A 57671-nucleotide genomic window follows, 5' to 3' on the forward strand; every position below is an offset into this window, starting at 1 on the left:
CATTTACCCAGGTCGGAGTGATACTGATTGCTGCACTCATCGGATTTATAATCTACAGAAATCATACCGTTGCAGACGATGATGAAACGAGGTTTCCAATCTCGAAAAAAATTGCTTCAGTCTGTCTGATACTATTTTTCGCTCTGTTGTTCCTGCTGCCGGTCATCAAAGAGGCCACGGGTTCATACTGGATAGCGGTATTTGACAGTTTCTACCGCTCCGGTTCACTTGTATTCGGCGGCGGCCATGTGGTCCTTCCTCTGCTTGAGCAGGAACTGGTGCCGAAAGGCTGGGTTACACAGGAAGAATTCCTCGCAGGTTACGGTGCCACACAGGCAGTGCCGGGACCTTTATTCACATTCGCAGCATATCTCGGCGCCGTAATGAACGGCTGGTTCGGCGGACTCTTTGCGACAGCTGCAATCTTTTTACCGGCGTTCCTGCTGATCGTCGGCGCACTGCCGTTCTGGGACAGTCTCAGGAACAACAAAAAAGTCAAAGGTGCAATCATGGGTGTCAATGCAGCAGTTGTCGGGATTTTAATTTCAGCATTCTATACACCTATTTGGACAAGTTCCATTATAGAACCGGTAGATTTCGCCCTGGCGGCCGTGCTTTTCAGCATGCTGGTCTTCTGGAAACTGCCGCCATGGGTGGTAGTTGTTTCAGGTGCAATCGGCGGTACTTTGATTTCATTGATATAAAAGTCAGGGGATGGATTTATGAAAATTGGTAAATTAAAGGAAACAGACAGGAAAGTTTTAAGCGACAAACTGGAGGCATATAATAAAAGGCATCTGCCCGGCAGTCTGGAAGGGGAAATCCAGATCGGGATTTATGATGAAGCGGGCAGCCTGATCGGCGGACTCGATGCAGGCATGACGGTTGATAAAATGCTATATCTTTCGACGATATTTGTGAAAGAGAAATACCGGGGACACGGCGTTGGTCGCCGGCTTATGTACGAAATGGAAAAGCAGGCTGCGGAAATCGGAGCAGATCTTATACGCCTCGACAGTTTTTCATGGGAAGGCGTCGGATTCTACGAGAAACTCGGATATGAAGTCATCGGACATTACACGATACGGGAAGGTTTCGAAGAGTATTTTTATATGAAGCGGATTTGAAGAATGCCGGGACAATTGCGTCCCGGCACTTCTTCAGTTCTCACCAACTTTAATGTGAGAACTTTTGATTCATGTCACTTTCGCCGTCAGATATCTTTTTGATCAGATCGAGATTTACATAGATCTTTAATTTTTAATCAGTCCCCGTACTCTGAGTATGGGGACTTTGTGAAATTGAAAATAGGAGAAAACATATGAAAAAATATTTTGCGGTGCTTTTTGCAGTATTGCTGCTCGGCGCATGCAGTGACTCTGAACAGGGGTCAATAGTCGAAGTAGGCGCAGGGCGGGACAATGCCGGTGAAAACAAAGCCGGAGATGACGAAGAGCGTTCCCCGGAAGAACAATCTGAGGAAAGTGCAGAGACCAGACCGCCCGCCGGGGAAGAAGAAACAACTGAATCAGACTCTTCAGAGGAAAGTGAACCGGAAGAAAGAACTACTGAATTGATTACATATGCTGATTATGAAGGTAGTAATGTCAGTAAAGTGAGAGACATCGAACCCAATGCCCTGGCAAAAAGGATTGAGAAGCTTCCTTATGACTTTGAAACAGAGGACGGCGGGTCAGAAGATTACAAGCAATCTTTTGATCTGGATGGAGATGGAAATGAAGAAACCATCGAAATTGGATATGAATTGAATGGGGAAACAGAAGAAAAAGTATATATGATCATCATTTCCGATCATAACGGGAATCCCAAGTACGCGGAGCATCTTTATAATTATGTAAATGAAGGTTACCCTCAGCGATTTTTAACTGTAGTCGATTTGAATGATGATGGCTACCTTGATATTGTCACTACTAATGATTTTGGTGCCACAGCTTACATGCAAAATGGCTATCAGGCACTGGGCAGGGTTATCTATAGTTTCAATTCAGATCTGGGGACATTCACCCAGACTCCTGTAATCGGGAGTTATTATAAAAACAGTCTGGATAGTGAAAAACTGACTGTCAGTATAGAAGAAATCATCAGAGGCTTTTCTGCTTCATATTCATATGAGGATGATTTCCATATTGATAACGGAGAGCCGGACTCTGATGTGCTTGAATCATTGAGCATCATCGACGAGAGTGGTAATTTCAGTTCATATATTGAGGACAGCATCAATGGCCAGAGAAAATATTATTATCCGGAATATGTATCCAAAATGAATGATGATGACACATTTGAATTGATCATCGATGATTTCATATATTCTGCAAAAGCTGCATCCATTGCCAGCACCACAGCATACAACTGGAATCAGACATATGGCTGGCTGGAGCCTGTCGGGACAGTCCTCAGCAATACAGAAGAGGATTTTGAGCTGGGCAGGACTTTATTCGATACAGAAACATTCAATGATGCATTCAACACGGATGAAGCGGTTTTCGAGGATTATCTGGGAAAGTGGCAGGCGGTCATAGACGGAAAGAAAGTGGATAAACATATTGATATTACAGAATCATCCATTACAGAAACAGAAAATCCGGGCGGAGAAGATAATGTCGAAATTGAGGCGGCTGTTGAAAATTATATATATAAGGAAGATACGAATCAGGTGATGGTGATAGGGAAGGTTACCGCCCATTCAAAGTATGAAGATCATAATGATTATGACAATTTACTCACTCTGATGAAAATAGATGATGAATGGCTGTTAATGGATAAGTTCGGATATTTTTATACCAAATAATTTCAGAGACCTGCAGAGAATCAAATCTCTGCAGGTTTTTCTGCGCCGGTTAAAGAAAATATATCAATGATTTCAGGTCCAATATATATTGCTTTTTGCAAATTATATACAGCAATCTCAAAACACTTAAAGTATTTTATACAGTGATGTATAATGAAAACCAGAAACCTGAATGATCAAATTGTCAAAAGCAAAGGGGAGATTTGAATGGATGTCATAGTGACAAGTCTGTTTGTGGATGATCAGGAAAAGGCGCTGGAATTCTATACCGACATTTTAGGATTTGTAAAAAAGCATGATGAACCGGTCGGGGAATATAGATGGATTGCACTTGTGTCCCGCGAAAATCAGGAGGGGACGGAGCTGCTTCTTGAACCGAACAATCATCCGGCTTCTCGGGAGTATCAGGATAAAATATATTCAGAAGGCATTCCTGCAACGATGTTCGGTGTGAATGATATCCACAGTGAGTATGAGCGTCTGAAAGAGAAAGGTGTAAAATTTTCGATGGACCCGACAGAGGCGGGTGATATGACGATTGCCGTCCTCGATGATACATGCGGAAATCTTATACAGCTTATAGAACAGTAGAAGGGCGCGGCTCACTGCCGCGCCCTTCTTATTCATATAATCCCTTTCTCCTCAAGCAATGCACTTTCGTCACCCGACACCCAGCCGAAGATTACGGGACTGTTGTCTTTCATGTGGAGAAAGTAATGATTTTCAAATGGAATAAGAATTTCTTCACCGTTCTTTAAATAGAGGGCCTGCCACATGACATGGGCGACCGCGTGGCTATCACCCAGCTCCGTGATTTCGACGCCATCACATTTCATCCTCGCAGTTCCGATTGACCGGTAGTATTCGTATCCCTCGCCCATGTTAGTCCTGAATGCATCGTTGTTCTCGCCGGTCATTACGCCGGCGGGATTGGAGGCGATGAATGCTTCGGAATAAAATTCTGAAATCCGTCCGAGATCTGCTTTGTTTTTCAATGCTGCATTGAACTGATTTTCATACGCTGCAAAAAATGCTTCAATTGTTTTCCTGGTCACTGAATCCACCATATATAAAGCCTCCCCCTTCATCTCATTTCACCATGTATATACCCTTGAAATAAAAGAGGATAACCAATCCTGTTATGGACCGGTTATCCTGTATGAACAGCTTTATCCTTTTTTTCTCAATGGCAGTATGACAAACAGTACAGTACACAGGAAAATGACCAATACTGCAACAGGCAGAAGCACATTTTCGGAGAATAAGCCTGAACCTGAGAGGAATCCGCCTTTCGTCTGGTCGTCTGCAGCTATTTCCTCGGAATCTTCCTCTTCTGCGCCATCACCGCCGCCGGATTCACCCGGCCCTGCAACGCCGTCGCCCGGCACATTTTCAGAGTCTTCGGCTTCGGTCACACCGAATGCGAGATCAAGTTCATCATCTTCAGCATTGTATTTCCCGACATTTTCATAGACATCGACAATAGTGATATCCGTCAGCTGAATTTTTTTCCCGGCAAGCTTTTCCGGCAGCTGGATTTCCGTCGATGCGATATAATTGCCCTCCTTATCCTGTTCGATGGAAGCAAGATCTGTCGAGTAGACCTGGCCGTCTTCTTCGCCCTCAACGACGAAGTCCGCAGTGACACCGATGATTTCACTCTCATCGGCTGCGGTCACTTCAATGCTTGCAGCGTCCCCGGCCTGATAGGATTCTTCATCTGCACTGACATCCACCAGCTCAGGCGGGGCGGTTTCTGCTGCATCTTCATTCATGATATCGAAGAAAACACCGAAATCATACTGGTTGAAGTAGCTTTCGTTCCCCTGTACATCGGATATACCGACAAAGTTCAGACCGTAAGTGGCATTCGGGACATCTTCACCGATGGTGAATGTACCGACCCCGACATAATTTCCCAGCGGATTTTGAGTGATATAAATGTTATCCAGACGGTACGGATCGTTTTCAGGTGAACCGTTCGCATCTGCGAAAGCTCCCCACATCTGACTGATTTCACTTTCATCCTCTGCTTCCACCGTGACAGTCACCGTTTCACCCGGTGCATAGACATCCTTGTCCGTATACATTGTGACGAGGTTCGGCGGCGTAGTATCTTCAGGCACCGGACTGACAACTTCGAAGCCGGTGTTGAAATTCATGTTTTCATTGGAAATCGTATTGTAGCTGCCCGCCTGGTCGGCAAGTGTCACACCTGTCAACGAATAAGTCGCATCCCCGAGATCGTCAGGCAGCTGGTATGTAGCAACCGCACTGAAATTGCCATTCCCGTAATCTGTAATGTCAAAGCTTGAGATATCAATCGCAGCAGTCCCGGAGCTGGAAGAACGCTCGAAAGTGGCAGTGGCCCCGCTGAGTACAGAACCGCTTGTCCCTTCAATCGTCACCGTTACAAGGTCCCCGGGTTCGAATGATTGTCCCGATACGGAAACATTATTTATATAGGGGGAATTAACACCCGTGCCAGCTGTGTTCTCTTCCTCTGCCGGTACTTCGGTGGATGCTTCAGGATAGCTCTCTCCGCCGTCCGCAGGCACTTCTTCTTCGGCAGGGATTTCATTCGAAGGCACTTCCTCAGACTGTCCGCCGCCCGCAGGCACTTCTTCTGTGGAAGGCACTTCCCCCGCGGATGGATTTTGATTTGTGCCATCATTCGCTGGCGTAAATTCCTGGGATGTATTTCCTTCAGGTGGCACTTCAGTCGTTGCCAGAGCATCGTTCTGAGGGATAAAAAGCGCAAGGGCCAATGCAGCCATCAACAAGTTATGTTTTCTCGATTTGAAATTTACTTTATCCAAAAGAACGCCTCCTTAATCTTATGTGTAATGTATATTATTATTCCATTAAATGCATGCTTAATCAATATAATTTACACAATTTTGACAAAATTTTCTTGATATATCGCTTTTATTTCCTATTTGGCATGGAAACAGTATCCTTTAATGGAAAGGGGGATGACGATGAATATTAATGAAGAATATTTAAAGATAGCAATCAGGAAGTTTAAGGACGTAAAAGAACTTGGTGACAAAACCATACAACAGCTGGATACGGAGGCCTTGCACTGGACATATAATGAAGCCACGAACAGCATCGCCATGATCGTCAAACATATGAGGGGCAACATGATTTCCAGATGGACTGATATATTCACTTCTGATGGTGAAAAATCCGACAGACACCGCGACTCGGAATTCGAAGATCCACCGGAAACATACGCTGAAATAGTGGAAGCCTGGAACACGGGGTGGCGGGTTTTATTCGATACACTGGAAAGTTTATCCGGTGATGACCTTCTGAAGACAGTTGAGATACGCGGCGCGGAACACACTGTCATTGAGGCAATCGAACGCCAGATATCACACTACTCCTATCACGTCGGACAAATGGTCTTTACAGGGAAGCAGATAAAGGGGCATGACTGGCGAACACTCAGCATACCGAAAGGCCGGTCGGAACAATATTTGAAAAGGGGACGGGAATGATGAAAATCGGGAGTATCAATCATCTGCTGTTCTCTGTTTCTGATTTGGAGAAATCGATTCAATTCTATCAGGATGTCTTTGATGCTGAGCTGAAGGTGAAAGGAAGGACGACTGCATATTTTGAACTGAATGGATATTGGCTTGCGTTGAACGAGGAAGCGGATATTCCCAGGAATGAGATTTCACACTCATATACGCATATCGCTTTTTCATTAGAAGATGATGACTTTGGAGAAATGTATGAAAAACTGGAGAGACTTGGTGTAAACATTCTGAAGGGAAGGAAGCGGGACACGCGGGATGGTCAATCCATTTATTTCACAGATCCCGACGGTCATAAGTTCGAATTCCATACAGCTACACTTGCCGACAGACTGGCTTATTATAAGGAAGAGAAGGGACATATGGAATTTTACGAATAAAAACAGGCTGCCCGGATTCAGGCAGCCTGCTGTAGTGCGTCGCTTATGAGTGGCTCATCAGATCGCCGCCGTAGCGGACTTCCACTACCCAGCCATCGTGTGTGATGAACTGAAGGTTCTGATCTTCGATCTGATAGTAGTAATATGCTGTTTCATCCGGGTTTGATGGTGCTGTATTTTCTGTTTCACCATATGCGTTGAATAATTCCGCTGTGCTCACTTCACCTTTTTGGATTGGGAAGCTTAAACCGAAAACCGTACCGTCTTCACCCTGCATAATCTGCTGGTCATACACTTGGAACAAGCTGTGATTTGCACCATGTTCTTCAAACGCTTCCGTACTGCCGTCGATCGTGTATCCGTTAATAGTGAAGTTCTGATAGGCAACTGCATCTATGAATGTCTGATCCAGGAAGAAGTCGCCCTGGCTGTTTTCCAAGCCGGTATAACCGTTATATTCATACCAGGGTTCTACAGCCTGCTCCATTTCCATGTCCTCTGCCTGTGCTTCGTTGTTTGCCAATTGATCCGCTACTGCCGTCCCGCCGAGTAATACGCCGACTGCCAGTGTACCTGAAGACAAAATGCGTGGTAATTTACGCATTTCAAATCCCTCCATTATTTTGATGCGTTATTGGCAAAACTCCATTACAAGTACAGAGTAACATGAACATAATTTTTAGTAAAATCATATAATTCAGAAATAAATTATATTAAATGAATTGGAATTTCAATAAAGATATTATCATCTGTGATGTGAAATTACGGGTATAGATATGAATGAACGGAGAAGAATGAACTATAGGAGAGAGTTTTCACAATGATATGGTATAGTGTGAGTGTAAAATAACTCTGAATCCATGATTCATAAACAAAGGGGAGATCAGGATGAACAGGATAAACATCATCACACTCGGTACAAAGGACATTGGCGCAGCGCTTGAATTCTACAAAGATATGGGATTTGAAGCGACAGTCGTCGGAGATGAAAAAGTGCCTGAAATTGCATTCTTCCGGATCAATGGCTCGAAGCTTGCGCTCTTTCCGATGGAGAAACTCGCCCGGGAAGCCGGAAGCGACCCTTCATTTGCAGAAGGGGGATTCAATGGAATTACCCTTGCCTATAATGCGAGGTCTGAAGGGGAAGTGGACCAGATTTTAAAAGATGCCGAAGCATTCGGCGGTAAGGTGACAAGCGGAGCCAAAACTACCGAATGGGGCGGCTACGGCGGTTACTTTACCGATCTTGACGGCTACCACTGGGAAGTGGCTTTCGGCCCCGACTGGGAATTCGATGACGAGGATATGCTGATCATTTAGAAAGAGGAAGACCTTCTGCGCGCATGATTTTTCCCTCCTTACATTGATGGATTTATATATTATCAGTTATTCCCCATTGCAATCTTGCATCAAACAAAGAATAATGGATATGATTAAATTATAGTGCATGATGGAGGTGTCAAGTATGAGCAAGAAAGATACCCGGAGAGCAGTGGATGCATATTTTGATGATAAGCTGCATATTTCCGATGAGACAACAGAGGCCATACTGAATAAGAATGAGGAAGAAGGTCTGCAGTCGATCGAAGTTGCATCGGCCCACGGGAAAATGCTTTACCTGATGGCGAAGATGAGCGGAGCCAAAACGATACTGGAAATCGGTACACATGGAGGATACAGTACTGTGTGGCTTGCGCGTGCACTGCCGGAGGACGGGCGGCTGGCCACGTTTGAGGCAAAGCAGAAACATGCGCGGGTGGCCGAGGAAAATATCGCGGCAGCAGGATTCGCCGACAGAGTGGAGATTTTCGAAGGAGATGCCACAAAGACATTGCGCGTGTTGAAAAAGAGGGGCTTCGAGACATTTGATTTCATCTTCATCGATGCCAATAAAGACAATTATCCCGAATACCTTGAATGGGCCCTTGAACTCTCAAGGTCGGGAACAATCATCGTAGCGGACAACATCGTCAGAAAAGGGCGGATCATCGAAGAGGACACCGAAAGGAAGAACATCCCTCATCTGAGGAAATTCATCGATCTGCTGTCGGAGGATGACCGTGTCGAAGCCACCGCCGTGCAGACAGTCGGTGCAAAAGGATATGACGGATTCCTACTGGGAATCGTCAAATAGACAGAGAACTTATTGATGAAGACGGCTTAAGGCTGTCTTTTTTAGTTTTTCAGACAATGAAAACCCCGGCATTCATATGCCGGGATTTTCTTTATCTATTGTGGAATATTCGGCAGATCTTTTGTGGCAGGGATATTGATGACATGTGAATCTACATATTCCAGCATGCCTTCCTCACCATATTCACGGCCGATGCCGGATTGTTTTACGCCGCCGAATGGGAAGCGGATATCAAGACCCTGTATGGCCGCTGTATTGACCATTGTCACACCGGCTTCAATGTGTCTGGAAACTTCGATGGCATGATCTTCTTCGCCCCAGACTGAACTTGTAAGGCCGAGTTCGCTGTCATTCGCAAGTTCGATGGCCTGTGCGTCATCTTTGAATTTGAGGATGGGCACTGTCGGGCCGAACTGTTCTTCGGCAACAATGCGTGAATCATAGTCGGCACCGAGAACGATGGTCGGGTACATGAAGTATCCTTTTTCAAAGAATTCTTCATCATCCACTTTCCCGAGCTGTTTGATTTCATATCCCTGTTTTTTGGAATCATCGAGCAGACTCTGGACGAATTCAAGCTGGTTTTTATTGTTCACGGGGCCGACCGTCGTTTCTTTTTTCGTCGGGTCTCCGATCCTCAGCCATTTATTCGCCGCTTCGATATATTTCTCGATAAACTGATCATAGATGGATTCATGGACATACATGCGTTTGGCAATCATGCAGATCTGTCCGCCTGTCAGGAAGTTGGAGATGACGACACGGCGCATCGCCGCTTCATCGTTGACATCGAAGTCATCGAGGAAGATGGCCGGATCATTGCCGCCGAGTTCGAGTGTTACATTTTTGATTGTTTCAGCTGCAGCTTTCATGATGTGCTTGCCTGTATTCGTACCGCCGGTAAAGGCGATTTTGCGCACTTTATCGTTGGAGGTCAGTTCAATGCCGACATCTGCATCCCCGTGGACAATATTCAGCACACCTGCCGGGAATTCTTCTGCAATCATGTGTGTCACTTCGGTTACTGTCAGCGGTGCCATCGGACTCGGCTTCAGCACCATCGTATTGCCGGCAAGCAGAGCCGGTGCAATCTTTTCTGTCGACAGTGCGAGCGGATAGTTCCACGGGCTGATGGCGGATACTACGCCGATCGGTTCATGGCGCAGCACATTTTTACCGCGCTCATCTTCGTTGATTTCCTCTTTGTATACCCGTTCGGCATTTTCGGCTGCATATTCCATGAACATGATGGAAACAGTCAGTTCACCTTCGGCATCATAGAGCGGCTTGCCGTGTTCACGGGAAAGGAGTTCAGCGAGATTATGCTGATTATCCTTGATCTTCTGTATGCCTTTCTTCATCCGTTCAATGCGGTCCTTCATTTCAGTCTTTCTCCATGCACCGAACGCAGCATCTGCTGCATCAATTGCACGCCTGGCATCCTCGACCGTGTTGAGCGGCCAGTAGCCCGCCGTCTCATCTGTTTTCGCCGGATTCACACGGGGTTCGTGCTCCCCGGATTTATATACTTCACCATTAATATATGCTTCTACTGTATGTGGTTCATTGTTTGTTGCACCCATAATAAAAATGTCTCCTTATATATTAATTATCCAGTAAATATATTCCCATTGCATATATGAATAAACATTGCGGTCATTCCTGTAACAGTGTCTGTTGTTTGATATTAAGGTTTGAGGGAAGATGTAGTTTTCATTATGCAGAATAGCGGGTTAGTTTTTTGAAGCGGCTTTACGTGTAGATTGTTACTGATAGTATCAGGGAATCCCTTTGGGTATAATATACCAAAGGGATATTTTTATGGAGGAGATGCCGTGATCCAATATTATATGGTTGCATTGATCTTGATTGTGCCTGCCGCTTATTTCATAGTGAAACAGAAAAGTCGAATTTCGAAAAGAATGGGATTTTAAGCTGGATTCTGTTGGTTTTTTATTTCCCGGCGGAGGTTCTTGCGATATCCGGCACGACATCTGCGTATAACTTCATGATGCAGCCCATGAGCGATCTCGGTGTCACGGAGTGCATGGCGCATGCGTACAGTCTGGCACCGTATCATATTTGTTCACCGTTAAGCGGATTGATGAATATCACCTTCATCATTACGGGGGTTCTGATCACTTTAGGCGCAATCCTCCTGCACCGGTTTTGGGGGGACAGTGGCCGGACGGGGACTGCGACTGGCATGTGGATCCTGTACGGGCTGGGGTACAGCGTTTCAGGCATCTATCCTGCGGACATCAATTTTTGGATATATACAGTTTTTTTCACTGCCAGGCATGTTTCTGCAGATACCGGCAATGCTCATCATTGCAAAAGCTGTCAGGAACAGAATGCCGAAACTCGCAGTCTGGACGTACATTTGCATGGGCTTATCCGCTTTAAGCCTGATTGTGCTGGTCATCGGGATTTGCACCGGGATTGATGCAGCGCCTGCTATATGGATCCGTGTGGCTCTGGATGGCTGTGTCGGCGTTTATTTTATGGAAGGGGGAATAGATAAATGCTATGTCATGGGATTTGATCCGGGGGTCAATTTCGTATCTGCATACTATCCTGAAACCAGGGTGAAAGCAGCAGTATGTTCAAATCATGAGGACGGGGCATATGAGGTTTTATCAGCAATAGAAGAAGCGCTTGAATAAGGGAAGTAACATCAGTAAACAGGGGATGGGAATCGAATGCAATTATACTATGAAGAAACCGGGGCCCAGGACGCACCGGTCATCGTGTTCATACACGGAATCGGTGCAGGCAGCTGGATGTGGTGGGAGCAGACAGAGGAATTCGAAGATTACAGATGCATAAATGTTGATCTGCCCGGGCACGGGAATAGTGTGGATGTGCCCTGGGTGTCAGTGGATGATACCGCAGGAAAAATCATTCAGCTGATTGAAGGGAACTTTCCGGGAGAGAGGGTGCATATCGTTGGCCTGTCACTCGGCGGCCATATGGTGATGGAGCTGATACTTAAATATCCCGGTATGTTCCAGAGTGCGTTCGTCAGCGGAATTACAACACGTCCTGCAATCAACTGGCTGACGGGTAAAATACAGATCTATATGTTTGAAAGGATGAAGAACAACCCGAAGGCAGTGGAGAGACTGGCAGAAGAGCGTTACCGGTTGGAGGGTGAAAGAAAAATCCAGTTCAAAAGAGACCTGGATAAAATGTCCATGGAGACGTACAGTGAAATCGTTGATGAGGTGCTGCGGTTCAAACTGCACGATGGATTCAGGACAGTGGATGTTCCGCTGATGGTAACTGCAGGCGAAGATGAATCTGCAATCATTAAAGAATCCGTGTTCGAAATACCAGAAATGATGCCCAATGCGTCAGGAAAGCTCATCCCGCAAGCGGGTCACGGCTGGAATGTGACGATGCCGAAAACTTTCAATAAAGAGTGCAGACATTGGATTGAAGCACATGCATAGAAAAAACGAAACGGACATTATGAACAGAGCATAATGTCCGTTTCGACGTATGCTGGAGAGTTGATAGTCGTTCGAATCAAAAGTCTGTTCAAAATCCTCAGTCATTAATCTCATCAAGTGCATTCAATATTTCTTTCTGTGCGCGTTTTCTGTGGGATTCCATCACGACCCTTGCGGCTTTTCCATCATGTGTACGGAGGCACGCAATCATGGCTTTATGTTCAATGATGGACATTTCCGGCACAGGACGATGATTGATGGTGTACAACCGGGCTTTGTATAATTTATCCGAGTAGATATCGAGTACTTTATTCAAGCTGTCGTTTGTGGAAAACTCTATGATCTTATTGTGGAATTCATCATCGAGCTTTGCCCATTCCCTGAATTCCCTGTCAGCGAGCACCTCTTCCTGCCGTACAACAAGTGCTTCGAGTTTATCTATTTCTTCATCATCTATGTGTTTAGCTGCAAGTTCTACCGCAAGGCCGTCGAGTGCCGCATTCATCTGATAAATATCGCTCAGATCGTTTTTTTCGATCGGCTCTACATAAAATCCTTTTCTGGGTATGAGCTGCAATGCGCCTTCATTTTCAAGTCTTACCAGTGCTTCTCTCACCGGGGTGCGGCTCATTTCAAGTGTTTCTGCAACTTCCCGTTCAAGAATCGTTTTTCCTGGCGGCAGCACCAGATTCCGGATAGCCTGTCTGATGATGGCGTAAGCCCTTTGCGGGAATCTCATTGAATCCAGATTGTCCATGTTATTTACGAAAAGCTTCAGATTTTCCAATATTGCTTCATTTGTCAGTTCAGCTGCTGCTGAAGTTTTGCCACGTCGTGCCATGGGATCATTCCTTTAAATAGAATATATTTCTGATTATACATTACATACAATAAAATTAATAAGTCCAACCCCGAGTGTGGATCGGACTTATCATTTAAAATGCTGCCATCAGATCTTTGAAGACGATTGGCACATAGAAATAGACGACCAATACCGATATTGCGATAGATATGACGTTGAGCCATATGCCCGTCATGGCCATGCTCTTCATTTTCACGTATCCTGTACCGAATACAATCGCATTCGGGGGTGCCGCAACCGGGAACATGTATGCGAATGTTGCACCCATATTGGCAGCAACCATCAGGATGATCGGATTCATGCCCAGGGTGGTCGCAACGACTGCCACGATTGGATATGCCATTGTGGAAGTCGCAGTATTTGATGTGAACTCGGAAAGTATAGTGATCGTTGCAACAATCAATGCGATTGCGATTACGGTCGGCATGGCTTCGAAAGCACCGAGCTGGCCGCCGATCCACTCATCCAGGCCGGAATTCATGATGCCGGCAGCAAGTGCAAGACCGCCCCCGAACAGCCAGAGGATGCCCCACGGGAGTTTGAGTGCCGTGTTCCAGTCCATGATGGCACCCGGTTTATTTTTAGCGGGTATCAGGAATAAAGCCACACCGCCGAGAAGTGCAATCAATGCATCATCCAGGCCGGGGATGAAATTATTCAGGAAGAAGCTGCGCGAAATCCATGCCAGTGCAGTCACTGTGAACACTGTCAGTACGACTTTCTCTTCATAGGACATGCCGCCAAGATCCTTCAAGTCTTTCCTGATGATTTCCCTGCCGCCCGGGATGCCCTTCAGATTCATGCGGAAGGCGACTTTCGTCAGATAGAGCCATAGAAGCGGAATCAGCACCGCAACTAACGGTAAACCGAACAGAAGCCAGTTGGCGAAGCTGATTTCAAGATTGTAGAGACTGTTCAGCGTTCCTGCAAGTATGATGTTTGCCGGCGCGCCGATCAGTGAGCCGAATCCCCCGATAGTAGCGGAGTAGGCCAGGCCGAGCATCAAAGCTGTCCCGAATTTGAATGTGCCCGGTGTTGTATCCGGTTTGTTGTCGAGAGGTGCGTTTGCTGAAACCTGATCTGCAAACTGCTTGGTCACAGCAATCGCAATCGGTACCATTAGCATTGTCGTTGCTGTATTTGAAATCCACATGGATATGAAGGCAGTCGCGATCATGAATCCGAGTATGATGGTATTCGGATTGGTCCCTACAAAAGCGATGATGGACAGGGCGACTCTCTTATGAAGGTTCCATTTCTCCATCGACAGGGCAATCATGAAACTTCCTGCAAACAGGAAGATCAGGGAGTCCCCGTATGATGCAGAAACCGCGTCCATCTCCATGACACCCCCGAGCGGGAATAAGATGAGCGGAAGCAGGGAAGTGATCGGAATCGGAACAGCTTCCGTGACCCACCATACAGCCACCCATAATATTGCGGCGAGCACCGTATTTGCCTCCTCCGGCATCCCGGCCGGTGTCGGCATGATTTTGACGAGTGTGAATAACAACGGTCGGAGTACGAGGCCGATTTTCTGAGGCATCGAAAAAGTAGGCGGGCGTTCATTATTATTACTGGGTGGTTCTGTCACTTTCTTATATGCCTCTTCAAGTTCATCCTCCTTGCTTTTCCCTTCTTTAGGCTTAGTCGGTGTCAGTACGCTGAATGCAAAGCTGAGCAGGTGCCTTACCTGCCGGTCCCATGACCACATCAAATTCCAAAAACTTCTGAGTAAAGCCATAATATGAATCCCCCTTTGTTTGTTAACGCTTTCAAAATTATAAGTATTTTAAAATTTCTGAATCTATGAATTGGATGTTACAACAATGAATACGTTATTGTCAATATAATATTTAAAAAAGAATAAATTAATTAATATTTGACTTTAATGAATACGTTATTGTAGTATTGAGATAATTTAGAAAACAAAGGAGGAAATTGTATGACTAAGAAATTTAAGATAGCGGTAATCCCGGGTGACGGTGTCGGCAAAGAGGTAGTGGCAGAGGGGATCAAGGTTTTGGACCACTTGGCCCAAGAATCCAATGGAAAGTTCGAATTCGAATATGATCACTATCCTTGGGGATGCGAGTATTATTTGGAACACGGCAAAATGATCTCCGATGACGGCGTTGAAAAAATGAGGGATTATGATGCAATTTATTTTGGGGCAGTCGGATTCCCGGGTGTGCCGGACCATGTCAGCCTGTGGGGACTGCGCCTCGCAATATGTCAGGGGCTTGATCAATGGGCGAATATCAGACCGGTTGAATTCCTGCCGGGCGTTCCGCGCAGGATTACACATCCGGATGCAGATAATCTGAACTGGATTTTGATCCGTGAGAACTCCGAAGGTGAATATTCAGGCATCGGCGGCCGTAACTTTGACGGACGCGGGGAAGGAAAGGAAGTGGCAGTGCAGACTTCGCTGTTCACAGAAAAAGGTTGCGAACGCATCATCAGGTTTGCATTTGAAACAGCACGTACAAGAAAAAGAAAGAAAGTCACCAGTGTAACGAAGAGTAATGCGCAGCAATATGGAATGGTATTATGGGATGAAGTGTTCGAACGTGTGAGCAGGGAATACCCTGATGTTGAGACAGATCAGTGGCTTGTCGATGCAATGGCGGCGCAATTCGTCATGCATCCTGAAGAACTGGAAGTGGTGGTTGCATCAAATCTGTTTGCCGATATCCTGTCAGATCTTGGAAGCGCATTATCAGGCAGCCTCGGTATCGCATCCAGTGCGAATCTCAACCCTGAAGGCCGTACTCCGAGCATGTTCGAATCCGTCCATGGATCCGCTCCCGATATTGCAGGTAAGGGAATTGCCAATCCGATCGGTACAATCGACAGTGCCTCACTCATGCTTGACCACCTTGGACTTGAAGAAGAGGCAAAAGCACTTCATGAAGCAATCAGGGCAACGACCGGCAAAGGCATTCTGACACGTGATATCGGTGGCAACTACGACACTGAAGATGTGACAGGGGCAATCATAGAAAACCTCTCCGTTGTAACAGATAAGGCATAATCAAATCTGTTTTTACAGACATGGTCAGGAGCGAAAAAGATGAAAGTCATAGTTGGAATGGATTCATTCAAAGGAAGCATATCTTCAATGGAAGCCAATCAATCTGTATCTGATGCAATAAAATCCGTCTGTCCCGGTGCCCAGGTGAAATCCTTCCCTATGGCAGACGGGGGAGAAGGGACAGTTGAGACGCTGGTGGATGGCATGGACGGCATACTTGTCAATACGACAGTGACCGGTCCGGCTGGTCCACCGGTCCAATCATCCTACGGCTACGTTGAAAGTGAAAATCTCGCAATCATCGAAGTCGCTGCAGCCTGCGGATTACCTTTATTGAACAGCGGTGAACTCGATCCGTACGCTGCGACAACTTACGGTGTGGGGGAACTGATCAGTCATGCATACGAAAAAGGCGCGCGGACATTTATCATCGGTCTCGGCGGCAGTGCTACCAACGACGGTGGTGTGGGTATGCTCCAGGCGCTGGGATATCAATTTTTGGATGAGGAAAACCGGGAAATTGAGTTCGGCGGCGGTGCATTGTCATCCATCAGTGAAATCAGGCGGACGCCGGAAGTGGATAAGTTTGAAGATTGTATCTTCAGGATTGCATGTGATGTTTCCAATGTATTGTATGGCGGACAGGGCGCAACTTATGTATTCGGCCCTCAAAAAGGTGCAGATGAAGCGGCTCTGTCATTGCTCGATGCAGGAATGAAACATTATGCGGATCTTACTTCAGAACAGATGGGTATTGATATCTCCGGAGTCGAAGGCGGTGGTGCCGCCGGCGGACTCGGTGCTGCGTTCCATGGTTATCTCGGCGGACAGCTGGAATCAGGCATAGAGCTCATCATGGATATATTGAAAGTGGAGGAGGCGGCGGAGCATGCGGATCTGATCATCACCGGTGAAGGCAGGCTGGACGCCCAGACATCCATGGGTAAAGTGCCCGCGGGTCTTGCAGGACTGGCAGGAAAATATGGGGTCCCGATCATTGCGGTCGGCGGAAGTCTGACAGATGATGCCTATGCTCTGAACGATGCCGGAGTAGATGCCGTATTTTCCATACAGAGTTCGCCGGTTTCCATTGAAGAAGCCATGCAGAGCGAACTGACCCGGTTCAATCTGGAGCACACGGCCGGTCAGATAATGAGAGTGATGAAATTGAATATATGAATTGAAATACCCGGTCCATATTCAGTGTGGACCGGGTATTTTTGAGGTTAACGTACGTTTGGATGGATCTTAAGCATACGTTAGGAGTTTAATGTACGTTCAAAGTGTGTTTCGGTGTACGTTAAAAGTTTAAACAGTGGATAAAGTCAAAAACGAAGAAACGTCAGAACAAATCATCCCTGAATAATCTGTCTGAGCTGTTCGATTTTATCGGGAGAGATTCTGCTCTCGAATGTGCCGTCTTCTCTCACGCCAGTACCGAAATGTATGGCTTCCGGAGCAGTCTTCTCAAAGATTTCCGGCACATTCCCCAAGTTGATTCCGCCACCAGGCATAATCGCAATATCCAGTTTTCCACCCAGGTTTATGAGCTTTTTCAACTGCTCAATATTATCGGCACTCGAACCGGGACCGCCCGATGTCAAGACAGTCTTAATCTGTGGATACCTGCCAAGTGTCTTTAAAGCATCCACCTGATCTTCGATTTCGTCAAATGCCTTATGGAATGTGATTTCCATATTTTCGGCAGCTTCGATCAGTCTTTCCAAAGAAGTGGTATCCACTACTCTATCCCTGGTAATGACACCAATCACTATGCCGTTGGCACCCATACTTCTTACATATTCAATGTCTGTAATCATCTGAGTGATTTCATCTTCTGTATAACTGAATGAATCATCATGCGGCCGGATCATCACGTTTACAGGAATTTTTGATTCACTCACTGCATCACGGATCAGCCCGCGTTCAGGCGTCAATCCATCTTTGTCCATTTCCCCGCACAATTCTATGCGATCGACATCCATACGATTGATATCTTTCACATCTTCCAAATTAGCTGCAATGATTTCTAAAAGCATTATTACACCTCTTAATCTATAATGAAGGTATTCGATACAATTCTAACGGACTCAGCGGAATAAAAGAAATCTACTGTTGAAAAGGAGAATGGATATGAAACGGTTACTTGACTGTACTGCATCAGATTTCAAGCGGATGAATGGACAGGAACTGAAACAATCGATCAAGGCGAGTGAGGGCAGGACGATGCTGTCGGAAAACATGGCGACGGTGCCGCCGCTTTATCCAAACGTTACAAACTCAGAACTTGCGGCATCATTCGGTGCGGATCTTTTATTGCTCAATATTTTTGATGTGTTCAATCCGGGAATAAAGGGAGTGGAAGCGGAAGACAGTGGTAAAGTTGTGGAAGAAATCAAGCATCTTACGGGTCGTCCTGTGGGTGTGAATCTGGAACCAGTCGATTTGAACGCAGAAAGATTGGAAGAACTGGATATACTTGAAACCGCCAGGCAGGCGACTGAAGCATCGCTTAAAGAGGCAAAAACCCTCGGTTTTGATTTTGTCTGCCTGACTGGAAATCCGAAGACCGGCGTAACAAATACTGAGATTGTGGAAGCTGTAAAGAAAGCGCGTGAAGTGTTTGGGGATGAAGGACTGATTATAGCAGGCAAGATGCACGGTGCGGGAGTCACAAATGAAACAGGCGGAAGTATCATAACAGAAGATGACCTTTCGAATTTCATAGAAGCGGGAGCGGATGTCATTCTGATGCCGGCTCCGGGAACCGTGCCCGGCATCACTCTGGAAAAAACAGAAAAATATGTCCGGTATGTACATTCGAAAGGTGCGCTTGTAATGCTCACAATCGGTACGAGCCAGGAAGGTGCGGATGAGCAGACGATCATGCAGATAGCACTCAACGCCAAGATGGCCGGCGCCGACATCCACCATATCGGTGATGCGGGGTTTTACGGCATCGCAGTACCTGAAAACATCTTTGTGTATTCCATCGCAATCAGAGGCAGAAGACATACATTCAGCCGCATGGCTGTTTCGATTAACAGGTAAGCAATCAAAAAATTTATATTGCCACAATTCCCATTGAGTTTTTAAAACTTTTTTTGTAAGCGCATACCAACTATTAAGCAATAGGGATAGGAGGATTTAAGATGTGCTAATTTTCACATTTTAGTTTGATTCGTCCCGATATATTTGTTAGGTTGATTTAGTGACTGTCGTTTTGAACGGGTGCATCAGACAGTTTAATTTATTGAAAAAATCAACAAAAATTTTGGAGGGATTAAATGAGAGAAAGAGCAAAATTGGATCATTGGGTTTTTTGGCCGGCAATCGTAGTGTTGCTCACATTAACGTTATTATTAATTATTTTCCAATCTTCAGCAGAACCATTTCTTAATGGAATGCTCTCTGCAATTAATACTCGGATGGACTGGATTTTCCAATTTTTAACTTTTGGTTTATTTGTACTTTTACTTTGGATTGCTTTTGGAAAATATGGAAAAATAAAGCTTGGAGAAGGGAAGCCGGAATTCGGCAATTTCAGCTATGGCGCAATGTTATTTTGTGCGGGGATGGGAACAAGTATAATGTTCTGGTCCATCATTGAGCCGATGTACTACTTCCAAGGACCGCCGTTCGGTTTTGAACCCGGCAGTGATACTGCAGCAGAATGGTCAGTTGCATACGGCATGTTCCATTGGGGCATTTCAGCGTGGTGTATCTATGCATTCCCGACGCTTGTCATAGCATATTCGTTCTTTATTAAAAAGAATAAGTCACTTAAAATAAGCCAGGCAGTCAAAGGTGCTTTGGGTAAATATTCTGATGGGAATATAGGTCGCATCATTGATATTCTTGTAATTTGGAGTTTAGTCGGCGGTCTGGGAACATCTCTTGGACTTGGTGTCCCAATGGTTTCTGCCGGTATAGGTCATCTTCTTGGGATAGAGCAATCTGTTTTTCTCAGCATCGTCATAATGATAATCTGGACGCTCATCTACATAACAAGTGCATCTCTGGGATTATATAATGGTATACGTAAATTAAGTAACTTAAACGTTTATCTGGCATTGGCTTTAGCTCTGTTTGTAATCATTGCAGGTCCAACAGGGTTTATATTGACATACTTCACTGACAGCTTCGGTATTATGGCTCAAAACTTCCTGAGGATGAGCTTCTATACAGATCCTATTACAGGCGGTGGCTTCCCACAGTCATGGACTGTATTCTACTGGGCTTGGTTTGCTGCTACTGCGCCGTTTATGGGACTGTTCATTGCGAGGATTTCCAAAGGACGCTCTCTTAAAAGCCTTGTCCTTCACATTTTAGGATGGGGATCGCTTGGTAGCTGGTTGTATTTCGCAGTATTCGGTGGATATACGATGAACCTGCAGCAAACAGGAAAACTGGATGTAGTCGGCAGTATGGCTGAAGTCGGAGACGCTTCAACAATCATCAGAGTGCTTGAAACCTTGCCTGTCAGTTATATTGCGATTTTATTCTTCGTCATTCTAGGATTTATATTCCTGGCAACATCATTAGACTCAGCCTCTTATATATTAGCATCCACTGCTTCAAAGACACTTGAAGAAGGTGTAGAACCTCCGATTTGGCATACTATTGTCTGGGGCCTGATTATGGCATTGTTATCTATTTCTCTGTTGCTCATTGGAGGCTTGAATGTTGTTCAGACATCAGCTGTAGTGGTGGCAGTGCCTGTAGTAATTCTTTATATACTTCTGATCATTTCACTGTTCAGATGGTTTAAAGAAGATTTTCCAATGAAAGAAGGAGACTAATAAATGGGCGTTTTTGACGTAGATTATAATAAAATACAAGAACGAACTGATTTTCCGTATGAAGTGGAAATCACACATCATACATGGATTGAAATGTCAGATGGTACAAAGCTATCTGCCAAGATTTGGCAACCTAAAAATATTGATAGCGAAACAAAAGGTGCGGTGCTTGAGTATCTGCCGTATAGAAAAGATGAATTTACAGCATTGAGAGATGAAATCCGTCATAAATATTTTGCCGGATGCGGCTATACTTCAATCCGGGTGGACATCAGAGGGACCGGTGATTCCGAAGGAATCATTGAAGATGAATACCCGAAACAGGAGCAGAATGATGCGCTTGAGGTGATTTCCTGGATTGAAAAGCAAAAATGGTCCAACGGATCAGTGGCAATGATTGGTAAGTCATGGGGAGGGTTTAATGGCCTTCAGCTTGCTGCACTTCAGCCACATGCATTAAAAACGATTATTACTCTATGTTCAACAGATGATCGTTACGCGGATGATGTACATTATAAAGGTGGTACAATGATGGCATCTGACATGCTTTGGTGGGCATCAACGATGTTTGCATATAATGCACGACCGCCCTTCCCAAGATTTGTAGGGGAAAGCTGGTATGACATGTGGATGACCAGAATGGAAGACACACCTCCATTCGTCGAGGAGTGGGTTTCTCATCAAACCAGAGATGACTATTGGAAACATGGCTCCATATGTGAAGACTACAGTGATATAAAAATACCTGTCCTTACCATGAGTGGATGGGCGGATGGTTATACGAATGCTCTATTTCGTTTAATGGACAATCTGGATGTTCCTAAAAAAGGGATAGTTGGCCCTTGGGCACATGAGTTTCCGGATATGGCCATCCCGGGACCTCAAATGGGATATTTACAGGAAGTCACTGAGTGGCTGGATCAATGGATGAACGATGAAGGGAGCAAGGAGCACACAGATGAATTCCTTGTATACGTTCAGGATAGTGTTGAGCCTGAAACGACTTATGAGTATAGAAAGGGGCGTTGGCTAAATCTTTATAACGAAGATGAAGAGCAAATAGATCTTTTCAAAGAGATTACCGGGGAAGTAAACTTGCTCAACAGACAACAGCATGGTTTGTACTCTGGTGTCTACTGTCCATTCGGTCAGGAAGGTGATCTTCCGGATGATCAGACAATTGATAATGCATTAGCAACTTCATTCATGCTTCCTGTACAAAAAGAGGCTATCAATATTGTTGGTCAACCTTTAGCAAAAATTAGAGTTAAAACTGATTCCAAAGAGGCAAATATCCATGTAAGGGTCACCGATGTGCATCCAACAGGTGAAAAGACTTTGGTTACTAAAGGACAGCTCAATTTAAACCATTATAAAAGTCATGAGTTTCCCGAAGATCTTCCACTAGATGAATATATTTATGTTGAGGTGCCACTTGATGTGATCGGTTACCAAATTCCAGAAGGACATAAGATTGAAGTATCCGTATCGCCGACATATTGGCCACAGATCTGGCCGGACAAGGAAGTCGTCAATTTGTCTGTAGATATGAGTGACTCTGAACTCATCATTCCACTGATCAATGATTTTGAAGAAATCCATCTGAAACACGAGCAGGCAGAAACTGCATCACCTTTGGAGAAAATTATTCATCGGGATGGTTCGAGAACGCGTAACATCATTAAGCGTCTTACAACAAATGAATGGGTGCTGGATGACTTTTCAGATGAAGGATTGCGTACTTTGACTGATTTGAATATTACGTATGGTACTACAAATCACAATGTGTATACAATAAAAGAAAATGACCCGCTTTCTGCAAAAGTGGAATGTGATTGGACTGTAACCGTCAAAGACGATGATATTGATACTGAAATGGAAACGAAAAGTGTCATGTCCTGTGATGAAAACTATTATTATTTAACAAATGAACTTATCGCCTTTAACAATGGAGAAAAATGCTTCAGCAAAATATGGGAGAAAAAAGTTCCCAGATACTATACATGATGCATTTGAAAATATGCCTGTGATATTTATTATCATAGGCATATTTTTTATCAGCCGATGAGCCGACTGCCAGCATAATCATTCTTCATAAGTTTTTTGAAAGTCAAATGTGAGCGGTGTAGTTTTTCTTATCAATAAACGATGATATAATAAGATTAACTTATGATATAGGAAAGAGATGAATTTTATTGAGCTATATCAGTCTCGTATTTATTGATGTCATCGTGCCGATTCTGATTTTGCTCGGCATTGGGGTGCTGCTCCAGAAGAAATTTCAGTTCAGGCTCAGGCCGATTGCCAATCTGGTGACATACTGTTTTATGCCGGCAGCGGTATTTATAAATATATACCACGCTGAGATTGATGTTTCCCTGCTTGCACAGCTGTTCATATATCTGGCATTGTTTATCACAATCATGATCATTATCGGAAACATTTTCGCGAAATTATTGAAGCTGGAAAGAGGAGAAGAAACTGCAATCAAGAACAGCATCTCCCTCATGAACTCGGGTAACTACGGTCTTCCGGTCAGCCAGCTGGTCTTCAGCGCACACCCGCTCGGTGTTTCCGTGCAGGTTATTGTACTGGTCGTGCAGAATCTGCTGACCTATACGTATGGATTGTACAATCTGATTTCTGCTTCGAAATCCTTTATAGAACTCCTGCGCGAATTGATGAAACTGCCAATCATCTATGCACTCGTGCTGGCAGCACTTCTTAAAATATTCGATCTGCCCATCCCGAATTTCGCACTGGTGCCGATCGAACAGCTCGCAGGCGGATTTGCCGCTCTCGCCCTGATACTTCTCGGCATGCAGCTGGAGAGCATCCAGATCAGAACGTTCCATAGAGTCATCGGATGGTCCCTCCTCGGCAGACTGGTTTTAGGACCGGCAGTTGCGTTCGGTCTCATCTACATGCTTGGTATGGACGGCGTCATCGCACAGTCACTGCTCATCGCAAGTGCCTTCCCGACTTCAAGGAATACGGCCACCCTTGCGCTTGAATATGATGTTGAGCCGGAACTTCATGCACAAGTCGTCCTTTATTCGACACTGCTTAGCAGTATAACGGTCACATTCGTCATTTATCTGGCAATGCAACTGTTCTGATATGAGTATCAGCCACTTCAATTTCGAAGTGGTTTTTATTTTATTCAAATTTTATATATTTTCGATTGCTAAAAGGTAATATGATGAAGTAATATACTCTTAAGTTTTTGAATAAAGGGATTCAAAACGAAAAAAATTTGAATTTATGAATAAAGGGGTACCGCGGATGAAAGACGTTGTAAAGTATCAGCCGAAACCTAAAGGGAATTATACACTCGCGACACGATTTGAAAACATCATCTATACAGCAGGCATGACGCCTACGGTGGATGGTGTATTGATAAAAAGAGGAAAACTGATGGCAAGCCATTCGGAAGATACGTACCGGCAGATCGTGCAACAGGCGACATGCAACGCTCTGACAGCAGCAGAAAATGCACTGCAGTACGGGGAGGAAATTTCACAGGTGATCAACATGACAATCTATATCAACGCAGAAGAGAGGCTCAACGGACATGCCCGCCTCGCTGATTTTGCTTCAGCTTACCTGTCAGAAGAGCTGGGTGAAAGAGGAATCGGCAGCAGGACAACAGTAGGAGTGAGCTCACTTCCGGGAGATGCGCCTGTAGAAGTGCAGTTGGTTGTCGGTGTGAAATAACATAGAAAACGGATGAACAATTTGAGATGTCCATCCGTTTTATTTTTCATAAATTTCCTTACTCTGTTTCTGTCTCTTCCTATATAGAGACAGGGTCACACCGGCGATAATCAAAACTGCACCTATGATTTCAGTAACTCTTACCGTGCTCCCCAAAACCATCGCCGCTCCAACCATTGCGACAAAGGGTTCCATGTTCATAAGCAGCGATGCATTCGCTGCTCCGACTTTCGGCATCTCCCTGTTCCAGATCATATTGCTCAGTCCATGGACGATGATTCCACTGATGATCAACAAAAGCCACATCAGCAGACCGGCTTCAGCCACTCGCACGTAATCCGCAGCAGGCAGGAATGGAACCAGAACAATCAATCCAAAAGTGTTGGATAATAAAGTGATCTGAATCGCATTGATATATTTGGACATCCACTGTATCAGCACCATGAAAATCGCAAAAGTCAGCATTGTCAGTATGATTACAGACTCACCGGTGCCAAAAACGATTGCACTGCCGTCAAATGTACTTAACAGCACACCGAAGAGGGCGAGCAGTGCTCCCATCCAGAACTTCAGACCACGCCGCTCACTGAATACAAATACAGTGAGAATCGCCGTCATAATCGGTGCAAGACCCAGAATAAGCGCTGAAGTAACCAGGTTTGCCGTTACCAGGCCAAGGAAGAAAGTATACTGATTCGCAGCAATACCGATGATTCCGGAAAGTATGATGACCAGTCAGACCTTAAGAGGCACTTTCGGCATCGTGAAGTATCTCGAAGCAAAAATCCAGAGGAACAGATTGATAGCAATCAGCCGGATGATTGTGATGCTGTAGGGGTCGAAGTAATCGACAAGGATCTTTCCAATGATGAAGTTGCTGCCCCAGATGATGACACAAAGCAGAAGAATGGGGTAAGTCAGCCATTTCATGACATGTGGAGGCAAAGTAAATTGAAATCTGTTCAAATGATAATTAATCCACCTTTTAATTTAAGATTAATGTATCTATGATGCGATTTTTCTTTATCAGACATCAATTTTAACACTCTGGAGGACAAAATTAAGTTCCGGTTTCTAAGTACAAACTTATAACCTGGGCCTTTCCGATATGATATTTTAAAACTTCTCATTCCCAACTGAATCTTTTATCGACTGAGAATGGTTGCTGTCACTTTTACTGTACGATATTCTATCATTCAATGCGCCGTTCCCGACAAGCCGCAGCATGGTTTTATACAACAGCTCTGTTCCTGTTGCAATGTCTTCATCTGTTGAATACTCTTTCGGATTATGACTGATGCCGTCTTTACACCTGACGAATATCATTCCCATATCGCATGCATCTGCCATATGGCTGGCATCATGGAATGCACCGCTCATCAAAACGGGCGGAGCGAGGCTCATGGAATCACTTTCCTCTTGCATGATGGTCATGATTTTTTTGCTCGAGTCTTTGGGAGATGTCCCGCCATCATCTGTTATTTCAAAATTCAACCAGTGCTTTTCTGCTGCTTTTTCTACAGTGTCTCTTAATTGCTGTTCATAATCATTGCGCCGATCCAAGTCTATATCCCGCAGATCGACGGTGAATTCAGCTCTTTCTGGAATGATGGACCGTCCGCCTGGGAAGACTTTTAAATCGCCTATTGTTCCTACGGTTGGTGCATCCGGCTCTGACTGAACAATTGTATTGAATGCGGTGATGATTTCCGCAGCGCCGGTCAATGCATCCTGCCTCATTTTCATCGGGACGGTTCCGGCGTGTCCCGCAAATCCTTCTAATTTTACAGTCAGCCATCGTGGACCTGCAATGCCGCTGACGATGCCGATGGGCTGGTTTTGTTCCTGGAGCTTCGGTCCCTGTTCAATGTGCATTTCTATATAGGAGGAGATTTGCTCCTCATCGTATTCGGATTCATGCAGTTTATCCGGATCGGCTCCGAATTCAATCAAAGCCTCTCTCCTTGTCACGCCATCCTCGTCAGCTCTTTCAAGTTCACCGGATTCCAGCTGGCCGAGTATGCCTCTGGATCCGAACAGACCAACGCCGAAGCGGTGTCCTTCTTCATCACAAAATGAAATGATTTCTACCGGAGAGTCCGGCACAATATCTTTTTCCATCATCGTCTGGACCGCTTCAAGTGCGCCCAATACACCGATTGTTCCATCATATCTGCCCCCGTAGGGCTGTGAATCTATATGGGAACCCAGCATGACCGCTGGGGCATCCGGATTTTTCCCTTCCAGCCGTCCAATCAGATTTCCGAAATTGTCGAAGCGTGTCTTCAGCCCCGCTTCGTCCATCCATTTTCTGACCAGTTCCAAACCTTCCTTGTATTCTTTTGAGAGAGCGAGCCTGCATACGCCCGTCTCACCGATCTTGCCGATTTCTGCAAGTTCCGATAATCTTACGGAGAGTCTGTCTTTATTGATAGTGAAGTCCATATTAAATATTTCCTTTCTTTTTTTCCATGAAAAGTATGGCTGTGATTGTCAGTGCGACGCAAAGTGCAATTTTTATCAGTGAAAAAATAGGGGAGAATAAAATGATCATCCCGATGACGAGTGCAATGACACCGTATTGCGGCGTCTTATAGGCGAATTGCCCAAGGACCGCCCCGAATATGGATGGCAGTACAAAGTTGAAGGCACCTTCTATATACGGCGGAATCAATGTAATGAGATAAGTGCCGCCAATTACCATTACGACGAGGACGGCGATGTTGGTTAAAGACGCAACCGCAATCCCAAAAACCCCTGCAACTTCTGCCTTTGTTGATCCGGGTTCAGCATTGACTGCTTTTTGTGCAGCGGATGAACAAGGCAGACACATATTTGCGATATTTCCCGTCAGGAAGGCAAGATACGTTCCGGCAACACCCAGTGTCGGATAGTAGGTGATGGGCTCGAGGACCCACATGATCCCGATGAATGAAGCATAACCAACAAGACCAGCAGCAATGACACCCCAGCCCGGATGGGCATCAAGGATGAATGACATATAGAGCGGCGGGGCGAAACACATGATGATCAATACCAGGAGTGTGAACCTGCCCCAGAAGTGTGAGCGCTTATAGAAGATATCGATTGTATTCTTTTCTGCGGCCTCTGTTTGAGGTGCAGTCATTTCGACAGTGTTATCAGTCGTATAACTCATTGTAAAATCCCCCTTCTATTGTTCCGTTTAAATAATGAATGTTGAAATATAGCCTGTTGCCATGCCGATGACCAGTGCGAAACCGAGCGCCCATTCTTTCAACCAGCTGATATTTCTTTTATCGGCGAGCATCATCATAGAAATCATTGAGACAAGCGCCAGTATGCCGGCAATCGTATGATTAAAACTTGTTACCATCTGCTCGCTTGCCAGATAGGCAAAGGCGCCGAGCATTGCAGCCAGTGCGACATTTGCCATGATCTTTGGATTGCTCTTCTGTATTTTCTCCTGGGTCTTCCCCATGGATTTTGTAAACAGCATGACGAACAGCAGCCATCCCGTGCCACCGAGGAACATGGTCCATACAATGGCGCTCAATGCTTCAACTGGGAAATCCGAAGCACCGAGTTCCGTACCAAAAGAGGATGCGCCAATCGCAGCGGCACTGGATTCAGTGGCTGCGGAACCGATGATGCCAATACGCATCAGAGTGATCGGCGAACCGATTAATGCAATAAGAGAGACGAGCACGATGACGATGCCGAATGACGGGCCGATTGAACTGATGAACCCGGCACGGATTGCCGTGGTCACTTCCTTATCGGACAGACCCGCATCCGGTGCCGACTTTTTGGCAATCCATAAAAATATCAAGGCCTGAAAGACGACGATTCCAACAATGATTGAAGCGAAAATCCAAAACGGTGCACTGTTTGCGATTTGCAGTATATGTCTCATATGAATGTCTCCTTTTCCATTTGCTTTTTTAAAATCAGTCTGTATTTTCAGGATTACTCATGTAATCAAAGACAGTCGCTATAAACAATTTTCCGATATACAGCATCGATTCCTCATGGACATCAAACTTTGGATGGTGATGAGGATAGACGGCTTCATCATCGGGCATTGCACCGCCGACCCACGCGAACGATCCGGGCTTCTCCCTGACGTAGTAGGCGAAATCCTCCATCCCCATCATCGGCGGGATTTCTGAAACATTTTCTTTGCCGTATATCGATTCAGCAACTCTTCTGAAACGTCTTGTTTCTCCGGGGTCATTCACTACTGACGGGTAGCCTCTGACATATTCCACTTCGGCTGTGGCACCAAAGCCTTCGCATGTGGATTCGGCAATCGATTTTATCGCGGCTTCCACAGAATCCCTGACCTCCGGTTCAAACGTTCTGACTGTTCCCCTGAGGTTTGCCGTATCGGGAATGACGTTGAAACTGTCTCCGCCATTGAACGAAGCGACGGTCACAACGGCAGATTTCAAAGGATCAGTGTGCCTGCTCACAATCTGCTGCAGAGAAGCCATCAGCTGTCCGCCGATTGCAAGCGGGTCTGTGGCCAGATGGGGGTTGGCGGCATGTCCGCCTTTGCCGTGGATCGTGATTTCAAAAGTGTCTCCGTTAGCCATGACAGGGCCTTCCCTGTAGCCGACAGACCCAAGGGGCTCAGTTGAGCTGACATGCGCGCCGAACACAGCATCCACACCGTCGAGGCATCCGTCTTCGACCATGAATCTAGCACCGCCCGGAATGACTTCTTCTGCAAACTGGTGAATAAATACGACTGTTCCGGGAAGGTCTTCCTTATGTTCGCTTAAAACTTTCGCCACATGCAGAAGACCGGCAGTATGAACGTCATGACCACAGGCATGCATGACACCGTCGACTTTGGATTTATAAGGTGCATCCTTTTCATCCTGGATGGGCAGAGCATCAAAGTCCGCCCTTAATGCAACAGTCTTTCCCGGTTTTCCCCCAACCAATTTACCTGTAACGCCGCGTCCGCCGACTTCTGTCTTTACTTCCAGACCAAGTTCATCCAAAAATGCTGCAACTTTCCTGGGTGTTTCCACTTCATGGTGGGAAAGTTCCGGATTCATATGTAAATCTCTTCTGAATGCAACCATGTCGGGGTAGAGTGCTTCCAGTCTCTTAAATAGTGTTTCCTGCAAATCACATCAGCTCCTGATTCATATTAATTAATCATATAATTCAGAATATTTATTAAGCCGGGGTAAGTCAAGGAATAAGATGATGGGAGATTTTGAAAAGGTGAAGTTTCGCCGACGTGCATTGCTCGATAATTATTCAAAATAAGGTATTATATTTAAAGTATCAGGGTGTTTATTATATAATTCATTTATCAGATATTTCTTTCTATTCATTTTTGAAATGACGGTACTTTAACATAAAATTCACAAAGGGGAGCTGGACATGGCTGAACAGCAGAAAAAGAATATTTTTTTAGTGAAATTCGAGCCTTCTTCTGATTTTACAACGTACTCATCTTTGGGTATTGCCGATGAAGAAGTGATACATGAATTCAATTTGGCACGGATCATTGAATGTGAACTTACTGATGAAAGAGTCGATGACTTAAAAAGATTCAGCAATGTACTTTATGTGGAAAGGGATATTCCGGTTTATGCATATCAGCAGGAAATTCCATACGGGGTCAGCCGGGTCCAGACGCAGCAGGTCCATCAGGAAGGATACACAGGCGGCGGGGTCAAACTCGGTATTGTGGATACAGGCATTGATGCCTCCCATGAAGACCTCAATGTCACAGATGGATTTTCTGTATTCCAATCTGGGGAAGACAGTGAACCATATCATGATGGAAGCGGTCATGGGACGCACGTTGCAGGGACGGCAGCGGCGCTTGATAACGGCACCGGAGTCGTGGGGGTTGCCCCAGATGCTTCACTGTACGCCATAAAAGTGTTGGACAGCAGTGGTTCAGGATCTTCCGCGGGTGTAGTAAGGGGGATTGAATGGGCCATTCAAAATGAAATGGACGTCATCAATATGTCCCTCGGGTCTTCAGAACCTTCTAGGGCAATCCAGGATGCCGTAGATACGGCATATGATGAGTATGACATTCTGGTAGTCGCAGCAGCCGGTAATGAAGGTAACGCGGACGGAACGGGAAATACAGTCGGATACCCGGCGCAGCATGATTCTGTTTTGTCAGTTGCCGCAACGGATCAGAATGACCTCAGGGCTCCGTTTTCTTCTACGGGGCCTGGAGTGGATATTTCAGCACCCGGTGCCTCGATCTTGTCGACGGTGCCCGGCAACGGCTACGACAGATTGAACGGGACTTCAATGGCAGCGCCGCATGTTGCCGGTGCCGGCGCAGTGCTCCGCGCAGCTTTTCCGGATGCTCCGGCTTCTGAGATTAAGGAGCGGATGATATCAACTGCGAAGGATATAGGAGATCGGTCTGAATGGTATGGCAGCGGTTTGCTTCAGCTCCATGATGCGGTAAATCAATAGTTTGAAATGCTGCAGCTGTTTTTAGCGGCCATCGCCATGATAATATATGTGGATATAAAATCTTTAGGATGTGAGTAGATGAGTATTGGTGTGATTCTGGATTTTGACGGCACAATCATTGACAGTGAAACGAATCTATATAATGCGATCAATAAAAATCTTGCGGACCGCGGGCACAAGCCCTTGGAAATTGAAGTCTATAAAGCGACGATAGGCACTGAGTCCGATGAGCTGGATTCCTACATATTGGAGAGGATCGGCGATGAGGGTGTGCAGGCAATTGCGGAGGATCACCAGAGGACATGCCTTGACCTTGAATGCTATCCGCATATTCTGAAGCTGATTGAGTACTGCAGGGAGAACGGAATCCCGATGGCTGTAGCAACCAGCAGCAGACGGGCGGATATCATTCCGATGCTTGAACACTTTGGCATCCGCAATGATTTCGTCAGTGTCCGGGGCAAGGAGGATGTGGAATTTGTAAAGCCGGATCCTGCCCTGTACAGGCTTGCCAGCGAAGATCTCGGCATCGATCCTGAGCATATTTTCGCCGTTGAAGATACTGTAAATGGATCGCTTGCCGCAGTGCGTGCGGGTGTGAACGCGATCGTACTGACGAATGAAATGACGGGAGATATGGATTTCGGGCATGTCAAGTATTATGCGAAGGATATTTCCTATGAGGAAATCATTGAAATACTGGAAAAAGAGCAGAGTATAAAAAATTAAAGTGTCATGCCGGGGCAGGTCCTGATTCATTTCAGGATCTGCCTTTTATTCCGGCTACATATATTATTTCCGCATCGATTCTTTTCGTTTCAAGGTGCATTGGCAAAACAAAAAACAGACCCTTGTCACAAGGGTCTGCCCGGTAATTTCAATTATGAAGGAAGTTCATTTTACGAGAAGATCTTATCAATCTCATTGATTTCATCCTGGCTCAGTCCGACTTCCAGGGCCTTCAGGTTATTCAGTACCTGTTCTGAACGCTTGGCGCCCGGGATGATGACATCGATGACGTCCCGCGTCAAATACCATGCGAGGACGACGTGGGCGATGTCGACGCCTTTTCCTTCCGCGATCGGCCGGAGCTTTTCCACCTTTTCAATGTTGCCGGCAAATGCTTCGCCCTGGAATGCAGGGAGGTTCTCCCTCAGGTCATTGAACGTATCTTCTTTGCTGAATTTTCCTGTCAGCAGACCGGAAGCCAGCGGGAAGAACGGTACGAATGAGATGCCCTGTTCTTTTAAATAGGGAAATAGTTCATCTTCCGCTGATCGGGCAAGCAGATTGTATTCACCCTGGAACACATCGATGTGGCCGTCTTTATTGGCTTCTTTCAGCTCGTCCAGAGAAAAATTGGAAACACCGATTGCACGGATCCTGCCTTCATCCTTCAGCTCTTTCAAGGCGGCGATCGCCTGGTCTTTCGGTGTATCCTCATCCGGGTAATGGAGGTACATCAGATCGATATAGTCGGTCTGAAGCCGTTCAAGGCTTTTCTGTACTTCCTCTTTTAGGAATGACGGTTCGTTGCTCTGCTCCATGCCGTCGTCTGTGAAAACAGGGGAGATTTTTGTCGCAATGACAAGTTCTTCGCGTCTGCCTGTCTCTTTTACAGCTTCACCGACAAGTTCCTCCGAGCGGCCCGGACCGTAAAGGTAGGCTGTATCTATAAAATTGATGCCATTTTCAATCGCAGTTTTGACCAGGTCTTTGCCTGCCTGTTCATCGAGATCGGGGAAAAGATTGTGGCCGCCGACTGCATTTGTTCCGAGTCCGACAGGGTTTACGTTCAAATCAGATTTGCCAATTTTGACATGTTTCACCATAACATCCGCCTTCTTTCCTTGTTTAGTGGCAGGGGATATCCTACCCGACAACTCTAATATTAGGAAAGAACGAATCGGAATGCAAAAATATTGATTGATGTCCATTGTGTATTCCCGAACTTATAAACTGGGGAACATGGCTTTAAAATGGTAGAATAAAGAGAACAATCCTCATGAAAGAAGGGATAGAATGAATACGTTCGGATTTAATTTTGATAATACGTATGAAAAGTTACCGGATAACTTTTATCATAAATCAGCAGCAACGCCGGTGGATTTTCCGGAGATCGTCGCTTTTAACGGCACGCTGGCAGAGAAACTAGGTCTTGATGCCGAGGCGCTTCATTCAAAGGAAGGCAGGGAAATATTTGCCGGCAATAAAATGCCGGAAGGAGCCTCCGGTATTTCACAGGCATACGCCGGCCACCAGTTCGGAAATCTGTCCATGCTGGGCGACGGGCGTGCTGTACTGATTGGGGAACAGGTGACGCCCGGGGGCGCACGGTTTGATATCCAGCTGAAGGGGTCCGGCCGTACAGCGTTTTCCAGATCCGGTGACGGCCGTGCACCGATTGGACCGATGCTCAGGGAATATATCATCAGTGAAGCGATGTATGCACTCGGCATCCCGACGTCGCGGAGTCTTGCGGTTGTCACGAGCGGCGAAGGAGTCACACGGGAGGAAATCCTGCCGGGCGGCATTTTGACACGCGTTGCAGCGAGCCATCTCCGTGTGGGCACTTTCGAGTATGCGGTACGCACTGATGACGAAGCAGACGTTAAAACTTTGGCGGATTATGCCATATCAAGGCACTATGCGGAACTGGAATCTTTGCCTGATGCGGAAAAATACATGCAGTTCTTAAATCAGGTGATCGACCGTCAGGCGGCACTCCTTTCCAAATGGATGCTCGCAGGATTCATCCATGGCGTGATGAATACCGACAATATGACCATCAGCGGCGAAACAATCGATTATGGTCCATGTGCGTTCATGGACAGCTATCATCCGGCCACCGTCTTCAGTTCCATCGACATGAACGGCCGCTACCAGTATCAGAACCAGCCGGCCATCGGCCAGTGGAACCTCGCGCGATTTGCAGAAACTTTATTGACGCTGATTGATGAAGACAAGGATACTGCGATATCCCGGGCGCAGGAAGCGCTCTCCGGCTATGGAAAACTGTATGAAGCGTACTGGCTTGACGGCATGCGGGAAAAACTCGGCCTCATGGAGGCTTCAGAAGACGACGAAGCGCTCATCACAGAACTGCTTGATATGATGGTCGCGGTCGAAGCGGATTACACGCAGACATTCAGATTGATGTCACTCGGTAAATTGGAAGAAGCTGAAGTGGTAAAAGCCGAAGGGTTCAGTGAATGGAAGAAGAAATGGCAGAAAAGACTCGGGCAGCAGGATGCAGATGCAGAAGAGATTGAGAAAATGATGAAATCTGTAAACCCGGCTGTCATTCCGAGGAACCATCTCGTTGAAAAAGCGTTGGATGAAGCGATGCATCACGGAGACTACAGCCATTTCAACACACTGAATGAAGTGCTCTCGAGACCGTTCGATGATGCACATGATGAAATCTATAAAACCCCGCCTGAAGAGACGGAAGCCGTCCATCAGACTTTTTGCGGCACATGATCAGGAGCAGGATGCGTACATCCTGCTCTATTTATTTTTAACTTCGAAAAAATCTCCGCCTTTTCTCTTGCGGTCATCCGCATCCCGTGCGTAATCATCAGAGTGTTTTCTTAGAACAGGGATATGTTTTGAGCAGTGTATATAAGCTTCATGTACAGTGACGACAACCCAGCGTTCAGCACGTCCGTCTTCCTGTTCATTCAGGAAATGGATTTCCTCATCATTGAATCCAAGTGACGAAAGGGCATCATGCTCTAAAATCTGTGCTGCACCATTTATGTGAAGGCCGATCTGATGTTCCGTAAAATCGATGAACATGAGTCCGATATGCGGATTTTCAGAAATGTTTCCGAGACTTGCCATCACACCGTTTCCGCGGTACTCGGGATACATCAGTGTTTTTTCACTCAGCACTCTCACAAAACCAGCCTGGCCGGCTCTGAAAGATGCATCACAGTTGCCGCCGCCATCTGCGGTGGAGATGAAAAGCATTTCCTGTGCGGCGATGAAATCCGCCATGCGTGGGGTGAGGGAGTCGGTCATCTGATTTTTGTAAAATGCACCGGCACGCTTTTCCGTGCCAAATTGCTTTTGAAGTTCTCTTTCTCCTCTGGACATTTTCATAGTCCTTTCTCCATGTATTCAAATAAAACGGCCGCACCATTCCGGGTGCGGCCGAGTCATATTTTAGGGGAGGTAAAATGTGTAACACCACTAATGTGATGTACATAGAATATAGTACCTCGCCACTTTAAAGTAAAGTAAATGCCATTATAATTGTATGCATAAACTATTCAATTTACAATACTGATTCAATATCTTTCTTCATTTTAAGCGGACTGGTGGTTGGCGCAACACGTCTTACGACGTTGCCTTCTTTGTCTACCAGGAACTTTGTGAAATTCCACTTGATCTTATCTCCGAGGGTACCCTTTGCTTCGCTTTTCAAATGATTGAAAAGGGGATGGGCATCCGCTCCGTTGACATCAATGATTTCATGGATGTCGAAAGTGACACCATGGTTGATGCGGCACGCTTCTTCCGCTTCTGCATCCGTACCCGGCTCCTGATTATTGAACTGGTTGGACGGAAAGCCGAGCACCACAAGTCCCCCATCTTTATATTCCTGATGGAGAGACTCAAGTTCATCATACTGGCCCCTCAGACCGCACTGGCTTGCAGTGTTGACGATCAGCATCGGTCGTCCTTCATACTTACCCAGTCCGTATGCCTCTCCATCCGCTTTTACAACACTTATATCATAAATGCTCATTTTAAAACCCCTGTCCATATCGATTATACTTAACAATATAACCGTTTTGAGCAGGGCAGCCAAATCATCCGCCTAATGGATCATCCTGCCGGAATTCTGATATTTGAAAAATGCGCCCCGGTTCCTGCTCGGCATTCCACATTCGGTGCAGACATATTTATACGGGGTGCCTTTATGATAACTCTTCACGATGTTTGCATGACTGCATCTTCGCGGCACATTCAGCATCGATGTCTGTCCTTTCAGCATCAGCATATTGCTGATATCCTCTTTTGAATACTTTTCCATTCCAAAGCCTCCTTTTTCTCCTTGTTCATCTGCCGTGTTTTTAAGTGAATAATTGTTAGATATCCGTTTTTGAGAATTTTAATCATTTAAAATGGAAAAATTACAATTAAAACGTTTCCATAAGCTAGTATTTGAAAAATTCCAATCGTATAAATGGATAAAAATAGGATTATATATTAATCTTAAGATTCAGAAAAGTTATTCCTGACTCTGTATGTCTGTGCTACCATGTGATGTAATAATAATGATTTCTCACCACGAAAAGGGGGATGACGATGACCGCGGAAATGATATTTGTGGCAGCGATGATCGTAATCATGCTGCTTTTGCTGCTGTTTGAAGTGATGCGTGCAGATTTCACCGTATTTTCTTTTCTCGTCATATTCCTGCTTACAGGTGTGATTTCAACAGAGCAGGCTTTAAGCGGTTTTTCCAATGTCGGAATGCTGACTGTGCTGCTGCTGTTCATCGTCGCAGGGGCGATCCAAAAACACGGTATTATAGAAAACTTCGTCAATAAAATTCTCCGGGACAGCAAAAGTCCGCGGAAGTCGATGTTCAAACTGCTTGCACCCGTCGCTTTTGCCTCAGGTTTCCTGAACAATACACCGATCGTTGTCACACTGACACCGATTATAAAAAACTGGTGTCAGAAGAATGACATTTCGCCTTCCAAATTCCTGATTCCGCTGTCCTATATGACCATACTCGGCGGCACAGTGACTTTGATCGGAACTTCGACGACTCTCATTGTCCACGGGCTGCTGGTCCAGGCCGGGCTTGACGGCTTCTCATTCTTTCAGCTGTCCGTCGTGGGCGTGCCGATCACCATATTCGGCCTCATCTATATTCTGACTGTGGGATATGCACTGCTCCCGAGCACACTGGGGGCAAAGGAACAGATTCGTGAAGAAGTGAAGGAATTCCTGGCCGAAGCGGTGATAGAGAAGGATTTCGACTATATCGGTTCGCATATCATCGATGCCTCCGGGACTTCATTCAAAAATGTATACATCATTGAAATCATCCGGGGTGAGGAGCGCATTTTCCCGGTGACACCGACAACCGTCATCCGGGAAGGGGATCAGCTTCTATTTTCCGGAACGCTCAATACGATTGCTGAAATACAAAAGCAGAAAGGTGTCAATGTCAATACGGGAACGAATGATACGCTGGAGAGTCTGAACTACGGGGACAATTACCTTGTGGAAGCGGTTATCTCCCATCAGTCTTCGATGGTGGCGCATTCGCTGAAGTCTTCGATGTTCCGCAATAAATACAATGCAGGCGTCATTGCGGTCCACCGCAATAATGAACGGATCAAAAGCCGGGTGGGGGACATCATCATGAAACCGGGTGATACGTTACTGATGCTTTGCGGTCAAAGATTTCTGGAGGAGCATCTGCATTCCTCGGACTTCTACGTCGTGACGTCTGTGACGCCGCCGGAATCATTGAAGCAGAGCCGGGTGAAAGGATGGATTGCGATTTCTTTATTGCTCGCCATGGTCAGTTCCGTCACTTTCGGGCTCCTTACCATGTTTGAAGCCATGCTGATTGCGGTGATCATCCTGCTTGCCTTCAGACTCATCGATGCAAAAGAGGCATTCAGCTATATACAGGTCAATGTGCTGCTGCTGATTGCGAGTGCTTTCGGCGTCGGAGCCGCTTTGACCCAGTCCGGCCTAGCGCAGCTCATAGCCGAAAGCATGGTGGATTTTGGAAGGCCATTCGGCATCATCGGCATCATCATCATTTTATATATCGTGACCAACATTTTTACCGAACTGATTACCAACAGTGCGGCAGCGGTGCTCATGTTTCCGATTGCGCTTGAAATAGCCGAACAGATGAACACTGATTATGTGGGGTTCATCGTGCTGATAGCCGTCGCGAGTTCCGCAAGTTTCATTACACCGATCGGCTATCAGACGAACCTGATCGTATACGGGCCCGGCGGGTATAAATTCACAGACTATATAAAAGTCGGGGTGCCGCTGTCAACGATCACGATGATCACGGCCACTTTCATCATATATACAGTATGGTTCTAATATGGTTCTAAAATTCAAAAGCGTTATACTGGAAGGGAAAGAAATTATTTCTCCTCTATTAAGACGGAGTCGAAGGAGCATCACTGAATGAGACTTGGTATTTTGGATCAGATGCCGCAGCCGAAAGGGAAGACTGCGGAGGAAACGGCGGCGCATACGATGGAGATGGTGCGTCATGCCGAGAACTTAGGTTACGAAAGCTACTGGTTTGCAGAACATCATGCCACGCGGGGCATGGTGTCGAGTTCTCCTGAAATCATGATGGCCGCTGCAGCAGCACGGACGGAAAAGATCAAAGTGGGCAGCGGCGGCATTCTGCTGCCGCAGTACAGTGCATATAAAGTGGCTGCACAAATATCGCAGCTGGAGTCTTTATTCCCGGGGAGAATAGAAGCGGGCGTCGGCCGTTCAACCGGAGGCGGTGAGTTTCTCCGCAGCAGGCTGGCGGATTTCAAATCCGATCAGATGGGTGAATACCCCGGGAAACTTCAGGATCTGGTCAGTTACCTGAACAGGGAAGGGCGGATCAGACCGGCTCCGAGAACGGCGGAGAAACCTGAGTTGTACGCTCTGGGACTGGGGGAGAACAGTGCAGAGCTGGCAGCAGGGATGGGGATTGGATACGTATTCGGCCATTTCATCAAACCGGACAGGGGCGGGGCTTCATTTGAAGCATACCGCGAACACTTTAAACCGGGGCTGCTTGAAGCACCGAAATCGAAAGCATGTGTATTTGTCATATGCGGAGAAGACGATGCCCATGCAGAAAAGCTTGCAGCAAGCCAGCACGCCTGGCTTCTGAATGTGGAAAAGGGATTGGACAGCCGGGTGCCGGATATTGAAGAGGCACAGGAACGCATGGCTGCATTGAATGAGAAGGAAAAGGAAAAAGTGGCGCGCAACAAAAGAAGGATGATCATCGGCGGGCCGGAAACAGTCAAGAGGGAGCTGGATTATTACAGAGAGATCTATCAGTGTGAGGACTGGCTGTTGCTGTGCAACCTGCATGACTGGGAAGAGAAGAAGAGATCCTTCGAACGCGTGATTGAACTTTATCGGTAATTACATGGTGCAGGTGATATTAACCGCAGCAGAGTTACTTAAAGATTCAGGATTATAAAAAACAGACAGGCGGATATCCACCGGGGTATCCGCCTGTCTGTGCATCAGAAGCCGTACGAAGCTTCTTTTTCCTCTTTGATTTTCTGATATGTCTCCGCCAGGATGAGCGTGTCTTCTGCAAGTCTGTCGATGCGGAAGATGACATCATCATCGATGATTTCTTTGCCGGAGAAATGGCGCTCTTCTATAAATACATAGGATTGCAGAACCTGGGCCTTCATATAACCGAGTATCGGTTTTAACTGGGTTTCAGGAATCAGGAAATGTTTGGATGAACCGGCTGAGGCGAGCATGCTGACGGTCTTATCCCGGAATCCGTCCTGCGGCAGCAGATCGAATACGTTTTTCAGCGTGCCGGGGATTGAAGCCTGGAAAATGGGTGTGCCTATGACAAGTGCATCCGCATCCATGATGTTTTCTGTGAGCATTCCTGTATCCCCGCCGTAATCCATGAAGTTGCGGCCGTCGCTGAATTGTATATCATAATCAGCCAGGTCGAGCAGTGTCACAGAATGCTCCGGATGGTTTTTCTCAAAGGCTGCTTTTACATATTCCATCGCAGTCCTCGTCTTGGAGCCCGCAACGGAACCGGATAAAAGTACAATGTTCATAAATGATGCCTCCTATTTCTTCGTGTGCTTTCTGATTGCCGGCAATATCTCTGAACCGATGATATCTATATTCCGCTTGAGCTTGTCAAAAGTGACGCCCCCGAAATCCATCTGTCCGATATACCTCTGATGGCCGAATTCCTCATGCTGATAGAGGATTTTCTCTATGATTTCTGCAGGGCTTCCGACATTCATGACATCTTTCGGGTGCGACCCTTGAGCGAAGTGCTGCTTGGGATACCCCCGGCCGTTAGTGCGCATCATCCCTTCATTGATGTGGGGATAGATTTCCTTCTGGGCCTGCTGCGTGGTTTCGGCCGTGTAGAAGAATCCTGCAGTCGCCACCGGGAGAGAGGCGGGGTCATGCCCGTTTTCTGCGGCCGCCTGCCTGTAGACGTCGATGGAATATTTAAATGATGAAACAGGGCCACCGAGCGTCGCAAGGAACATGGGTACGCCGGCACGTCCGGCTTTTTCAGCACTGGCCGGCGGTCCGCCGACTGCTCTCCATATCGGCATCGAGCCATTTTTGGGACGGGGGAGGACTTCAGCGTTCCGAAGCGGCTTTCTGAACTCCCCCTCCCAATTGACGACCTGGTTTTCGTTGATCAGTCTGAGCAGGTCGAACTTCTCCTCATAAAGTGCTTCGTAATCATGCAGGTCATAGCCGAGCAGTTCAAAGTTGCCGACCCTTGAAGCCCGTCCGGCAATGATTTCCGCCCGGCCGTCTGAAATGAGGTCGATCGTCGCAAAATCCTCATATACACGGACGGGATCGAGTGTACTGATGATTGTCGACGAACTTGCGATCTTTATTGTATCTGTCGCCTGCGCAATGGCACCGAGGATAACGGAATGGGCCTGGGTTGTGAAAAACTCCTGATGGCTTTCTCCCACGGTAAAGAGATCGATGCCTGCCTGTTCCGCAAGCCTGGCGGTCTCTATGATTTCATTTATTCTTTGCCGGGCGGAAATCCGTTCCCCGGTGTGTGGATTATGGAGATGGTCCCCCAGCGTATAGAGGCCGAACTCCAGACCATAATCCTTATCAATCCTGTATTGTTCCATCTGCATTCATTCCTTTTTTTAAGTAACCTGGTATTCTTTTATTATATAGAAGACAGAGGTTTTACGCATCGAAAGCGGGATAGTCCGAAAGTATGAATCTATTTTGAAATAAAAACAGTGTACCCTTAGTTGAAGGATACACTGATATGAAAAGTCACTGATAGGCATTTTTGACCGTATTCCAAAGCCCCGCCTGCTTCAGGCAGGATTTGGGCGCGAGGAATGTCACAGTAACTACACCGGGGTTTCTTCCGATGTCGATGGAACCGTTGATGGTCGCCCGGTTCATCACTTCAGGCACTGGGATATTGAAGAGCGCTGCTGCGCGTTCCATGCCGTTTTCTGTTGCCGCATTCAGATCGGCGCCGGTGCCGATGAAGGAAACCGGGTAACTCTCTTCCACTTCAGCCATATTCCATCTGTGTGCAAGCTCCCTGCCCCGTCTGATTTCACTCTCTGTAAACGGTTTTGCGAGCGGCGGAAGGTCTTCTGCAAGCGGGAGCAGCACCGGCCCTTCCAGAGTGACATTTTTAATGACTTCAACCTGGAGATCGACGATGCCGGCCACATCAGTCGTATGTCCTGCAATTTCTCCGTTCCCCTGCATAGCATGCATATCACCAAGGTATACTCCACCGCCCGGGACTTTGACCGGGCAGATTAATGTTGCCCCTTCGCGGACGCGGTTGATATCCATGTGACCGTCTGTACGGTCTTCAAGCTGTTCTTCGGTGAGGCCGTAATCGTGCGGTGCATCGATGAGGAATTGACCGAAGTCTCCGGCGTTGTGGGAGTCAGGGAAGGCACGTGAAGGTGTTGTCCCCAGCTGACCCAGGAAGGGGATCACCCGTGCCATCGCACCGACGATGTCGTGAGGTGCAAAAGTCACGACAGGATTCTGTATCGAATTCTCAGGAGTGCACATATATTTTTTACCTTCCCGTGCAATGATTTCCGCATTCTCCTTGTTCAGTGTCAGTCCCATCGTCCTGTGTTTATCAAAAGCCATCGTATAAGCATTTGTAAAGGTAAACGGAGTGACATCTTCTCCGCATTCCGCACATCGCACCGCACCCTGGCCGATACCTTCTATTTTGGATTTCGGATTTTTTGCGCCGCAGTTCGGACAGATTCCTGCAACAAAGGGATCACCCGTGAATCTGCCTTCCATCGGTTTATCGTTACCTGAAGCGGTGGCGTCCGAAGTCACTCGGATCGAATTGATATGGATTGCAATTGCATCCCCGACTTCCGCTCCTTCCACAAAAACCGGTTTCGTCACTTCATGGCCGCCTTTCAGTTCAGGCGTAATCATCGGCCCCCAGCAGCCCGGTGCAGTGTTTGCTACAATATGGCCACCGTTCTTGACGGTATAGCGCATTTTTTCTTCCGGATCTAAAATGCCGTTGGTAAATTCGTCGACAAAGACAGTGTGTCTGGCATCATGACTTGTCATTCAACACAACTCCTCCCGAATATATTATTGGTTCTTCCATTTTATCACGATATCAGAGAAAGGGCTTTCATTATGCTGAGGGAAATGTAGGATATCCTGTATGCTGAGAATGCAAAACAAAGGAGTGGCGGTATGTACGATATGAATGCCGAAGTTCAACTGTGGACGAAGGCCGGCCACTTAAAAATCAATTTGGGAAAGAAAGTGGATGTCCGCACATTTGATGGGCTGATTGCACAGGCGGTTGCCGGGGTAGAAAAATTTTTCATTACACAATATTTACAATTCCTTAAATGAATCTTCATACTCACTTGTTATATTGTAATCAGCCTCAGATACACCTCCAGTAATCTGAAGGCCGTACATGTATTGTACTCCCATCCCTCTTGTCAGCCTTATAAAAAATATTCCTGATTAATGCGCTGCCGTCCCGGCAGTGCATTTTTTTATATTTTCAAATAATTCTTTCACAATTTGAATAATTATGTAATAATATGCATTATAATAAAATTTGAGTGAGGGTGAAGAAATGAACGGTCTTAATAAGAAAAAATGGGAAATGCCGGATACGTATGTCATATTATTCATCGTCCTGATTGCGGCAGCCATTGCTACATACATTGTCCCCGCAGGTGCTTTTGAGAGGGAGGAAGTGAACGGCATTGAACGTGTGGTATCCGGTACATATGAGGTAACGGAGCAGAACCCGGTGGGGGTGATGGATATATTCCTTGCGCTCCAGACCGGGATGGTTGAATCCGCAGGGCTGATCTTCCTGGTGCTTTTTGCCGGAGGGATGTTTGAAGTGATTGAAAAATCAGGTGCGATAAAAGGCGGTATTATGAGTGCCGTCGACAGGATGAGGGGCCGGGAGTTCATGCTCATTGCCGTCATCTCCATTCTGTTTGCACTGGGCGGGGCAACGGGTGCCGTGGCCAATTCCGTCATTCCGTTTGTTGCGATAGGCGTGATGCTGGCCCGTGCATTGAAACTTGATGCGATTGTTGCAGTCGCGATTACATTCGGGGCGACATTCATTGGATTTTCCGCAGGTTTTCTGAATCCATATACAGTCGGGGTGGCCCATTCGATTGCTGAGTTACCTTTATTCTCAGGGATGCTTCTGCGTGTGATTGCATTCGTCCTCCTTGTAGGCGTGACAATCTGGTATACATGGGCGTATGCGAAAAGGTTTTTGAAAAATCCCGATAAAAGCTTGATGGGAATCCTTGAAGAGAACGATGAAGAAGCGGAAGTGGATGTGCCGTTCACCACGCGTCATAAACTGATATTGTCGTGGGTCGGCCTGGCACTGGCATTTTTCGTGTTTGCCGTCATACAGTTCAAATGGACGACCGATCACATGGCTGCCTTCTTTGTCGTCATCGGTCTTGTATCAGGTATCATTGCAGGAATGAACTACAATAAACTGACCCTTACATTTCTTGAAGGATGTAAGAACCTCGTTTACGGTGCACTGATCATCGGTGTGGCGCGTGCAGTGCTTGTCGTCATGGAGCAGGGGAACATTCTCGATACACTTGTCAGTGCGCTCGCAGCGCCGCTAGGTGCTCTGACTCCGATCCTGTCCGCTATCGGAATGTTCATCGCAAACTCGATATTCAACTTCTTTGTTCCATCTGGAAGTGGCCAGGCGGCAATCATCATGCCGGTACAGACACCGCTTGCCGATATGATCGGGGTGACCAGGCAGGTGTCTGTCCAGGCATTCCAGTTCGGTGATGGATTCTCCAACAGCATCTATCCGACTTCAGGTCCGCTCATGGCCAGTCTTGCCGTGGCGGGTGTGCCGTGGATCAAGTGGGCTAAATGGCTCCTTCCGCTGTTCGTCATATGGTCGGTCATCGCAGCAGGCATCCTTGCGGTCGGCGTACTGATCAACTGGGGTCCTTTATAATAATATGCATATGCAACCGGGAGGATGGTTTATGCCATTCTCCGGTTTTTATTTGCTTTTGTGAAATAAAATATAGTAAAATTTCTGAAAATATGATAATGTTTTTAAGATATTAAGTTTACTTTTCTAGGAGGTTTATTGTGAGCGATTCCAAAGTGAGGAAGTCATATGATAATTTATGGCGTGAGTCTAAAAAAACCAAGTCCCTGCTGAAGTTTTTCAGTGTGAATGAATCAAAGAAACATGCTGAAAAAGGGAGCTATTCAACTCAGAATGATGAAGGGCCTGAGAAGTCCTATAACCGTATGCAGCTGGTGGGGCTGATTCTGGGGCCGCTGCTCTTCATACTTACGCTTCTGTTCCTGAAGACAGACGGTCTGGATAGTGCCGGAGTATTCGTCGTTGCATCAACATTGTGGATTGCATCATGGTGGATCACTGAAGCCATCCCGATTCCTGCAACTTCCCTGATGCCGCTGTTCCTGTTTCCGATGGGGGGCGTCATGGACAGTGGTACGACGACCAGTGCATATGGAAATGATATAATCTTCCTGTTCCTGGGCGGTTTCCTGATTGCACTGGCAATGGAGAGATGGAATTTACATACACGTATCGCACTCTCGATCATCAACGCAATCGGAACGACAACTGCGACAATCCTTTTAGGGTTTATGATTGCAACAGGCATGCTGTCCATGTTCGTGAGTAATACGGCAGCGGTCATGATCATGATTCCAATCGGCATGGCAATCATCAATGAAGCCAACTCTCTTACGGAACCCGGTCTTGAGGCCGATTTGAAACTCTTTGAGAAGTCCCTGGTACTGGGAATTGGTTACGCCGGTACAATCGGAGGGCTGGGGACGCTGATCGGTACGCCGCCTTTGATCATCATGGCAGGTCAGCTGAAAGAGATATTTGAGGTAGATCTCAGTTTTGCACAATGGATGCTGTTCGGTGTGCCGATCGTCATCTTATTCCTGGGTATCGCATGGGCATATATGAATTACTTTGCGTTCAAGCATAATATGAAACAGCTGCCCGGCGGCCGGAAGATCATTTCAACTGAACTGGAAAAACTGGGTAAGATCTCAAGAGAGGAAATCCTTGTGCTGATCGTCTTCCTGTTCGCTGCATTCATGTGGATCACACGCGGATTCATCTGGGAAAACATCGAATTCACTTCAATGCTCACAGACGGATCCATCGCAATGCTGGCAGCAGTGATACTGTTCCTGCTGCCGACAAAAAGAGGGTCCAAACGCATATTGGACTGGTCGGTCGCAAGGGAGCTCCCCTGGGGTGTGCTGCTTCTGTTCGGAGGCGGACTGGCATTGGCTGCGGCGATTGTGGAAACAGGCGTGGACCAGTGGCTCGGTGAACTTCTGACAAAAGTTGAAGGTGTGCATATCATAATCATTATCGCGATAGTTTCACTGGTAATCCTTTTCCTGACAGAAATCACGTCCAATACGGCTACGGCAACGATGATCATCCCGGTATTGGCGGGACTGGCAATCGCAATAGACGTACACCCTTTGACGTTGATGGTGCCTGCTGCGATGGCTGCAAATTGCGCATTCATGCTGCCGGTGGGGACACCACCTAACGCTATTGTCTTTGGTACAAATAAAATATCCATTCAGGAAATGGCGAAAACAGGATTCGCCCTGAATGTGATTGCGGTCATTTTGATTGTAGGATTCGTCTACCTGCTGATGCCGTTAATATTTGGCATAGATCTGATGAACTACAGCAATCAGTAATGAATATATATAGAAGGAACGGGCCCGCTGCAAAATAATGCAGCGGGTCCGTTTTGGTATTATCTTTTATATACCAGAGGATCAAGTCCGGAATCCATCACAGCATTTTTATCAGAGTACATCCGGTATTGCGCCCATTCCCCGGCCCCAAATGTCTCTATATTTTCATCATCACCTGAACAGCCGGTGAGCGCAACCGTCGACAGTATGGTTATGTTACATCAAATGATGTTTTAACATTGCGCTTCCTCCAATTCATGCTTTACAGGTATTCTACCCACTTATCTGCTTCAAACACCATTTTACGTTTACTTCTCCTTCTGATAGGATATAATCTATAAAATAAAGTAAACATAACAGGGGAGTTTATATCAACCATGGTACAAAATAATACCGCTTTTAAACGCGAAGAGCTTGAGAACACGATGTCGAAACGGTTCATCTGGGCGATAGCCTACGGATCGAGCATCGGGTGGGGCGCATTCATCCTTCCCGGAGACTGGCTGATCTCTTCAGGCACACTCGGATCCACTCTGGGAATTACGATCGGCGGGCTTCTGATGCTGATCATCGCTGTGGCCTACGGCGCACTGACCAGCGAATTTCCGGTTTCGGGAGGGGAGTTCGCATTCAGCTATGTCGGATTCGGAAGGAACATCAGCTTCATCGCATCCTGGTTTTTAGCACTCGGTTACATATGCGTCGTTGCGCTTAACGCCAGTGCATTCAGTCTGCTGTTCAAATTCATACTCCCTGATTTTCTGGAAATAGGCTATATGTATTCAATCGCAGGATGGGATGTATATATAATGGAGGTTCTGCTGACGTCACTGATACTGATTATTTTTGCCTATATCAGCATCAAGGGCAGCGGACTTTCCGGAAATATCCAGTTCATATTCTGTCTGTTCATGGCAGCAGTCGTAACCACTTTGTTTGTGAGATCATTTTTCGTCGGGGAATTCTCCCTCGCGAATGCACAGCCTTTATTCAACAATGAAAGCGGCATATGGACATCCATCATACTGATCGTTGCGATTGCGCCGTGGATGTATGTCGGATTCGACAACATCCCGCAGGCTGCCGAAGAATTTAAATTCAGTCCGGATAAGACTTTCAAACTGATCGTTTTCGGAATCATGGCATCCCTCATTACCTACGTCCTGATGATTCTCGTCACATCATGGATCTTTCCGGACCAGGAAGCGATAGGGGGCGCATTCTGGGTCACAGGTTCTGTCGTCCAGTCATCAATGGGCGCCTTCGGCATGATACTCCTTGCCCTTGCGATATCGTTTGGTATATTTACAGGCCTCAACGGTTTCTTCATGTCATCATCAAGGCTTTTATTTGCGCTTGGCCGCGCAAATTTCATCCCGCCAATATTCTCCAGACTGCATAAGGAGAATAAAACCCCGTATGTCGCGGTGCTTTTCGTAATGACGGTCTGTCTCGCGGCGCCTTGGCTCGGCAGGACAGCACTCAGCTGGATCGTTGATATGTCCTCGACAGGTGTATCCGTCGCCTTCCTGGTGACCAGCCTTGTGGCTGTGCAATTCTTCAGGAAGAAAGAAAACTATAACCTGCTCTATGTCATCTTTGGCGGACTCGGTGCAGTCATATCAGTCGTTTTCCTCGCGCTGCTGCTGTATCCGAATTCCCCGGCGTCACTGACGGCCCCATCCTACATTGCACTCGGTGCATGGGTTGTGCTTGGAGCGATATTCTTCATGTTCCAGTATAAGAAATTGAATTCAATGACTAAAGAGGAACTGGATTATCTGATATTGAAGAAAAAGAGTGAATAGCTGATGGTAAAATAGCATCCGGTTTTTATTCCGGGTGTTATTTTTATGTTCCGGTATCATCTCTAATTCAAGATAATTCTTTTGTTAATATTACAGGCATGTTACAATGGACGATGATGTTTCGATTACCGTGACAATTTTTCTAAATTAGGGAGACGAAAAAAGTGAAAGCGAAATTTTTGATATTCGCATCCGTCTTTTTATGCGGCTGCAGTCAGGATGCGGATCAAAGTGTAAAGCAGGAGGACTTTCAGGCAAAGCCGCCGAAGCTTATCACGATGGACCATTACAGTTTGCCGCTGGATACTTCAGGTAATCGGGAAGAGACAGCAGGTGAAACCATTCTGTCGGACGACAATGCAGAATACAGCCGGCCTGATCATGCTGCATCAGAAGAGGTCACTGGCGGTACAAGGATGATTAAACACACCGCTGATGAAGTGACTGACATAGACGATCTGGCAGTAAAAGTGAATGATATACATTCAGAGATCACAAAGATATGGAACCGTTCATTTGTGCCGATGTACAATCGTTATCACCGGAACGGTATCGGTAATGAGGAAGTGGCGGAAGCACTCGAAACCCTCCATGAAGACTACCGGGGACTCGAGCAACAGGTGCAAAGCATCAAGGTACCCGACTACTTTTCAACACAGCATAACGCAGAAGTGGAAGAACTGAAATCAGACCTTTCACTCGCGATATCAAACAGGACACTCGCTCTGATCGAGTTTAAACTGATGAATGGGTCCGGTGATTCAGGAATGCACACAGAACTGCTCGATATCCATACAGAAAACAGCCTTAAATATATGGGGAGTGCAGAAGAACATCTGGAAACACTGGAAGACATGCCGCCGGACGATCACTCTTCAGTAGAGAACGAACTCGTCACGACCAGTAAATAATGGAATTTGAGACCTCCGTAATGGAGGTTTTTTAATTATAATACCGGATGGAAAATTCAGATATTCTTCTAATGCGGATGTTGGCGATAACTTCGCAGCTGAAATTGCTGCAGATGGTATATTTACAGTAGATATTGAGAGCGGAGCGGTTTCTCCAGATGATGTCCTGACTGTAGTAGCTGAGGGCGAAGTTGGAAATACCGGAGAAGGTGTGAACGTCACAGTTCCTGGTGATGAAGCCGGAGCTGGTAATGACGGGGATGAAGTAGATGATGATTCAACTGCTGTCAGTGGTTCTGACTCACTGCCCGACGCTGGGGTTCCTGCAGCTCCAATCGGAGTTGCGGCGGCTCTTCTGCTCGCAGCGGCTGCGATACTGACTTTCTTCAGAAGAAAGCCTAACCAATAAAATAATTGATATTTTAGCAGCGGTCTTTTGACCGCTGTATTTTTTATGTATTTTCCCATAATAAATACCCGGACTCTATTGAGACCGGGCATGGGGTAGTGTAGCCATTCAATGAATATTATTTGTTTTCGTCGTTCCCGCCACCGAATTTATCCATGGCACTATCGCCTTTTTCTTTTGCACTGTTCCATTTTTCATTGTCTTCAAAGTGCTTGTCACCTTGTTCTTTTGCGGAGTCCCAGCCTTGTTGAACATCCTCTTTGCTCGTGTTATCTTTGAGATCGTTTACCTTATCCTTAGCTTTGTCGAATAAACTTTTTTTCTCTTCTGCCATGATTAAACATCTCCTTTTTGTGTGATATTCAACCTTACCCTATATATACAAGTGTCTAAACATGATATACGGACTTTTATTATTTTAAGTCTGATTACTTATACTGGTTGAACTGATTGGTTCCTTTTTCCTGCTGAATCTGATCTTTTGCGTCATTGATCTTGCCCTGTGTTTCTTCCTGTTTGGCCTGTGCTTTGGATTTTTCGTCTTTGAAATCTTCCTGTTTGGCCTGTGCTTTTTCTTTCATCTGCTCTTTTTGACTTTTTCCTTCTTCTGCCTTCTGTTCTGCTTCTTTCCTGATCTGTTCCTGCTGATTGTCTTCATTCCCTGACATAAGTGGACACTCCTTTATTTCCATATTTAGTTGGCTTTACCACCCCTTGCCGTAATTAAACAATACAGGCACCTGCCCATGAATCAGAGGTGCCCGTATCGTGCTATTTATCATTGAACATGTCTTTGCCTTTTTCTTTAACGTCGTTCGCAGCATCTTTCACTTTGCCTTCTGTTTCCTGGCGTTTACCTTCATTTTTAGTCTTTTCATCATTCAGTGCATCACCTGCAGCTTTTTTAGCCTTGCCGATGAATTCATCTTTTTTACCATTTTCTTTTCCCATAATATATTCACCTCTTATTTTAATTTGACCCGGCCGGATTTATCTGTTTCCTGAATCATGCCGGTTGTCATGGAACACACTTTTGTCGATTTCTTCATCATAGTAATACTCTTTGTTGTGCTTGTTGTAGTCATCGATGTGATCTTGTTCCTTATCTTCATACCGGTACTCTTTCGGCAGCTTTTCCTGTGCGTCTCCGGCCTTCTTTTCCCGCCTGTCTTTCAACGCCATATGAACCAGCTCCTTTTATAATAAATACCCGCACTCATTTTGCATGAAACATACAAAGGAGGGGTAGAGTCTTTTTAAAAGAAGAGGTGGAGCCATGTATTTCATCAATGGAAAGTTCAACAGTACATTCAGGGACTATAATCTATATAAGAAGCTCGGCATCATCAGTGTGACGGGAAAAAGTAATGAAGAGGCAATCATGGAAGTGGAGAAAGGAGAAATCGTCGCACTCTATACGACGCGCTATGGATATCTGGGCGTCGGCAGGGTGACACGGACTGCCGTACCGTTCGAAACACTTGAATTGCATCAGGGCGGTCTGCTGATTGAACACGAAGATTACCCTTTTAAGGAAATCAGGCGGATCAACCCGCACTTCGGCAGCGAGGAATACGCACTCAGGGTCGAGTGGCTGGCGCTCGTGCCTGAACTTGAAGACGGGCTGCTGGATGACAATCTTTTTGTGGGAGAAAAACCGGTTGAACCTATGACAGATTCCCGGACGAAAGAGTGGCTGCTCGAAACATTCGAATTGGATATCGAAGTATAAAAAATGACCCGCGCCGCGGGTCATGATTACTATTTATGATGCTTTATGCGCAAGCAGTGCTTCACCTTCATCAGTGAGTTCAATATTACTGTAGTAGAAATCGTATGTGAATGGGGTCAGGACGATCAGTCCTTTTTTCTCCATCAGCTGCATATGGAAATCGACTGTCCTGATGTCATACTCTGGCATGCTTGTATTTGGATAGTCAAACACCTCGTGTTTGACGTTATATAATATTTTATATTCGAGATTTTTATCATATGAAAATTGCATATCATCACTCCTGTTATATAATTATAGGAACGTCTGTTCGTTTTGTCAAACTGCTTTATATGAACTTTTTATATAAATGAGACGCTTCTATGTTTGAATTTGCACCATATGTGGAAGAGATACTATGTAAACCAAATAACTACAATTCTAAAGGAGAGATGTTTTGTGGCAAAGAAAGTAGCCGTAATCATGACAGATATGGTTGAAGATGTAGAATACACAAGCCCTGTAGAGGCTCTGGAAGCTGAAGGCCATGAAGTTGAAGTGATTTCAACTGAAGCTGGTGAAATCGAAGGCAAGCAGGGCGGCAAGTTCAAAGCCGACAAATCGATTTCCGAAGTGAATTCAGATGAATATGATGCAATTTTTATCCCGGGCGGATTTTCACCGGATCTGCTGCGTGCAGATGAACAGGGGCGTTTCGGCAAGTTTGCAGCGCACTTCCTGCAAAATGACAAACCGACTTTCGCAATCTGTCACGGCCCTCAGGTGCTGATCGATACAGACCTGCTGAAGGATCGTAATGTGACATCATTCATTTCCGTAAGGAAAGACCTCGAAAATGCTGGTGCCAAAGTGCAGGATGCTTCCGTAGTAGTCTGCAGCAACCTTGTAACCAGCCGTACCCCTGATGACCTTCCGGATTTCAATAGTGAAATCAAGAAACAGCTCGCATAAAATATATTGAAGTGAAGTATAGAAAAGAAGGCCGGATCAGTGATCCGGCCTTCTTTTTCATGTATTGTACACGCACTTCAGTGATTCAAATTCGACAAGATGAGCGTGTATCTCTCATCAATGATTCCGAATCACTGATATGCAAGCGGCCCTCCCAGGGCTATGATTCCGAATCACTGATATGCAAGCGGCCCTCTTAGGGCTATGATTCCGAATCACTGATATGCAAGCGGCTCTCTCAGGGCTATGATACCGAATCACTGATATGAAAGGGATCATTGGCCGTTAAACAAACAGAATCTGCCCGCTCATCTGTATTTTTCCGACAAAAAAGCCCTGAAACATATCAATGATATGTTTCAAAGCCTTCAGATCAACATGATTCCAACAGCTATTCGACTGTGACGGTTCTGGCTTTGGCATGGGAATCGCCGAAGTGGTCGAACACTGCGTAGGCGATTGTGTATTCACCCGGTTCGTCCGTATTGACTTCGCCTGAAATGTACAACTGGTTTGTAATTTCGCTGCCGTCCACATCGATGACCTGGACATCTTTTTTCGGATCGAATTCATCACCCTGCTGGATTGTAGTATCCTCGAGCCCGATGAAGGTGATCCGTGCAGAATTTTCTGATTCAGAACTGGAGGAATCCCCGGAATCTGAGCCGGAGAGCTGTTCTTCAGTCGGCGGCACCATCGGAACCGGATCGCTCGCTGCATCCGAAACCTCGATCTTACGGGTGTATTCGTACCAGTTGCCGCTTGAGTTTTCCACTCTGTAGGAAACGTTATAGGTGCCGGGCTTGCTGGTATCAACATTGTTGCTTGTCACTTCAATTTTATCCGTGATATTACCATCTTTGCTGTCGACGGCGTAGACGCCTGCCAGCGGATCGAATTCATCCCCGATTTTGACATTATAGGCTTCCATCCCTTCCAATGCAGGGACACTGCCGCTGTGTGCCGCGATTTCCTCTTCCATCGTCGGTCCTTCATAATCGGCATATTTTGAATCTGCACCATCTTCCGACTCTGCAATATCTTCAGTCTTGATGCTCTGATCTATGAAGTCACCGGTAATCGGCGCTGCAGGCAGAAGGCCTGCCATCACTTTCAATATCGTTTTTGAGTTCATCTTCGTCACCCCGGAATTCCGTTTGGAAGAATATCTTCCAATGTATAGTTATCCAGCACTTCAAGGTAAGCTTTCAGTGCATCATTCAGCACGAACCTGAGACTGCACACCGGTGTCAGTACGCATTGGTTATTTTCAGCATTGAAGCATTCCGCCATATGGAAATTATCTTCCGTACTGCGGACGACTTCACCTATATTCAGTGCCTCTGGCTTATAGTTTAGCATAATCCCGCCGCCGCGACCACGCAGAGTTTTGATGTAGCCGAGCTTCGCAAGATGGTGGACGACTTTGGTCAGATGATTTTTGGATATGCTATAAAATCCGGCAATCTCATCTATTTGAACTCTTTCCTCTGCGTCGCGCAGCCCCAGATACATGAGGACCCGGAGGGAATAGTCCGTATATAATGTAAGCTTCATCCTGATCAACTCCTCCAGGAAATTATACACGGCTTTGATACTTTAATAAATATCTTCGGCTTATGAAAGCGATTTTGTGAACAATATGTGAAAATATTAACATATACCTTGAAAAAGTAAAGCTGCACCTTTAAACTAAAGATGTATTAAAAATATATGTTTAATGAAAAAGGGGCTTGAACTAATGATTGCTGAAGCTAAAAAACAAATTATCAAAGAAACGGTACCTGTACTTGAGGAACACGGCACGGAAATCACAACAGTATTCTACAAAAGAATGTTTGAAGCACACCCTGAACTGCTCGATATCTTCAACAAGACGAACCAGAAAGTGGGCGACCAGCCGAAGGCACTCGCAATGACAGTGCTGGCTGCAGCGAGACATATCGAAGACATCGAGACGATTGTACCTGCAGTGATGGGTATTGCGCACAAGCACCGCGCGCTGGATGTCAAACCGGAACACTATCCGATCGTCGGGAAATATCTGCTTGAAGGCATCCGGGAAGTGCTTGGAGAGGCGGCAACTCCTGAAATCATCGATGCATGGGGAGAATATTACGGCAAGATCGCAGATGTATTCATCGGCATCGAAAAGGAAATGTACGAAAACGCTGCATGGGATGGTTTCAAACCATTCATCGTGAAGAAGAAAGAGAATGTCACTCCGGATATCGTCAGATTCACAGTTGATTCCGATGATGTTGATAAATCATTCACTCCCGGCCAGTACATCACGGTCAAAGTGAAGCCTGAAGGATATGGAAACACGGCACTGCGTCATTATTCGATCTGTTCGAACGATGCGGCAGACGGCATCAGATTTGCAGTGAAACGTGAAGCCATCAAAGGCAAAGAAGGCGTCGTTTCAAACTATATGCATGACGCAATCGAAGAAGGGGACGCACTCTTCATGTCCGCGCCGGCGGGCGACTTCAAAGTCGAAGAAGATCACGATAAACTGCTCTTCATCGCAGGCGGCGTCGGTGCAACACCGGTAATGGCAATGGCCGAAGAAGCCGTGGCTAAAGGCAAGGACGTAAAATACGTGTACAGCTGCATCAATGAAGACCACCAGCCGTTCAAAGACCAGATGGCTGACATCCGGGAAAAAGGCGCAGACCTTAAAGTGAAATTCAGCGAAACGGAAGGTTTCCTCAACAGGACGGATTTCACAGGCAGTGAAGACCGTCAAATCTACATCTGCGGTTCCATGGGCTTCATGGGAACGATGATGAAGGAACTTAAGGAAATGGGCGTCGAAGAAAGCCGCATCCACTTTGAGCCGTTCGGCCCTAAGATGAGTCTTGGTGCATAATATTAAATAAAATCCCTCTTGAAACGTTCACCGCATGGCGCGGTGGGCGTTTTTTCAGTGTGTGCGGTAATATGGCAGGGTGAGGTTTTTATTCCTAAAGTATTTATATTGTGTTTATATAAAGATGATAGAGTTTTTAACAGAGGAGTTGGGGCCGATGAATAAAGTGATGGTGGTCGAGGATGATGTGAACATCCGGAAACTGGTCGTCCTTTACCTGCAGAAGAATGGTTATGATGTGTTTGATTTTGAAGACGCCGGGGCGGCGCTTGAATATTTAGAGGATGAGGAAGTGGACATCGCGGTTGTGGATGTGATGATGCCGGGTATGAACGGGTTTGAGCTGACGGAAGTGCTGAACGGCGACCTCGAAATCCCGGTGATTCTGCTGACGGCGAAAGGGCAGCTGGATGATAAGGAGCAGGGTTTTCTTGCGGGAGCTTCGGATTACATCGTGAAGCCGTTTGAGCCGAAAGAGCTGCTGTTCAGGATCCGTGCGGTGCTGAAGCGTTCAAATCCCGCGGCAGATACGAAGCTGTCATTCAGCGGCGTGACGCTCGACCGTGAACATTATGAGATAGAGGTGGCGGGCCGGACACATATGCTGCCTGTAAAGGAGCTGGAAATGCTTGCCTGCCTGGTAGAACGGCCGGAAAAGGTGGTGACGCGCGAACATATTGCGGAAAGTGTATGGGGGGACCTTGATACGAGTACGTTTACTATCAATACGCATATGAACCGGCTGCGTCAGAAGCTTGAAAAATATGATGCAGAAGTCCGGATATTGACTGTGCGCGGTGTCGGCTACCGTCTGGAGCGTCTTGAGGCGGAGACGGATATATGATGAATACTTTGTATAAGCGTTTCATAGCGGTGCTGCTAGCGGTCGTCAGTGTCAGTCTGGTTGTTTCGCTGCTGGCGTCCAATATACTCTATGCATTCTACTCTAAGCCGAAGATGAATGAACAGATGCTGGGAACGGCCGGGGATCTGAAAACGGTTCTTGAGCAGGACGTTTCGGATGCGTCGGGAATCCCTGCCGCCATGGATATGCTGGATGCACTGGATTATCAGGTGGCGCTGATATCCGGCGGCGATGGGAATACGACGGGTGAAGAGAGTGTTTCCGGAGGGGAAGTGACTCTGACCGAAGGGCCGTTCAATGGCGGATATGCGGCGCATTTTGCCGGCGCTCCCTTTGAGCGGACGGAGATGGATCTTTCCACACTGGAACATGTATTATCCGGCAATGTGTACCGGGGTGAAGCGGCCGAGATGGCCAACTGGTTCATGATGGGACATTTCATGAATGATGTACGCAATACCGTCGGTGTTCCAGTCATGATCGACGGGGAACAGCATGCGCTGTTCATCAAGCAGGACAGCAGCCTGATGTTCAGTGAATTCCATATCATCCTGCTTGTTTTCTTTGTGACGGCGGTGCTTGTGAGTCTTATATTCATCATTCTGATGAGCCGCCGTCTGACGGAACCGCTCGGCCGTCTGCGCACGGCAGCGGATGAAATCAGAAAAGAAAATTTCGAATATGATATTGCGCCCGGCACATACAGCAGGGACGAAATCGGACAGCTTGCAGGCAGCCTCGATGCCATGAAGGGGCAGCTGCAGCAAAATCACAGTATGCGTCAGAAGTTCATCAGCGATGTGACGCATGACCTCCAGTCGCCGCTGCTCAATATTCAGGGGTATGCGAAACTCTTGGAGGACGGAGAAGTGCAGGGGGATGACGCGCAGGAAGCTGCCTCTGTTGTGCATTCAGAGGCGAAGCGGCTGTCGTCCCTGGCGAGGCAGCTGATGCTGCTTAACAAATTTGATCACCAGTCATATGAGGTGAAGAAAGCACCTGTACGGCTTGATGAACAGATCCGCGAGGTGATCCGGGTGTTCCGCTGGCGGCTGGACGAATCAGGAATTGACCTGTCCTACAGTCTGGATGAGGCAGTAATCGAATCCGACCGGAATCTATTGTGGAATATATGGGATAATCTTGTATCAAATGCAGTGAAATATTCATCTGACGGTGATGAAATCACAGTGACCCTTGAAGACAGGGGCACGCATGTTGAAGTGAGTGTCAGGGACACGGGCGAGGGCATCCGTCAGGAAGAGCTCGATATGATCTTCGACCGGTTCTACCGGGTGGATGCTGCCCGTTCCAGTGAAGGATCCGGCCTGGGGCTTGCGATTGTCAGGGAAACGGTTGATATGCTCGGCGGGACGATTGAAGTCGAAAGTACGTTTGGCGAAGGTACAGCCTTTACAGTCAGACTTGAGAAATAATGACAATTGGAAATGTCTGTCCGGCGGGACGGTGTCTTGCCGGCGGTGAGAATTTTATTATAAAAGAAAAAATGGAGGAATTATGAAAAATGGAAAGAAAATGGGGAATTAACTTAATCAGAATCGCATCATTATTCGGGCTGCTCGGTGTGTTCATCGGCTCGCAGATGGCGGGGGAGATGGATTACGCGATCCGTCCGATCCATACGCATATTCTTCTGGTGGGCTGGCTGTCGATGTTTGCCTGGGGGATTTTCTACAGTGTCTACACGGTGACGAAGCCGATGCTCGTGCATATCCAGTGTGCGCTGGGTGTGCTTGGTGCGGTGCTGCTGACGAGCGGGATGTACTTCTACATGCTGAATCCTTTCGGGTTTAATGAGACATTTACGATTGTCTATTTCATCGTCGGCGGGAGTATTACATTGATATCATTTGCGCTGTTTGTCCTGGT

General features: G+C 46.4%; 60 protein-coding genes and 2 pseudogenes (2 of these 62 cut by a window edge). 35 read left to right on the forward strand and 27 right to left on the reverse strand.

The annotated features are described in order from the left end of the window. The 4 genes from BM271_RS00870 to BM271_RS00885 form a co-directional block, all read left to right on the forward strand. Positions 1–704, forward strand: the 3' portion of a protein-coding gene (locus BM271_RS00870; protein WP_046789761.1) for a chromate transporter. Its footprint begins 472 nt before the window's first position; 704 of the gene's 1176 nt are visible here — the last part of the coding sequence; its start codon lies beyond the left edge, outside the window; its stop codon occupies positions 702–704. 18 nt (positions 705–722) lie between these two features. Beyond that, entirely contained in the window at positions 723–1127 is a 405-nt protein-coding gene (locus BM271_RS00875) for a GNAT family N-acetyltransferase (RefSeq protein ID WP_046789762.1), read from the forward strand. Positions 1128–1321: 194 nt separating this feature from the next. Continuing rightward, positions 1322–2809, forward strand: coding sequence for a hypothetical protein (locus BM271_RS00880; protein WP_046789763.1), 1488 nt, complete (start codon positions 1322–1324; stop codon positions 2807–2809). A 207-nt stretch (positions 2810–3016) separates the two neighbouring features. Next, positions 3017–3400, forward strand: a complete 384-nt coding sequence (locus tag BM271_RS00885; RefSeq protein ID WP_046789764.1) for a VOC family protein — start codon at positions 3017–3019, stop codon at positions 3398–3400. A gap of 32 nt (positions 3401–3432) precedes the next feature. On the opposite strand, the gene BM271_RS00890 is transcribed toward BM271_RS00885, so the two are convergent. Both BM271_RS00890 and BM271_RS00895 read right to left on the reverse strand, forming a co-directional pair. Further along, positions 3433–3876: a hypothetical protein gene (locus BM271_RS00890; RefSeq protein WP_046789765.1), complete on the reverse strand. Its 444-nt coding sequence runs from the start codon at positions 3874–3876 to the stop codon at positions 3433–3435. 102 nt (positions 3877–3978) lie between these two features. Then, on the reverse strand, positions 3979–5628 hold the full coding sequence (locus BM271_RS00895; protein WP_046789766.1) for a hypothetical protein: 1650 nt from the start codon (positions 5626–5628) through the stop codon (positions 3979–3981). A gap of 162 nt (positions 5629–5790) precedes the next feature. On the opposite strand from BM271_RS00895, the gene BM271_RS00900 reads away from it, so the two are divergent. Then, positions 5791–6315: a DinB family protein gene (locus BM271_RS00900; RefSeq protein ID WP_046789767.1), complete on the forward strand. Its 525-nt coding sequence runs from the start codon at positions 5791–5793 to the stop codon at positions 6313–6315. Continuing rightward, complete coding sequence (gene fosB / locus BM271_RS00905) at positions 6315–6737, forward strand: metallothiol transferase FosB (RefSeq protein ID WP_046789768.1); 423 nt, start codon at positions 6315–6317, stop codon at positions 6735–6737. The genes BM271_RS00900 and fosB overlap by 1 nt, the downstream gene beginning before the upstream one ends. Positions 6738–6780: 43 nt before the next feature. Here fosB and isaB read toward each other — a convergent pair whose 3' ends face one another. After that, a complete protein-coding gene (gene isaB / locus BM271_RS00910) occupies positions 6781–7341 on the reverse strand; it encodes an immunodominant staphylococcal antigen IsaB family protein (RefSeq protein ID WP_052749835.1) in 561 nt (186 codons plus the stop codon). A gap of 284 nt (positions 7342–7625) precedes the next feature. Between isaB and BM271_RS00915 the strand changes: the two genes are divergently transcribed. After that, the gene (locus BM271_RS00915) at positions 7626–8057 is read left to right on the forward strand and encodes a VOC family protein (protein ID WP_046789769.1); all 432 of its coding nucleotides are present in this window, start codon (positions 7626–7628) and stop codon (positions 8055–8057) included. Between the two features lie 145 nt (positions 8058–8202). After that, positions 8203–8871, forward strand: coding sequence for an O-methyltransferase (locus BM271_RS00920; RefSeq protein WP_046789770.1), 669 nt, complete (start codon positions 8203–8205; stop codon positions 8869–8871). A gap of 95 nt (positions 8872–8966) precedes the next feature. Here the strand turns inward: BM271_RS00920 and BM271_RS00925 are convergent, their stop codons facing one another. Beyond that, entirely contained in the window at positions 8967–10454 is a 1488-nt protein-coding gene (locus BM271_RS00925) for an aldehyde dehydrogenase family protein (protein WP_046789771.1), read from the reverse strand. A 362-nt stretch (positions 10455–10816) separates the two neighbouring features. Here BM271_RS00925 and BM271_RS14645 point away from each other — a divergent pair. The 3 genes and pseudogenes from BM271_RS14645 to BM271_RS00935 form a co-directional block, all read left to right on the forward strand. Next, positions 10817–11125 (forward strand): annotated as a pseudogene (locus BM271_RS14645) (DUF998 domain-containing protein); the annotation flags it as partial. Positions 11126–11171: 46 nt separating this feature from the next. Next, positions 11172–11537 (forward strand): hypothetical protein, encoded by a 366-nt coding sequence (locus tag BM271_RS14355; protein WP_234960357.1) that lies wholly within the window; start codon positions 11172–11174, stop codon positions 11535–11537. Between the two features lie 36 nt (positions 11538–11573). Beyond that, positions 11574–12326 (forward strand): alpha/beta fold hydrolase, encoded by a 753-nt coding sequence (locus BM271_RS00935; RefSeq protein WP_052749836.1) that lies wholly within the window; start codon positions 11574–11576, stop codon positions 12324–12326. Positions 12327–12423: 97 nt separating this feature from the next. Here the strand turns inward: BM271_RS00935 and BM271_RS00940 are convergent, their stop codons facing one another. Both BM271_RS00940 and BM271_RS00945 read right to left on the reverse strand, forming a co-directional pair. After that, on the reverse strand, positions 12424–13167 hold the full coding sequence (locus BM271_RS00940) for a GntR family transcriptional regulator (RefSeq protein WP_046789773.1): 744 nt from the start codon (positions 13165–13167) through the stop codon (positions 12424–12426). A gap of 94 nt (positions 13168–13261) precedes the next feature. Further along, entirely contained in the window at positions 13262–14932 is a 1671-nt protein-coding gene (locus BM271_RS00945) for an SLC13 family permease (RefSeq protein WP_046789774.1), read from the reverse strand. Positions 14933–15133: 201 nt separating this feature from the next. Between BM271_RS00945 and BM271_RS00950 the strand changes: the two genes are divergently transcribed. Beyond that, complete coding sequence (locus BM271_RS00950) at positions 15134–16225, forward strand: tartrate dehydrogenase (protein WP_046789775.1); 1092 nt, start codon at positions 15134–15136, stop codon at positions 16223–16225. Positions 16226–16264: 39 nt separating this feature from the next. Beyond that, a complete protein-coding gene (locus tag BM271_RS00955; protein WP_046789776.1) occupies positions 16265–17404 on the forward strand; it encodes a glycerate kinase family protein in 1140 nt (379 codons plus the stop codon). A gap of 173 nt (positions 17405–17577) precedes the next feature. Here BM271_RS00955 and BM271_RS00960 read toward each other — a convergent pair whose 3' ends face one another. After that, positions 17578–18264, reverse strand: coding sequence for a copper homeostasis protein CutC (locus tag BM271_RS00960; protein WP_046789777.1), 687 nt, complete (start codon positions 18262–18264; stop codon positions 17578–17580). Positions 18265–18358: 94 nt separating this feature from the next. On the opposite strand from BM271_RS00960, the gene BM271_RS00965 reads away from it, so the two are divergent. The 5 genes from BM271_RS00965 (at position 18359) to BM271_RS00985 (ending at position 24744) form a co-directional block, all read left to right on the forward strand. Then, on the forward strand, positions 18359–19276 hold the full coding sequence (locus tag BM271_RS00965) for a DUF7916 family protein (protein WP_046789778.1): 918 nt from the start codon (positions 18359–18361) through the stop codon (positions 19274–19276). A 236-nt stretch (positions 19277–19512) separates the two neighbouring features. Next, positions 19513–21027 (forward strand): BCCT family transporter, encoded by a 1515-nt coding sequence (locus BM271_RS00970; RefSeq protein WP_046789779.1) that lies wholly within the window; start codon positions 19513–19515, stop codon positions 21025–21027. 3 nt (positions 21028–21030) lie between these two features. Next, on the forward strand, positions 21031–23034 hold the full coding sequence (locus BM271_RS00975; protein WP_046789780.1) for a CocE/NonD family hydrolase: 2004 nt from the start codon (positions 21031–21033) through the stop codon (positions 23032–23034). A gap of 188 nt (positions 23035–23222) precedes the next feature. Beyond that, positions 23223–24146 (forward strand): AEC family transporter, encoded by a 924-nt coding sequence (locus BM271_RS00980; protein WP_046789781.1) that lies wholly within the window; start codon positions 23223–23225, stop codon positions 24144–24146. Between the two features lie 166 nt (positions 24147–24312). Next, positions 24313–24744 (forward strand): RidA family protein, encoded by a 432-nt coding sequence (locus BM271_RS00985; RefSeq protein ID WP_046789782.1) that lies wholly within the window; start codon positions 24313–24315, stop codon positions 24742–24744. 39 nt (positions 24745–24783) lie between these two features. On the opposite strand, the gene BM271_RS14620 is transcribed toward BM271_RS00985, so the two are convergent. The 6 genes and pseudogenes from BM271_RS14620 to BM271_RS01010 form a co-directional block, all read right to left on the reverse strand. Beyond that, positions 24784–25278 (reverse strand): DMT family transporter, encoded by a 495-nt coding sequence (locus BM271_RS14620; RefSeq protein WP_420806922.1) that lies wholly within the window; start codon positions 25276–25278, stop codon positions 24784–24786. Continuing rightward, positions 25276–25674, reverse strand: a pseudogene (locus BM271_RS14465) (DMT family transporter); the annotation flags it as partial. The gene BM271_RS14620 and the pseudogene BM271_RS14465, both read right to left, overlap by 3 nt. Positions 25675–25860: 186 nt before the next feature. Beyond that, the gene (locus BM271_RS00995) at positions 25861–27189 is read right to left on the reverse strand and encodes a M20 family metallo-hydrolase (protein ID WP_082103653.1); all 1329 of its coding nucleotides are present in this window, start codon (positions 27187–27189) and stop codon (positions 25861–25863) included. 1 nt (position 27190) lies between these two features. Continuing rightward, positions 27191–27901, reverse strand: a complete 711-nt coding sequence (locus tag BM271_RS01000) for a small-conductance mechanosensitive channel (protein WP_143544876.1) — start codon at positions 27899–27901, stop codon at positions 27191–27193. 27 nt (positions 27902–27928) lie between these two features. Then, positions 27929–28639 carry a DUF5058 family protein gene (locus tag BM271_RS01005; protein WP_046789783.1) on the reverse strand — a complete coding sequence of 237 codons (711 nt, stop codon included), beginning with the start codon at positions 28637–28639 and terminating at the stop codon, positions 27929–27931. 34 nt (positions 28640–28673) lie between these two features. Then, on the reverse strand, positions 28674–29864 hold the full coding sequence (locus BM271_RS01010; RefSeq protein ID WP_046789784.1) for a M20 metallopeptidase family protein: 1191 nt from the start codon (positions 29862–29864) through the stop codon (positions 28674–28676). 262 nt (positions 29865–30126) lie between these two features. Here BM271_RS01010 and BM271_RS01015 point away from each other — a divergent pair, with 262 nt between their 5' ends. Further along, the gene (locus BM271_RS01015) at positions 30127–31191 is read left to right on the forward strand and encodes a S8 family peptidase (RefSeq protein WP_046789785.1); all 1065 of its coding nucleotides are present in this window, start codon (positions 30127–30129) and stop codon (positions 31189–31191) included. A 78-nt stretch (positions 31192–31269) separates the two neighbouring features. Further along, entirely contained in the window at positions 31270–31920 is a 651-nt protein-coding gene (locus tag BM271_RS01020; protein ID WP_046789786.1) for an HAD family hydrolase, read from the forward strand. A gap of 170 nt (positions 31921–32090) precedes the next feature. Here the strand turns inward: BM271_RS01020 and BM271_RS01025 are convergent, their stop codons facing one another. Continuing rightward, positions 32091–33023, reverse strand: a complete 933-nt coding sequence (locus tag BM271_RS01025; protein ID WP_046789787.1) for an aldo/keto reductase — start codon at positions 33021–33023, stop codon at positions 32091–32093. Between the two features lie 190 nt (positions 33024–33213). On the opposite strand from BM271_RS01025, the gene BM271_RS01030 reads away from it, so the two are divergent. Next, on the forward strand, positions 33214–34674 hold the full coding sequence (locus tag BM271_RS01030; RefSeq protein ID WP_046789788.1) for a protein adenylyltransferase SelO: 1461 nt from the start codon (positions 33214–33216) through the stop codon (positions 34672–34674). Positions 34675–34701: 27 nt separating this feature from the next. Here BM271_RS01030 and BM271_RS01035 read toward each other — a convergent pair whose 3' ends face one another. The 3 genes from BM271_RS01035 to BM271_RS01045 form a co-directional block, all read right to left on the reverse strand. Next, positions 34702–35298 (reverse strand): pyridoxamine 5'-phosphate oxidase family protein, encoded by a 597-nt coding sequence (locus BM271_RS01035; protein ID WP_046789789.1) that lies wholly within the window; start codon positions 35296–35298, stop codon positions 34702–34704. 175 nt (positions 35299–35473) lie between these two features. After that, positions 35474–35947, reverse strand: a complete 474-nt coding sequence (locus tag BM271_RS01040; protein ID WP_046789790.1) for a glutathione peroxidase — start codon at positions 35945–35947, stop codon at positions 35474–35476. Positions 35948–36019: 72 nt separating this feature from the next. Beyond that, a complete protein-coding gene (locus BM271_RS01045) occupies positions 36020–36235 on the reverse strand; it encodes a hypothetical protein (protein ID WP_046789791.1) in 216 nt (71 codons plus the stop codon). A 275-nt stretch (positions 36236–36510) separates the two neighbouring features. On the opposite strand from BM271_RS01045, the gene BM271_RS01050 reads away from it, so the two are divergent. Both BM271_RS01050 and BM271_RS01055 read left to right on the forward strand, forming a co-directional pair. Then, on the forward strand, positions 36511–38289 hold the full coding sequence (locus BM271_RS01050; RefSeq protein ID WP_046789792.1) for an SLC13 family permease: 1779 nt from the start codon (positions 36511–36513) through the stop codon (positions 38287–38289). A gap of 87 nt (positions 38290–38376) precedes the next feature. Beyond that, positions 38377–39351 carry an LLM class flavin-dependent oxidoreductase gene (locus BM271_RS01055; RefSeq protein WP_046789793.1) on the forward strand — a complete coding sequence of 325 codons (975 nt, stop codon included), beginning with the start codon at positions 38377–38379 and terminating at the stop codon, positions 39349–39351. Positions 39352–39455: 104 nt separating this feature from the next. Here the strand turns inward: BM271_RS01055 and BM271_RS01060 are convergent, their stop codons facing one another. From BM271_RS01060 to BM271_RS01070, 3 genes are all read right to left on the reverse strand, one after another. Next, positions 39456–40022 carry an NADPH-dependent FMN reductase gene (locus BM271_RS01060; protein ID WP_046789794.1) on the reverse strand — a complete coding sequence of 189 codons (567 nt, stop codon included), beginning with the start codon at positions 40020–40022 and terminating at the stop codon, positions 39456–39458. Between the two features lie 12 nt (positions 40023–40034). Continuing rightward, a complete protein-coding gene (locus tag BM271_RS01065) occupies positions 40035–41090 on the reverse strand; it encodes an LLM class flavin-dependent oxidoreductase (protein WP_046789795.1) in 1056 nt (351 codons plus the stop codon). Between the two features lie 154 nt (positions 41091–41244). After that, positions 41245–42546: an acetamidase/formamidase family protein gene (locus BM271_RS01070; protein WP_046789796.1), complete on the reverse strand. Its 1302-nt coding sequence runs from the start codon at positions 42544–42546 to the stop codon at positions 41245–41247. A gap of 132 nt (positions 42547–42678) precedes the next feature. Here BM271_RS01070 and BM271_RS14065 point away from each other — a divergent pair, with 132 nt between their 5' ends. The 6 genes from BM271_RS14065 to BM271_RS01095 all read left to right on the forward strand — a co-directional run bounded on the left by BM271_RS14065 (position 42679) and on the right by BM271_RS01095 (position 49358). Beyond that, positions 42679–42843 carry a hypothetical protein gene (locus BM271_RS14065; protein WP_200795308.1) on the forward strand — a complete coding sequence of 55 codons (165 nt, stop codon included), beginning with the start codon at positions 42679–42681 and terminating at the stop codon, positions 42841–42843. A 232-nt stretch (positions 42844–43075) separates the two neighbouring features. After that, complete coding sequence (locus tag BM271_RS01075; protein ID WP_234960359.1) at positions 43076–44464, forward strand: YfcC family protein; 1389 nt, start codon at positions 43076–43078, stop codon at positions 44462–44464. 140 nt (positions 44465–44604) lie between these two features. Beyond that, positions 44605–46230: an SLC13 family permease gene (locus BM271_RS01080; RefSeq protein WP_200795309.1), complete on the forward strand. Its 1626-nt coding sequence runs from the start codon at positions 44605–44607 to the stop codon at positions 46228–46230. A 377-nt stretch (positions 46231–46607) separates the two neighbouring features. Further along, positions 46608–48038, forward strand: a complete 1431-nt coding sequence (locus BM271_RS01085; RefSeq protein WP_046789798.1) for an APC family permease — start codon at positions 46608–46610, stop codon at positions 48036–48038. A gap of 164 nt (positions 48039–48202) precedes the next feature. After that, complete coding sequence (locus BM271_RS01090) at positions 48203–48949, forward strand: hypothetical protein (protein ID WP_046789799.1); 747 nt, start codon at positions 48203–48205, stop codon at positions 48947–48949. Between the two features lie 211 nt (positions 48950–49160). Further along, entirely contained in the window at positions 49161–49358 is a 198-nt protein-coding gene (locus BM271_RS01095; RefSeq protein WP_046789800.1) for a hypothetical protein, read from the forward strand. Between the two features lie 118 nt (positions 49359–49476). On the opposite strand, the gene BM271_RS01100 is transcribed toward BM271_RS01095, so the two are convergent. The 4 genes from BM271_RS01100 to BM271_RS01115 all read right to left on the reverse strand — a co-directional run bounded on the left by BM271_RS01100 (position 49477) and on the right by BM271_RS01115 (position 50540). Further along, the gene (locus tag BM271_RS01100) at positions 49477–49692 is read right to left on the reverse strand and encodes a hypothetical protein (RefSeq protein ID WP_046789801.1); all 216 of its coding nucleotides are present in this window, start codon (positions 49690–49692) and stop codon (positions 49477–49479) included. A gap of 94 nt (positions 49693–49786) precedes the next feature. Continuing rightward, complete coding sequence (locus BM271_RS01105) at positions 49787–50026, reverse strand: hypothetical protein (protein ID WP_046789802.1); 240 nt, start codon at positions 50024–50026, stop codon at positions 49787–49789. A gap of 103 nt (positions 50027–50129) precedes the next feature. After that, positions 50130–50309, reverse strand: coding sequence for a CsbD family protein (locus BM271_RS01110; protein ID WP_046789803.1), 180 nt, complete (start codon positions 50307–50309; stop codon positions 50130–50132). A gap of 39 nt (positions 50310–50348) precedes the next feature. Beyond that, complete coding sequence (locus tag BM271_RS01115) at positions 50349–50540, reverse strand: hypothetical protein (RefSeq protein ID WP_046789804.1); 192 nt, start codon at positions 50538–50540, stop codon at positions 50349–50351. A gap of 94 nt (positions 50541–50634) precedes the next feature. Here BM271_RS01115 and BM271_RS01120 point away from each other — a divergent pair, with 94 nt between their 5' ends. Next, positions 50635–51090: a hypothetical protein gene (locus BM271_RS01120; RefSeq protein WP_046789805.1), complete on the forward strand. Its 456-nt coding sequence runs from the start codon at positions 50635–50637 to the stop codon at positions 51088–51090. 33 nt (positions 51091–51123) lie between these two features. Here BM271_RS01120 and BM271_RS01125 read toward each other — a convergent pair whose 3' ends face one another. Next, the gene (locus BM271_RS01125; RefSeq protein WP_046789806.1) at positions 51124–51363 is read right to left on the reverse strand and encodes a hypothetical protein; all 240 of its coding nucleotides are present in this window, start codon (positions 51361–51363) and stop codon (positions 51124–51126) included. A 165-nt stretch (positions 51364–51528) separates the two neighbouring features. Here BM271_RS01125 and BM271_RS01130 point away from each other — a divergent pair, with 165 nt between their 5' ends. Beyond that, on the forward strand, positions 51529–52041 hold the full coding sequence (locus BM271_RS01130; RefSeq protein WP_046789807.1) for a type 1 glutamine amidotransferase domain-containing protein: 513 nt from the start codon (positions 51529–51531) through the stop codon (positions 52039–52041). A 391-nt stretch (positions 52042–52432) separates the two neighbouring features. Here the strand turns inward: BM271_RS01130 and BM271_RS01135 are convergent, their stop codons facing one another. Continuing rightward, positions 52433–53176 (reverse strand): immunoglobulin-like domain-containing protein, encoded by a 744-nt coding sequence (locus BM271_RS01135; RefSeq protein WP_046789808.1) that lies wholly within the window; start codon positions 53174–53176, stop codon positions 52433–52435. Positions 53177–53181: 5 nt separating this feature from the next. Then, positions 53182–53598 (reverse strand): RrF2 family transcriptional regulator, encoded by a 417-nt coding sequence (locus BM271_RS01140; protein ID WP_046789809.1) that lies wholly within the window; start codon positions 53596–53598, stop codon positions 53182–53184. A gap of 184 nt (positions 53599–53782) precedes the next feature. On the opposite strand from BM271_RS01140, the gene BM271_RS01145 reads away from it, so the two are divergent. The 4 genes from BM271_RS01145 to BM271_RS01160 form a co-directional block, all read left to right on the forward strand. Next, a complete protein-coding gene (locus BM271_RS01145; RefSeq protein ID WP_046789810.1) occupies positions 53783–54916 on the forward strand; it encodes a globin domain-containing protein in 1134 nt (377 codons plus the stop codon). 124 nt (positions 54917–55040) lie between these two features. Beyond that, positions 55041–55760 carry a response regulator transcription factor gene (locus BM271_RS01150; protein ID WP_234960361.1) on the forward strand — a complete coding sequence of 240 codons (720 nt, stop codon included), beginning with the start codon at positions 55041–55043 and terminating at the stop codon, positions 55758–55760. After that, entirely contained in the window at positions 55757–57217 is a 1461-nt protein-coding gene (locus BM271_RS01155) for a sensor histidine kinase (protein ID WP_052749837.1), read from the forward strand. Before BM271_RS01150 ends, BM271_RS01155 begins: the two co-directional genes overlap by 4 nt. Positions 57218–57306: 89 nt before the next feature. Continuing rightward, positions 57307–57671, forward strand: the 5' portion of a protein-coding gene (locus BM271_RS01160) for a hypothetical protein (RefSeq protein WP_046789812.1). It continues 28 nt past the right edge of the window; 365 of the gene's 393 nt are visible here — the first part of the coding sequence; its start codon is at positions 57307–57309; its stop codon lies beyond the right edge, outside the window.

The organism is Salinicoccus halodurans, from assembly GCF_900114445.1.
GTDB classification, from domain to species: domain Bacteria; phylum Bacillota; class Bacilli; order Staphylococcales; family Salinicoccaceae; genus Salinicoccus; species Salinicoccus halodurans.

Coding starts and splice junctions, on each gene's coding strand:
- BM271_RS01135 (WP_046789808.1), bottom strand. CDS start 53,176: ATGAACTCAAAAACGATATTGAAAGTGATGGCAGGCCTTCTGCCTGCA.
- BM271_RS01105 (WP_046789802.1), bottom strand. CDS start 50,026: ATGTCAGGGAATGAAGACAATCAGCAGGAACAGATCAGGAAAGAAGCA.
- BM271_RS00950 (WP_046789775.1), top strand. CDS start 15,134: ATGACTAAGAAATTTAAGATAGCGGTAATCCCGGGTGACGGTGTCGGC.
- BM271_RS01125 (WP_046789806.1), bottom strand. CDS start 51,363: ATGCAATTTTCATATGATAAAAATCTCGAATATAAAATATTATATAAC.
- BM271_RS00975 (WP_046789780.1), top strand. CDS start 21,031: ATGGGCGTTTTTGACGTAGATTATAATAAAATACAAGAACGAACTGAT.
- BM271_RS00880 (WP_046789763.1), top strand. CDS start 1,322: ATGAAAAAATATTTTGCGGTGCTTTTTGCAGTATTGCTGCTCGGCGCA.
- BM271_RS01150 (WP_234960361.1), top strand. CDS start 55,041: ATGATAGAGTTTTTAACAGAGGAGTTGGGGCCGATGAATAAAGTGATG.
- BM271_RS01040 (WP_046789790.1), bottom strand. CDS start 35,947: ATGAGCATTTATGATATAAGTGTTGTAAAAGCGGATGGAGAGGCATAC.
- BM271_RS00875 (WP_046789762.1), top strand. CDS start 723: ATGAAAATTGGTAAATTAAAGGAAACAGACAGGAAAGTTTTAAGCGAC.
- BM271_RS01060 (WP_046789794.1), bottom strand. CDS start 40,022: ATGAACATTGTACTTTTATCCGGTTCCGTTGCGGGCTCCAAGACGAGG.
- BM271_RS00985 (WP_046789782.1), top strand. CDS start 24,313: ATGAAAGACGTTGTAAAGTATCAGCCGAAACCTAAAGGGAATTATACA.
- BM271_RS01115 (WP_046789804.1), bottom strand. CDS start 50,540: ATGGCGTTGAAAGACAGGCGGGAAAAGAAGGCCGGAGACGCACAGGAA.
- BM271_RS00890 (WP_046789765.1), bottom strand. CDS start 3,876: ATGGTGGATTCAGTGACCAGGAAAACAATTGAAGCATTTTTTGCAGCG.
- BM271_RS00920 (WP_046789770.1), top strand. CDS start 8,203: ATGAGCAAGAAAGATACCCGGAGAGCAGTGGATGCATATTTTGATGAT.
- BM271_RS01085 (WP_046789798.1), top strand. CDS start 46,608: ATGGTACAAAATAATACCGCTTTTAAACGCGAAGAGCTTGAGAACACG.
- fosB (WP_046789768.1), top strand. CDS start 6,315: ATGAAAATCGGGAGTATCAATCATCTGCTGTTCTCTGTTTCTGATTTG.
- BM271_RS00940 (WP_046789773.1), bottom strand. CDS start 13,167: ATGGCACGACGTGGCAAAACTTCAGCAGCAGCTGAACTGACAAATGAA.
- BM271_RS01120 (WP_046789805.1), top strand. CDS start 50,635: ATGTATTTCATCAATGGAAAGTTCAACAGTACATTCAGGGACTATAAT.
- BM271_RS01145 (WP_046789810.1), top strand. CDS start 53,783: ATGATTGCTGAAGCTAAAAAACAAATTATCAAAGAAACGGTACCTGTA.
- BM271_RS00960 (WP_046789777.1), bottom strand. CDS start 18,264: ATGCTTTTAGAAATCATTGCAGCTAATTTGGAAGATGTGAAAGATATC.
- BM271_RS00935 (WP_052749836.1), top strand. CDS start 11,574: ATGCAATTATACTATGAAGAAACCGGGGCCCAGGACGCACCGGTCATC.
- BM271_RS01075 (WP_234960359.1), top strand. CDS start 43,076: ATGAACGGTCTTAATAAGAAAAAATGGGAAATGCCGGATACGTATGTC.
- BM271_RS01045 (WP_046789791.1), bottom strand. CDS start 36,235: ATGGAAAAGTATTCAAAAGAGGATATCAGCAATATGCTGATGCTGAAA.
- BM271_RS01100 (WP_046789801.1), bottom strand. CDS start 49,692: ATGGCAGAAGAGAAAAAAAGTTTATTCGACAAAGCTAAGGATAAGGTA.
- BM271_RS01035 (WP_046789789.1), bottom strand. CDS start 35,298: ATGAAAATGTCCAGAGGAGAAAGAGAACTTCAAAAGCAATTTGGCACG.
- BM271_RS00970 (WP_046789779.1), top strand. CDS start 19,513: ATGAGAGAAAGAGCAAAATTGGATCATTGGGTTTTTTGGCCGGCAATC.
- BM271_RS00965 (WP_046789778.1), top strand. CDS start 18,359: ATGAAACGGTTACTTGACTGTACTGCATCAGATTTCAAGCGGATGAAT.
- BM271_RS01000 (WP_143544876.1), bottom strand. CDS start 27,901: ATGAGTTATACGACTGATAACACTGTCGAAATGACTGCACCTCAAACA.
- BM271_RS01030 (WP_046789788.1), top strand. CDS start 33,214: ATGAATACGTTCGGATTTAATTTTGATAATACGTATGAAAAGTTACCG.
- BM271_RS14355 (WP_234960357.1), top strand. CDS start 11,172: ATGTTTCTGCAGATACCGGCAATGCTCATCATTGCAAAAGCTGTCAGG.
- BM271_RS01155 (WP_052749837.1), top strand. CDS start 55,757: ATGATGAATACTTTGTATAAGCGTTTCATAGCGGTGCTGCTAGCGGTC.
- BM271_RS01140 (WP_046789809.1), bottom strand. CDS start 53,598: ATGAAGCTTACATTATATACGGACTATTCCCTCCGGGTCCTCATGTAT.
- isaB (WP_052749835.1), bottom strand. CDS start 7,341: ATGCGTAAATTACCACGCATTTTGTCTTCAGGTACACTGGCAGTCGGC.
- BM271_RS00925 (WP_046789771.1), bottom strand. CDS start 10,454: ATGGGTGCAACAAACAATGAACCACATACAGTAGAAGCATATATTAAT.
- BM271_RS01015 (WP_046789785.1), top strand. CDS start 30,127: ATGGCTGAACAGCAGAAAAAGAATATTTTTTTAGTGAAATTCGAGCCT.
- BM271_RS14065 (WP_200795308.1), top strand. CDS start 42,679: ATGTACGATATGAATGCCGAAGTTCAACTGTGGACGAAGGCCGGCCAC.
- BM271_RS01110 (WP_046789803.1), bottom strand. CDS start 50,309: ATGGGAAAAGAAAATGGTAAAAAAGATGAATTCATCGGCAAGGCTAAA.
- BM271_RS00995 (WP_082103653.1), bottom strand. CDS start 27,189: ATGGACTTCACTATCAATAAAGACAGACTCTCCGTAAGATTATCGGAA.
- BM271_RS01025 (WP_046789787.1), bottom strand. CDS start 33,023: ATGGTGAAACATGTCAAAATTGGCAAATCTGATTTGAACGTAAACCCT.
- BM271_RS00900 (WP_046789767.1), top strand. CDS start 5,791: ATGAATATTAATGAAGAATATTTAAAGATAGCAATCAGGAAGTTTAAG.
- BM271_RS00885 (WP_046789764.1), top strand. CDS start 3,017: ATGGATGTCATAGTGACAAGTCTGTTTGTGGATGATCAGGAAAAGGCG.
- BM271_RS01055 (WP_046789793.1), top strand. CDS start 38,377: ATGAGACTTGGTATTTTGGATCAGATGCCGCAGCCGAAAGGGAAGACT.
- BM271_RS01020 (WP_046789786.1), top strand. CDS start 31,270: ATGAGTATTGGTGTGATTCTGGATTTTGACGGCACAATCATTGACAGT.
- BM271_RS00915 (WP_046789769.1), top strand. CDS start 7,626: ATGAACAGGATAAACATCATCACACTCGGTACAAAGGACATTGGCGCA.
- BM271_RS00955 (WP_046789776.1), top strand. CDS start 16,265: ATGAAAGTCATAGTTGGAATGGATTCATTCAAAGGAAGCATATCTTCA.
- BM271_RS01050 (WP_046789792.1), top strand. CDS start 36,511: ATGACCGCGGAAATGATATTTGTGGCAGCGATGATCGTAATCATGCTG.
- BM271_RS00945 (WP_046789774.1), bottom strand. CDS start 14,932: ATGGCTTTACTCAGAAGTTTTTGGAATTTGATGTGGTCATGGGACCGG.
- BM271_RS01070 (WP_046789796.1), bottom strand. CDS start 42,546: ATGACAAGTCATGATGCCAGACACACTGTCTTTGTCGACGAATTTACC.
- BM271_RS01005 (WP_046789783.1), bottom strand. CDS start 28,639: ATGAGACATATACTGCAAATCGCAAACAGTGCACCGTTTTGGATTTTC.
- BM271_RS01065 (WP_046789795.1), bottom strand. CDS start 41,090: ATGGAACAATACAGGATTGATAAGGATTATGGTCTGGAGTTCGGCCTC.